A 55,917-nucleotide genomic window follows, 5' to 3' on the forward strand; every position below is an offset into this window, starting at 1 on the left:
CGGCAAAACTCAAACCCGGAGTCTCGCTCACGCTGGATAAAAGTTGGGGGCAACGTCACTGGCTCTTGGCGATACGAACGGGAATGGCGGCTCATCGGCACCCGCGGCTTACAAGACTCACCTCTCGAACTTGAAGAAGTCGTCTTTGGGATCAGATGTGGCTCTGCCCTGAAATATACAATATTCAAAGCACTCGAGGACCGGCGCCGACCTATCAAGTTTTATGAAATTCAGGAGCAGCGCGGTGACTTCACGCTTCGCAAATGCGAGATCGACTTTGGAGAGTCTCGCGCATACTTTCCTCTCCGCGCACGCGACTACATCGACGCTTTTACCCCTATTATCGAAGCCTTGCCCCCTATCGACATCGCGAAACTGCCACTGCAGAACTCATGATAATATCATGCCAAATAAAACGCACAGTTAAACCGAGAGGCGCAGAAATCATCGCTCCCTTAACTCCAAGGTTCGCCGACAAGGCAAGACCCTTACCCGGAATGCCCCCATAGGCAGACGCCGATCTGGCCTAGGACTTCGTGTTCTCAGCCCGTGTCCGAACACGGACGCACAGATCGCCTTCTATCATCATTTTATATGAAACATGATGAAGAGGTAAGAACATGACTGATAGCCCCACCGCCCGCCTGATCGCCGAAGCCATTAACACCAGCGGCAAGACGGAGATGCAGATCGCCAATGAAATCGGCTTTGAACGCTCCAGCACGGTCTCCATGCTGAAGACCGGGCTGATACGTATACCGATAGAGCGGATCCCAGCCTTTTCCAGGGCCACCGGGATCGACCCGGTGATGCTGACGCACGTGGCAATGAACGAGTATATGCCCGAGACTTGGAACTCGATCTCAACACGCGCCGAGCCAGTTCCCGAGGCGCAGATCAACATCCGCGGGCCGCAGCCCGTCGTCGACAGGTTCAAACGTGTGTGTCAGGCTGAACGGCGGATCTATCTGGATATGCTCGAACGTATGATCGAGGTCTGGGAAGCGCGCTTTGATCGTCTCATTGATGAGCTTCGAGAGTAAGATCGACACCAAGAAACGCTAGACGCTCTGAGAAATGTCTCTCAGGGCGTTATATAGCACCACTGAGAGCTATCTCTGCTTCCTGACTAGCATTGCCTGGGTTTTTCAGATTCGCCTCTCCAGGCGGCTATTTTTGCAAAAAAGGTCGCAAATAGAAACTCTGCGGTGCCATGATGGTGCGACCACTTTGTTGACTAGGTATCGCCCAAGAACGACGGCGACCCCGAGCGAGGCAGCTTTAGTGCTCTTTGCTTCCTGCAAACCAGCCGATCAATGGCCTCAGATCAAAGACGCGGCCACCGGCCTTTGCCCGCTCATTAGGCGTGGTGACGCAAAAAAAGCAGCAAGGCCACTGGCATGCCTGCCGCTGCATATACAAGACGCCAGCAGCGCCCTAGCGTTCGCTTCAGAATGAATATCTGGGAGTAAATACAATGAGACATGCCGCACTGCTCGGGGGCGCGATTGTCGTGGGATGCGCCTGTAGCGCGATGGCGCAAGACAATGGCCTCTGGGGCGCCTACGACGATATCTTCAAGGGGGCAAAGTACGTTGACCTCACCCATGTCATCACCCCCGAGATCCCGGTCTGGCCCGGCTTTGGCGACTCGACGTTCTTTCCCGCCGAGGCAGGCGCAGATCTGGGCGACTATGCGGCAAAGGGCGACATCTACACCTATGAAGACCACGGCTTTGTCGCGACCTCATATCTGCTCAAGACCGACCAGCTTGGCACCCAGCTTGATCCACCCGCCCACTGGGCGGCTGAATACCCGACCATCGATGAGCTACCCCCCACATACACCCTGCGCCCTCTGGTCGTGATCCCGATGCAGGACAAGGTAGCCGAGGACTTTGGCTATGCCCTCCAGGTGTCAGACATCGAGGCATTTGAAGCAGAGCACGGCACGATCCCTGCAGGCTCTGTCGTCTTTGTGCGTTCGGACTGGTCGAAGGGCTGGCCGGATAAAGAGTTCGCCGCGCGCACGCCCTTCCCCGGTGTCGGCCTGGACGCGCTGAAGTTTCTGCACGAACAGCGTCACATTCTGTTTCATGGGCATGAGCCACTGGATACGGACGCCACCCCGACGCTGGAAGGCGAATACTGGCTGATGCACAACGGCTATGCACAGGCCGAGGGTGTTGCGAACCTTGATCAGGTCCCGCCAACGGGATGCTTGGTCTCGATTGGCTATCCCAAGTTCAAAGGTGGAGTCGGGGGCTATGCCCGCTATGTCGCGATTTGCCCCGCCGACTGGCCGCATGGGGTCGCGATATCAGATGCAGATGCACCGCTGCCCAAGTCGGACAAGCCGCTGCACTGGGACGCCGCGGCAGGCATGCGCGTGCGCTGACAGCCTGACCGGGGCGGCACGGCCGAGGCTTACCTTGGTGGTGTCGCCTGAAAGGCCAATAGCGCAACCACAGGCGTCGGGACCCAGACATCAGAGCCTCTTTTCGAAGTACCACAATCCCGACGCCCACAAAGCATCCGATGGTCACAGACCAGCTTTAACCTGTTTAAACATTTAGTTTCGATTATAAGTCACGCTCGACCGACAAGACGAGCACCCGACCATGACACTCATTTCCGTGCCCATCACGACCACCGAGTTTCATGACTCCGACGTACTGCCGTCACATCTCAGATCTCTCGAATAGGCTCTGAAAGACACCAACGCCAAGCAGACAAGCCTGAAGAACCGGATCGTCGGGATGCCTGACGTGAATCTTCATCACTACAGGTGCCGGGCTGTCTTCGACTGGATGGAAGTCGCGATAGATCTGCCAAAGAAAATGCTGACCCTCAATGTTGGCCGGGCGCTGAAGACCGCGCTATCAGATCCGGGCCTGGGCGGTGTGATGGTCACAGACCGCGCCCGCAAGACGGGCGAGCACACAGATCAGATGCTCATCCGCCTTCAGGATCCGAGCCTCCAGAGGTTCAAGAAACTGTTTGAGGTCATCGAACGCCGTTACCATGTGCCGAGCGCCGGACCCACGATGCAACACAGGGTTGTAGGCCTTGAGCTGTCGGTGGACTTTTACCCCAGGCCATCGAAGATCAAAGACGAAGATGACCGCATACTCCGGCGCATCCAGATGTCGGAGCTGCTGCGCAAACACTTCGCGCCGGATGAACTCTTCATCAGCGGTGACTTTTCACACACCCGCGACTGGCTGCGCTATTCAGACGGGATGACATACAGGCAGATCAGCGCTGTCCCCGGTCCCGCAGCGAAGGCATTGCGAGAGGTCCCGAAACTCTTACTTGCAAGCTCTGATCCGAAGGGACACGCCCCGGCGCCGATTAACGCCACGGTTTACGTTGGAGAGAAAGAGCGCGAGCTGCATTACAGGCTGCAAGACAAGACCGGGAACATGCGCCAAAAGAGTGAGTTCCGCGCCCTGCCCCCGCAAGAGCGCAGATCCCGGATCGAGTACACCTTGTTCAATAAAGGCTGGAAGGGTGAGACACTTGCAGAACAACTCGGCATATACACAGTCAGCGACATCTCCGGGTTTCAATTCCAGAACAACAGAACGTCATTGCTGACGTTCGAGCTGCCTGTCTTCAGTGTGGACAAGACAGGCGCCCCGGCCCTTGAAGAAATTGAGATCTTCAAGAAGACGGGCTGCGTCGGCCTCAAGCTCTTTCACATAGGACGACAAGAGATTGAGCGCGCTAAGGACATTCGGGATGAGATGGGGCGCCTCCCAAACCCGACGTGCTGGCGGTGCCCGAAGCCCCCAATGTGACCTGATCCATGGACTTCATGGCCGACCGGCTGGGTGACGGTCGCCAGTTTCGACTGCTGAACGTGCTGGATGACTTCAACCGAGAAGGATTGGGCATCGAGGTCGATTTTTCCTTGCCCGCTGAGCGCGTGATCCGGAGCCTTGATCGCATCATAGAATGGCGCGGCAAGCCGGGCACGATCAGGGTCGACAACGGCCCGGAATACATCAGTGGCAAGCTGCTGATATGGGACGAGAAACAGGGGATTACCATCCAGCACATCAAGCTAGGTCAACCTCAGCAGAACGCCTATATCGAACGCGACAACCGCACCGTCAGGCACGAATGGTTGGACCAGTACATCATCGAAACCACCGAGGAGGCTCAGGATTTCGCCACACTATGGCTCTGAACTTACAACAACGACCGCCCGAACATTGGCATCGGCGGTATCACACCCGCCCAGAATCTGAAAATGGCCGTGTAAGTTCTACGACTGCACCCTGTTAGAATTGGGGGCATTACCGTTGGAAAAACCGCTGCAGGCGGCGGTAGGTTGACTCAACCTTAACATGAGCCGGTCGCTCTGCAGCACTATGGGTCAGGTTGACGGTGCGGGCGCTGATCATCCCAATCACACGCAGGCAGAGCGTCTCCACGCGTGACTTGCCCAGATGAACATGTGGGGTTAACACCTTGCTGTAGATCGGCGAGAGCAAAACTGGTCATGGACGAACTCCTCGCAGGGAAACAGTCCGTGTTCAGAATCCATCTCGCCGGTCGGCACCAGCCTCAAAATCCGCAACATGCGCCCAGTGTCGTGTAGTCTGGGCCCGCCCATCATGTGAAGATCAGATCGTTGTGCCTTCAGGGTCGAGGGTGATTGACCAAAGTTCTGTATTGGCGCGATCCATCAGGCGTACTTTCATCTGCTGGGTCGCACCATCCACATCAACAAGACCAAAGAACTGCAGACCGGCCGACGGCGGCAGATTCACCTGACCTTCTTCGGGGGCCTTTACGAAGCGCAGCTCAGGACCAAAGGTCTGGTCCAGTGCGTTGGGGCCGAAGGTACCCGCGTGCAGCGGACCGGATACGAATTCCCAGAACGGATTGAAGTCCTGAAACTTCGCCTTGTTCGGGTTGTAGTAATGCGCAGCCGTGTAATGCACATCCGCCGTGAACCAGACAACATTCTTGATGTTGGCGGATTTGATAAAGCGCAGCAGGTCCGCAATTTCCAGCTCGCGCCCCTTGGCGGCGCCGTCATCACCGTTTGCCACGGCCTCGAACAGGGTGTCGCCGTCGCGGACAACCAGACCCAGCGGCATGTCGGATGCGATTACCTTCCAGGTGGCCCTCGAATTGGCCAGCTCGCGCTGTAGCCAGGCGACCTGATCGGTGCCGAGGAACCGCGTGACATCCGATTTGTCGGCCTGCATGTTGTCGGTATTGGGGCCGCGATAGCTGCGCATGTCGAGGAAGAAGATATCGACCATCGGGCCATATGCCATCTTGCGATAGACGCGGCCCGGTTCAGCCGGTGTATAGCTGATCGGTGTCATCTCGTGGAAAGCTTGCGCGGCACGCGAGGCGAGAACATGGACCGACTTTTCGCTGTAACGGTCGTCGGCGCTCAGATCCTTGCTGTCGGACCAGTTGTTGATGACTTCGTGGTCGTCCCATTGATAGAAGGTCGGCACCATGGCGTTCATCGCGCGTACATGTTCGTCGAGCATGTTGTATTTCCACTGACCGCGATATTCGTCCAGCGTTTCCGCAACCTTGCGTTTTTCGTCGGTCATCACGATGTTTTTCCATGTGGAGCCATCGGCCAGATCGACTTCGTCCTGCATGGCCCCATCGGCATAGATCGTATCGCCGGAATGTAAGAAAAAATCCGGCTCGTGCTGGGTCATGGTGGCGTAGGTTGCCATGCCCTGCTCGTCGATGCCCCAGCCCTGACCGGCAGTGTCACCTGACCAAGCAAAGCGGATCGACCGGCGCCCGGCGGGCGCTGTGCGGAAGCGGCCGACGACCGGTTCAGATGTGATATTGAGATCGCTTAGATCGGCCGCAGTGAAACGGTAAAAGATGTCCTGATCTGCAGGCAAGCCTTCGACGAGCCGCTTTATGGCGTAGTCGGTGCTGGGCAGCGCATCGAGCGTGGTCAGACGGCGGGCATTGGCAAAGCTCTCGCTGGTGGAGACGTCCATCATCACACGTGCGGGGCGGTCCGTGCGTGTCCAGATCATGCCAGAGGATGAGGCGACATCCCCCGATTGCACGCCATGAGTGAAAACGGGCCGTTGCGCCGCTTTGCTCAGGCTGGGCATGCCGAGCGTTGCTGCAAAAGCGGTGCCGCCGACCAGAACGGCGCGGCGAGTGGGTCTGATGAGCTTGGTCATGATTTCGTCCCTTGCATGTCGTGATGGCTCGCTCGGCCATCTGCCGCGATATGTCGGGCGGATACGTGACCCCTGAGCGACGACTGCATGAAATTTGAAAAACAGTTGCGTCACGAATCTCGATTGAACAGGCGCCAGACGACATCGGTGCGCCGAAAATCCGAGATCGTCAGTGAGGTTCTCTTTCCATATGCGGAAAGGGACCTCATTTCAGTTGACTATTTTTGTCGGGTAAGTATGAATCGTCTTGTCGAACGCGACATATGATCCTAGCCACCTGATCTTTGGGAAGCCCGGAACCAACAACCCTGCCGGAGGTGCCAAATGGACAAGTCCACTCACTGCGACACTGCCACCCAAGACAGACAAGAACCTGTCTTGTGCTGGCGCGAAATTCTGCAAACGGCGTTTGGCGGTGTTTTCCCATCTGATCATCAACTGGATTCCCTCATGGATCATTACGAGAGCCTGTCATGAACGCGATGACCCATCTGAAACCGTCCGCCACAAGCCCTGCCCCGTCCGAGGCAATACCAACCTATGACGCCCGCGCCTTGGTGGCTGACGGCGTTCAGGCGCGTATTGTTCTGGACGGGCAGCCCTACGTCCTGCGGATCACACGCGCAGACAAGCTGATCCTGACAAAATGAGGGCCGACCATCATAAACGCGGCGGCGCGCCTATCGGCACGCTGACCGGGATGGATCCATGGCAGGCAGAACTGATTCTGAACCTGCGTCTTTGGTGCGAAGGCCCCAACGGTCAGACGCAAGTTTGGGACAGCTTTACCACTGCTCTGCCTGATGACGCGGCGCAAAAGGAATTCCACGCTTTCGCACAGTTGATTCAGCTGATTGGATCACGCTGCCGCCGCCCATTGATACGGCACGATCTGAACTGTGACTGCGTCGGGTCAGACGAGGGTATTTTTGCCCATTTCGTCGCAACAGCGAGCGAGGGGCACTTGGCAGATGCAGCGCTTATGGCGACCCTGCTCATGTCCGCTGCCGAAGCGGAAAGCGCCGCAATCCTTGCAGCGCGGGTCGGCACAACAGCGCGAAAGATGTCCGGTAACACCGCCGTAGCGCCCCAGGCCAGCCTTCCGAAAAACGTTGTTCGTCTGCATTGATCTTCGGTGTCAAGGTTCAGCCCGAAACGTGGTACTAAAGGTTTCGGGCCAAGCGTCTTGGCAAAGCAGTTTTGACATGGGCCTAAAAACCAGAATCAGTTTCTGACGGCAGAATCAGCCAAGCCTTGTGCAATTAGGTGCGAGCGGCACAGCGCCGTACCAGAGAGACCTTTTTGGGAGGTCCTTAATACCCTGCATCACTGGATCCATATCAGTTGGACCCGCCGCCATAAGGCAGGGGTCCGTGATCTGGAATTATTTGGCACTGCCACAGTGGCGTCTGTCGCGTTCTAGCGGGTCAGATTCGGAACCGGCGGACACCGATTTTGCCATCTCTGACCAGCATCGAAGGGTCAAGCTATTCTGGCGAGCAATAAAAAATTTGCACGCCTTCCGGATATTGATCTTTGCAGGAAAGCGTCACGCGGTCGAGCGTTCCTACCGCTTCATGTTCTGATGCTCATCTTCCACCAGACCGATCTTCCAGTAGCCAGAAATATAGGTGTCGTCCCGGGGCAGGCCGCGCTCAACCTGCAGGTACTGGCGCAAGCCATTGATCACGCTACTCTCTCCAGCGATGCAAGTCTGCACACGCCCATCTGGCCAGTCAATTTCGCGGATCAGCCTTTCTTGAAGGGGAGACGGTTGTCCGGTTTCAGGTGTTACGATCCAGTGCTGCCTGACGCCTGTAGGGGCGACAATGGTCTGGCGGTCAGCCGCGGTCGGGATCTCAAAGATGGCGACGCCCCGCGCGTCCTGTGGCATCGCCTCAAGCGTCGCGGCGACAACCGGAATGGCAGACATGTCGGCAGCCAGCAGGTACCAGTCAGCGTAAAAGGATGGCACCTTGACCCGACCTGGGCCCGCAAAGCCGCAAAAGTCCCCCGGACGCGCACGTGCGGCCCAGGCAGATGCCGGGCCATAGTCGCCATGTGCCACGAAATCTATATCCATCTCGCACGCCTCCTTGCGGAAATGGCGCACGGTGTAGGTGCGTGTCGTGGGGCGTGGACCGTCGGTAAGCTGGCGGGAAAAATCCTCAAGCGGCTGATCCTGTTCTGGCAGCATCAGTTTGCAATTTGCCCCCTCGCATCCTTCGACAATGTCACCCAGATCCGCGCTGTGCAGCGTCACCCGGATCATGTTGGGTGTGATACGTCCCGCAGACTTTACCAGCAGCAGCCGGGGCGCGGGTCTGGCCGGTTTACGGCTTTCATTCAGGATATTCATGTCAATTCGCTCCTCGCCTTAACAGCCTGTGTTGGTGCGGACGGCGCTAAAGGGTGCCAGCGGCCCTATGTCATGTGTCAACTGCGCGGTATGTGGCAGCACGAAAGTGGATGTCATCGGCGGCGCCACGCTGACGCGCAGACCGCAACCATAGGCATGTGACAGCGTGTCATCGGTCATGACCTGCGCCATCGGCCCTTGGGCCACCATTTGCCCTGCCGCCATCACTGCGACGGTATCGGCAAACATCGCCGTCAGATTGAGGTCATGCATCACCGCAACCACGCCGCCACCGACCTTGGCAAAGTCGCGCGCGATGCCCATGACCAGCAGCTGATGCGCGATATCAAGACTGGCGACCGGTTCATCCAGTAAAAGCCAACGCGCCGCGCCCTGCCACACCGGATGCCAGACCTGTGCCAGAACGCGCGCGAGTTGCACGCGCTGCTGTTCACCCCCGGACAGCTCCTGATAAAGGCGGTCCGCATATCCGCTCAGCCCAACCCGCGCGAGTGCCGCAGAGGGCACAGTGGCATCGCCCCCGGATGTACCGCCGAACAGGCCCATGCGCACCACTTCGATGACTGTAAAGGGAAAGGCCAGCGCAGCGGCCTGTGGCAGAACTGCGCGGCGCGCGGCCAGTTCCCACCCCTTCATCCCCGCAATGTCGTGACTGTCTAGGCTGACAGTGCCGTTGTGCTCCACCTCTCCGGTCAAAGCGCGCAGCAGGGTTGTCTTGCCCGACCCGTTCGGCCCGACAATGGCCGTAATCTGCCCGGGCTGCGCGGTGAAGTCGACACCGCGCAGGGCCTTCTTGCCCCCGAAACTGACCGTTATGTTCTTTGCCTGAAGCATTACAAATCCACCAAGCCGCGCCGCCGCAAAAGGATCCACAGGAAGACGGGCGCGCCCAACACAGCTGTAACGATCCCGATCGGCAATTCCGCCGGGGCGATCACCACACGGGCAATCACATCTGCACCGATCAGCAGGCTGGCGCCCAGAAGCGCTGCGTTGGGCAGCAGCATCCGGTGATCCGGGCCGGTCGCAAGGCGCAGCAGATGTGGCACGACGATGCCGACAAAGCCGATCCCACCCGCAACCGCAACCGCCGCACCGGTCGAGGCTGCAACGGTCATCACCGCAACGTTCTTGAGCCGCTGCACCGGGATGCCGATGTGATGCGCTGTCGCTTCGCCCAGCGCCATCGCGTTCAAACCACGCCCCAGAAAGCCTGCGGCAGCAATGGAAGCGAGGATGAGTGGCCCTGCGACAAAAAGCTTGGGCCAAGTTGCCCCGGCGAGTGATCCCAGCCCCCAGAAGGTCAGATCGCGCAGCTGCGTATCATCAGCCATATAGACAAGGATTCCTGAAACGGCCCCGGCCAGCGCACCCAGCGCGATTCCCGCCAGCAGCATCGTCGCAACCGAGGTCCGCCCCGATCGTGTGGCCACACGATACAACAGCAGGGTCGACGCCCAGCCGCCAAAGAATGCCGCCGCTGAGACCAGCCAGTTGCCAAACAGATCGATGAAGGCAACTGGCAGCCATGCTGCAAGCACAATGGCCGATATCGCGCCCAGGCCGGCCCCGGCCCCGACCCCGACAAGGCCCGGATCGGCCAGAGGATTGCGAAACAGCCCCTGCATGACCGCACCGGCCACAGCAAGTGAGGCACCGACGCTGGCCCCCATCAGGGTGCGCGGTGCGCGGATGTCCCACAGAACGACGCGTTCCATATCCGAAAGCACCTGCCCGGTTGCCAGCTTGCTGAGCGCACCCCAAAGTGAAGTACCCGCCGCACCATAAGCCAGACTGAAAAGGCAGCTGATCACCAGCAGCGCCAGAAGCCAGAGATGGGCGCGGCGCGCGGTGACCTCACGGCCGCCCTTTGGGGTGTCAAGCAACGCGTCAGTTATAGCCGCCATGCCCTAGCCCCCGTACAAAGCCGAGGAAAGCTCGTCCACCGCATCCGCCGTACGCGGGCCGAACCCCAACAGATATAGCCCGTCCATCCGCACCACGGCGCCCGTTTTGCCCGCCGGTGTGAGCGACACCGCAGGCATCGCCACAAGCTCTGCCGCTGCGGCCCCATGATCACCGCCCCGGTCCATCATTAGAATCACATCGGGGGCAGCGGCGATCACCGCCTCATCGGTCAGCGGCTTGTAGCCATCAAAGGCAGTCACGGCGTTGTCGCCCCCGGCAAGCGCGATGATCCCTGCCGCCGCGGTGCCCATGCCGGAAGCAAGAATGCGATCATTCTGCGTTGACAGTATAAACAGCACCCGCTTGCGCTGATCCGCACCACGTGCCGCTGCACGGGCCTGAGCCGCCTGCAGGCGGTCATCGATATCGCGGGCAAGGGCCTGCGCCTTGGCCAGTTCACCGATAGCCTCCCCGACGGCCGTGATCTTGGCAACGACGCCCGCGCGATCATATGCATCAGGGATCACGAAATACGGCAGGTTTGCGTTCTTCAGCACGTTGATGGTTTCGGGCGGTCCCGCGCCTTCTTCGGCGAGGATCAGGCCGGGCGACACCGATAAAACCCCTTCGGGCGACAGAGCACGGACATAACCGACATCGGGCAGGTCCTCCACCTCGGGTGGAAAGCTTGAGGTGGTATCGCGCGCCACCACCCGGTCACCGGCCCCAAGGGCAAAGATAATCTCGGTCACCGACCCACCAAGGCTGGCGATCCTATCGGGCTCGTCCGCCTCTGCACCCGCGGTTCCCACTGCGAGGGTTGGTGCCATGGCGGCGAGGGCAAGCAACAGCGATCTGCGCCCTAACACAATCGACCCTCGGGTCATGCCGATGCCTCTTCTGACAGGCCCTCAAGCTTTGCCACAAGCGCGCCCCACGCCGCACGGCAATCGCGCCCTTCCTTGCCCACACCAAAGACCTGCAGGATCAGCATGCCCTCCTTGTCGAAGGCCTCGACCGACACGGCCGGGCCGCGCTGCGTGGGTTTTTCCACCGCCCAGACTTCGGCAATCTGATCGGCGCGGAGATGCAGGTTGAACCCCGGATCCATGACGTTCTGCCACGGGCCCATGGGGGTCAATGTGTGCACAGGTCCGCTGTGAATCTGGATGCAGCCGCGGTTGCCGACAAAGACCATGACCTCAAGCCCGAGGTCGCGGACCTGCTCAAGCATGGTGTTCACCGCCTCTGTGGCAAGCGCGCGCACAAACGGCGCCCCGACGCTACGGTAGGCGCCCAGCCGGTTCATCCGCAGCTTGGAAGTCAGGCGCATGAACTGATGCGTGTCGGTCATGCGTTGCCATTCCGTGCGCAGGATGTCGAGCTTTTCGGGGTTGCCTTTGGCCGCTTCGACCGGCTGGCGCGGTTCGGTGACGCAGATCGGCGCCTGATCTTCGTGCCGCAACCTGATGCGGGCCGCCTCAAAGGCCGCCACGTCGGAGCCATCGCGTAGAAAGATCTTGTGCACTGCATCGCCAGCGGCATCAAACACCTGAAGACTGCGCTGCACGCCGCGTTCGGTTTCCTTTTCCACCGCAAAGGCATGGCGCCAGTGGGACGGAAACAGCCGCATATCGATATCCTCGGTCAGCACCATCGCCGCGTGTTCGCCCGAGTGGTAGTTTTCATAGACGCCCACCTTTTCGATCACGCAGCTGTCATTGCGTGTCAGCGCCATGACCGGCCCAAGGGTCTGCGCGGCCTGCATGAGGCCATCTGGATGGGGGTTCAGACGCGTGACGCCGGTTCCGCAACGGGCGGCGATCAGATCAGCCTCACTGATACCAAGAGTATCGGCGATGTCGCGCGCGCGCAGTTTCGGGGCGTCATCTTCGTGCTGACGGATTTCGGAAGGGGAAAGGGCCAAGTGCCACCTCATATTTCTCTGGTTGGGAAAGGGGTGGCTTATCGGCGCAAGACCCGACTGGCTGCCAGCCCGGTCAAGGGCCGCATTTATAGTTGACAGTTTTAGTGCGATTTATTATCGACCTCAAGCGGCAAATCAGCATCAGGCTGAAAGTCGTGACGCCACGCCAGCCACTCGCAAGCATCCGGGCAGATAGCCAATCTAGGGGACTTGATATGAGTGGAAGACATCTGCGGGCTGCGCTGTTGGGAACAAGTGCATTGCTGCTGGCGCTTCAGGCTGGTGCCGCAACAGCACAGGCAACCGATGGCGCGTTTCTGGGCACAGTGACTTTAGGGGAAAGCAAGCGTGAGGTTCAGACCGACACCGCCACCCCCGTGACCGTAGTCGATGAAGACGAGATCACCGACCGTCAGGCAGGCACGATTGCAGAGCTGATCGATTCAGTGCCCGGGGTTTCGCTGGTCAACGGATCGACTCCGCAGGGGTCGGGCATCAACATCCGTGGCTATGGTGCCAACGGGACCTTCGGCACCGATCAGAAAGTCGCCGTGCAGATCGACGGCGCATCGGTCGGTGCAGAAGAACTGTACCGCATCGGCACGCAACTTTTCACCGACCCCTTCCTTTACAAACAGGTAGAAGTGATCCGGGGCACCGTGGGCAGTTTCGAATATGGCTCTGGCATCATCGGCGGCGTGGTCCTGCTCGAAACCAAGGATGCCTCTGATTTCACCAAGGGCGAGCTTGGTCTTGCCGGCAGCCAAACTCTATCGTTTGACAGCAATGGCGACGGGCTGACCAGTTCTACAAATCTGGCATGGCAACCGGCCAAAAATGTCGAATTCCTTGCCAACTATACCAAACGGCAGCAGGACCTGCAGGATGACGGCAACGGCGACTTGATCGGATCCAGTGAGTTTTCTCTGCCGTCTTACATGCTGAAGGGCAAATACACCTTTGGTGCGGCCGAGGCGCAATACCTCAGCTTCAGCTATTCCGACACCTCTACCAGCGAAAATGACGTCCCCTATGACACCTTCGCGACGACAACTGATTCTTTTGGCAATGTGGATCGCGATGTTCAAGAAAGCACCGCGGTCCTGACCTATGGCTGGAACCCGGCCGACAATGACCTGATCAATCTGACCGTCGCGCTGTCCTATGCGGATCAGCAGATTGACCAAAGTTATGTACCCGGCAGCTCTCAGCTTGAGGGTACGCCACAGTTCGCGAGTGTCGCCGGTCTGGCGAATGCCGATCACCGCTATCAGACGACGAAGCTTTCCTTCAAGAACACCAGCCTGTTCAACACAGGCGGCATTGATCACGAACTGCGAACCGGTCTTGAGCTGATCCGAAAGGAGCGCGAGGATGCGTCTTCCGCGCCCGGCGGCACAGACAAGCGTGTGGCCCTGTTTGCCGTGGACGATATGCGCATCGGCGATGCCTGGACGGTGACCCCGGCCCTGCGCTACGAATACTCCAAACTGGAAAGTGCGAACCCCGCTAATGGCGGGCCGTATGACGATAACGTAGTCATGGGTGGGCTTTCCGTGCGCTATGCCTTCGGTAACGGGTTGGCCCTATTCGGCAGCGCGGCGAAAACCCAGAACCTGCCGATTCTAGACGACCTCACCAGTTCTGTCCTTATTCAGCAGGCGGAAACGGCGCGTACTTACGAACTGGGTGCATCCTATGACGGGCGCGACCTTTTTGCCTCGGGCGACCGCTTTGCGATCAAAGGGAACATCTACTCTACCCGGCTCACTGACATCACTTCCTATACATCAGCATCCGGACCAACTGGCACCTATCCTGACAGCATCGATACCCGCGGGATAGAGATCGAGGCGTCGTATGCAATGGAATCGGGTTTCTATATCGACATGAACGCCAACATCGTCGATGGCCATGAAAGCCGCAATGGCACCGACACCGACTGGCGCAACACACCGGCAGATACGGCGCGTCTGACAATGGGCAAGACCTTTGGCGAAGAGCTGGACATGAGCTGGGAGCTGGTCGCCCAAAAGGACGGGGATAACGAGACCTATGACAGCCGCGGATTCGGGGTGCACAACCTGCGTGCCACCTACAAGCCGCAGAACGGTGTGCTGGAAGGGTCCGAAATCCGCCTGAGCGTCGAGAATGCCTTTGACCGCGACTATCAACCGGCGCTGTCCACCCGCCCGGCACCGGGACGCAACATCAAACTGTCGCTCGCCCGGATGTTCTGATCATGTGTTTTCTGCAAACCCGCGCAGCCCTGATCCTGGCCGCGCCCCTGCCCGCCCTTGCCGACGGAGAAGCCCCCGTCGGCAAGGGGATCAGGCCTGAGCTGAATAGGACGGAAACCTGCCACGGTACATGTCGGATGAGTTTTCTTGCCCAGAACCTCTATGAGCTGCCCATCACGGGTGTGGTTTATGAAACCGCGCGGTTCACGCAGGCAGGTACGCTGGACCGGCTGACGCGGTTCGATTTCGGCGCTCTGCCTCCGGGGCGGCCAAGGGTCCGTCAGTTCGACCTTCAGGATACTGAGTGCGACCCCTCTGGGCAAATTCTGATCAACGGCGCAAGCAACTGTACCGTCAACAGCCAGCCTGACACGGACTGCGACACCTGTCTGACGCTGCTCAGCCGAACCAGAACGGAGCTTTTGGCATGAACCATATGGAGATTTTCCTTGGTCCGATCCAGAAGATCCTTGAGATGGGCGGGGCGGTGGTTGGCCTATTGATCCTCGTGTCAGTCGTCACGCTGGCCACGGTCCTGTTCAAGATCTGGCAATTCCGTGCTGCCGGTGTCGGACGGCACAAGGCCGTGAAAGAGGCCATTGCCCAATGGGACAGTAGCTGCACGCCTGCAGCTCTGCGCGCGTTGCGCAGCAGCCCCAGCCACTTGGCGCCGGTGATCTTCATGGCGATGGAGCAATCTGCCCCTGCCGAGCGTCTTCAGGCAGAGGCCGAGACCAGCTTTGCCCGCCTGGAACGCGGCTTTCGGTTACTGGACAGCGTTGCACAGCTTGCGCCGCTTCTGGGCCTGTTCGGCACGGTTTTGGGCATGATCGAGGCGTTCCAGTCCCTGCAACAGGCCGGATCCTCGGTCGATCCATCGCTTCTGGCCGGAGGGATCTGGGTTGCGCTGCTGACCACGGCGGTTGGCCTGGTCGTGGCCATGCCGACCTCTGTGGTGCTCAGCTGGCTGGAATCGCGGATCGACGCCGACCGTGTTCTGGCCGAACGCGCCTTTGCCACGGTGCTTGCGCCATTGGGTACGACCGACACCCCCCGGTCCCCTTGGCAAGCGCTGGGTCCAGCGTAAGATTCCTAGCCCCTCGCGACCTGCGGACGTCATCGCAAAAGCCATCCACTGTATTCACAGAAAAGGTTTTTTATGTTCCCTTCCCGTGCCGCTGTTCTGGCCATGTCGGCCACTGTCGCCTCGGTCGTGCTGCATCTGGGCGGGCTGGCCTATCTGTTCGGCGGCGAATCCGCCCAGACAGCTGGCGGCGCCGAAGTCAGCGTCGCACGGTTGGGCAACAGTTTTCAGGATCTTGTGGTCGGCACGATGACCGCCACGGCGACCGAGGCCGCGCCCCTTCAGCACATCACGGCGGAAACGGCTACCCAGTCGGAAACGCCGCCTGAGCCGTCTGTTCAGCAACATGTACCAGAGGCGGCCAAGCAGGTCAGTGCAGATCCTTCACAGCCAGGCACCACGCCTGCGACAAATCCGGTGACGCAGGCTGCCGAAATGCCTGCTCCAGAGGTTTCGCCGCAGCCTGCGCCCGAAAGCACTGTGTCGCCTGCGGCCACAGCCGAAACAATCACCGCAATGGCAGAAACTTATGATGCGCCGCGCAGCTCGCTGCGCCCCGCCCCGCGTCCCGAACAGATCACGGTGGCCACGCCCCCCAAACCGACCATGTCAAAAAAACCCGAAAAAAAGGCCGCACAGCCAAAGGGCAACGCAGATCGGGCTGCAGTTGCCGGGTCATCCGGCGGCACAGATCAGGCCCCCGCGGCAACCGCCGCCCCGCGCAAGGCGGCGGCATCCACTGCGGGCAATGCCGCGGCGTCCAATTATCCCGGTCAGGTTCTGCGCAGGATCGAACAGGTCCGCCAAGACCGCAACCCGCGCAGTGGCGAAGCAATGGTGGCCTTTTCGATCACCTCTGGCGGCGGGCTCGGCGCGGTTTCCATCGCGCAAAGTTCCGGATCGGACAAGCTGGACCGCGCGGCCCTAGGTGTATTGCAGCGCGCCGCGCCGTTTCCGCCACCCCCGGCGGGGGCACAAAGCCGGTTCACCGTGCGTGTCCGGCTGAAGTAGCGGGTCGCACCGACTGTTACACGACAGAACAGAATGACGTTGCAAGTCGCGTACCCCTGCCCTCAAGTCTATGCTGCGGCTTCGATACCGTCGACGACCATGATCGGAAAGCCTCTGGAGCAGGTCTCGAACCGCGCCTCGACCCCGTAAAGCCGACGCAACAGGGCACTATCCAAGATGGACTGCGTCCTGCCGACAGCCTCAAGCGTCCCGTTTCTGAGCGCCAGCGCCGTTTCGCAATAACGCAGAACTTGGTTTAGGTCGTGCAGAGCCAACAGAACCACAGCGCCGCTTGACCGGGCATATTCTTGCAACAGTTCCAGAACCTCGAACTGGCGGTAAAGATCCAGCGCGGAGGTGGGTTCATCCATCAGCACAATCCTTGGCCGACAGACCAGCGTTTGTGCAATGGACACCAGTTGGCGCTGCCCGCCGGACAGTTCTCCAAGTTGGCGAAAGGCCAGGTCTTCGATTTTCAGTGCCCTGAGGATACCATCGACAGCGGCAAGTTCACTTCGCTCAAGCCGCCAGCTGTGGCTGTCCTGTTTGAGGGCAAGAACAATCGCCTCGTAAACGGTCAGTGCGGCAGAAGTGCTGGTGTCCTGCGGCATGTAACGCAGCTCCGCACGCTGTGCACCGCTCAGCCGCACGGTCCCTGCCCCGGAAATCTGCCCGGCGATTCGCCTGAACAGTGTAGATTTCCCGGCAGCATTTGCCCCGATCAGAGCCGTCAGGCATCCGCCTTCCAGTTCGGGCGTTGTCACATCCGAAAAGATCGTCTTGCGGCCATAGCGGGCCCCAAGACCGTCAAGCTTCAGGCTTACCATTTGCGTCTCCCGTTGGTGAAGATCAGCGCTGCGAAGAACGGCACACCGACCAGCGCGGTGATCACCCCAATGGGCAGCACAGCCCCCGGCAGCAGCACCTTGGACAGCACGGATGTGGCTGACAGGATCAGCGCACCCGCAAGGATCGACCCGGGCAGGAAGAAACGCTGGTCTTCGCCCAAAAGCAGACGCGCGACATGTGGTCCAACGATACCTATGAAGCCAATGGTGCCGACAAAAGACACCGGCACGGCGGCCAGCAGGCTGACCAGCAGCAGTGCCTCAAGCCGCAGACGGCGTACCGGTACCCCCATGGCAGCCGCCCGCGTCTCGCCCAGACGGATCGCGGTCAGTGCCCAAGCACGTCGCGCGAACAGCGGGGTGCAGACTAAGAGGATGCCGCCAGTGACCGCGACCTTGCCCCAGGTCGCCTTGGTCAGGCTACCCATGGTCCAGAATACAACCGCAGCAAGTGCCTGTTCAGAGGCAAAATATTGCAAGAGTGCCAGTGCGGCGTTGAAGGTAAAGACAAGTGCGATACCCAGAAGGATGATCGTCTCGACCGTGACACCGCGCATCGAGGACAGGCCGTAGATCAGCAGCGACGCCGCCATCGCCATGGCAAAGGCATTGACCGGCACCATGATCCCGACAGCGCCCGGAATGATCGCCACGCCCAGCACCATCGCCAGCGCCGCGCCAAAGCTGGCCGCCGCCGACAGGCCCAGGGTGAAAGGACTGGCGAGCGGGTTCGCCAAGATGGTCTGCATCTGCGCCCCAGCCAGAGAGAGACACCCGCCCACGGTAACCGCCATAAGTGCCATCGGCATGCGAATATCCCAGACAACCACACGCATCTGGAGATCCGCTGCACCGGGAAACAGGATGGTGCGGAAGACGTCGCCAAGGCCATACCGCGCCGGGCCGAGAGAGATATCAACGCCGACACTCAACACAAGAAGTGCGCCCAGCAGACCAAGCAGCAGAACACGCTTTAGAACGAAGCGCGTATAAAGCTGAGCAGTCGCTGGCTCGGCAAGATGGGCCGGATCGCTGGCAATACTCATTGAAAAATCCTCTTCCTCTGCGCCACAGCAGCCCGTGGGGGCTGCTGCAGAAGGTGACATTACTTGACCGAGACGAAGTAGCCCGGCTTGTACGCGACCGGCAGGAAGCGTTCATGCAGCTCGGCAAAGGTCGCGTTGGGGTCTAGATCCTTGAAGAGGTCGGGGTGGAACCACTTGGCCAGCTGCTGCACGGCAACAAACTGGTAGGGGCTGTTGTAGAACTGGTGCCAGATCGCATGAACCTCGCCTGTTTGCGTAGCCTTGCTTCCGGTAAAGGCGGGGCGCTCCATCAGATGCGCAAGCTTTTTGCGCGCCACGTCCAGATCCGCACCAGCGCCAACACCTACCCAGTCACCACCTGGCACGTACATTTCCCAGTTTGCGCCGGTCACCACGACCTGATCCGGGTCCGAAGCGACGATCTGTTCAGGGTTCACGGTGCCGAACGTGCCGGGGATGAAATCGCTCGCAAGGTTATTGCCACCGGCAAGTTCCACCATTTTCCCAAAATTCTCGTCGCCAAAGGACATGCAGCAATCTTCGCTGTAGCCACCGGCGCGCTCCATGAACACAAGCGGACGTTCCAGATCCGGATGCGAGTCGATGACATCCGTCACGCGCGCCATCTGTTCACGGTAGAATGTGTTGAACTCTGCCGCGCGCTCGGACTTGCCGAACAACTCGCCGATGATCTCCATCGATGCCGCGGTGTTTTCCATCGGGCGCTCGCGGAAATCGACATAGACCAGCGGAATGCCCACAGCGTTTAGCTTTTCGATGTAACCAGCTTCCTCGTTGGCGGCCTTCGCTTCGAGGTTCATGATGATCACGTCAGGCGACAGCGACACCGCCTGTTCGATGTCAAAGGTGCCGTCCTTCATGCCGCCAAAGGTCGGAATTTCGTCGATCTGCGGATAGATCTCCTTGTAGGCGTTATACCCGTCCAGATCCGCTTTCATGAAATCATCGCGCCATCCGACCACGCGACCAAAGGGATCTTCGGTATCGAGCACCGCCGCGAAAAAGATCTGGCGCCCTTCGCCAAGAATGACGCGCTGGACAGGAGTTTCCACCTCGACCTTGCGTCCGGTGATGTCAGTAATGGTCGTGGTGTCGGCCTGAACTGTCGTTGCCAAAGCGATAAGCCCGGCTGCCAGTGCGGCGAACGAAAGATGATGGAGTCGCATGGAAACCCTTTCAGGATGGTTTCCCACCCGAGTATTTTGCCCGACAATTACAGTCAACTATATTGTTGACTTGTTTGGTCGGGAAAAATTGCGTATCGGCGGGCCAGCGCCTGAAGAGACGACGGATAGAGCTATGAAACCGAGCAGCCACATTGGAACCAACCGCGACCTCAGGGATGACATCCGGGACTACTGGTCCGATCGCGCCCCGCGTTTCGACCTCGATCCAGGCCACAAGATCGCAGAAGGCGCCGAACGCCGTGCCTGGCGCGCGCTGTTCACGCGGCATCTTGGCCCTGCGGAGGGCCGAAAACTTCTGGATCTTGCCTCTGGCACCGGAGAGATTGCGCTGCTGGCCCGCGAGCTGGGGTTCGGGGTCACTGGCCTTGACTGGTCCGAAGCAATGCTGGCCCTCGCGCGTGAAAAAAGCGCCGCCTCTGGCGACCGTCTGACATTCCTGCAAGCGGATGCAGAGCGCACGATGGAGCCCGACGACAGCTATGACGTGATCACAACGCGTCACCTTGTCTGGACGCTGGTCGATCCCAGTGCTGCGTTTCGTGAATGGCACCGTGTCCTGCGGCCCAACGGCACCCTGTTGCTGGTTGACGGCGACTTCGTGAACCGTTCACCTGTGCAAAAATTCCTCTCGCGTCTGCTGCGCGTCGGCACCAATACCGCCTCAGGCCAGGATGCAAAGCGGCACAGGTCGATCCTGTCGCGGGTGCATTTCTCGAACGGCGCACGAGCGGAGCAGGTTGCTGATCTGCTGCAAAAGGCTGGGTTCGTGGATATTCGCATCGACAGCGCTTTGGGTGATATCCACCGCGCACAGCGCCGCACACTTGGCTGGCGAAAGGCATTCCTGCGGATCTGCGATCATCGATATGCCATCCGTGCAACAAAACCCCCAGACGCAGAAGGCTGCCCGTTGTCCTAGGTTAAACTCGAATCGTTTTAAAGCGTCCCGCCTTAAACTTGGATTGCTTGTTCGCTGCCTGTCGGCTGTGCCTCCAACGCGAAAAGGGTTGTGTGTGTTTCATGTGAAAGGCGAGACGCTATAACACATAAAAATATGGACAAATTGGTGCGGGCGGTGGGACTCGAACCCACACGGGGCCAGGCCCCAACAGATTTTAAGTCTGGTATGTCTACCATTCCATCACGCCCGCATCTGCCACATGTTCCGCGACACCTGCGCCGTGCCATCCTGCGATGGGCAGTGCGCGTCAGAAATTAGCGACATCTTGATCTGTAGAAAACTGTGTCGATGGGCACAAGGGTTTCGCAAGCCTCCAATGACTGTTTACGATCGCCAACTTGACCGCTGCTCAGTTCACATCGCAAAGACCGATCTCTTTGACTGCCTGCATCGCCACATAGGTCGAGGTCGAGGCGATATATGGCAGGGTCGAGATCCTGTCGGCCAGCACCTGCCGATAGGCGCGCATATCTGTGGTGCGCACCTTGAGAAGATAGTCGAAATTCCCGGCGATCAGATGCGCCTGTTCGACCTCGGGAATCCGGGCCACACCTGCATTGAAGGCGGCCAGCGCCTCTTCCCGTGTATCGGTCAGGCGCACTTCGACAAAGGCAACGTGATCGAGCCCGAGCCGGATCGGATCCAGAATCGCCCGGTAGCCACGGATTGCGCCAAGTTCTTCGAGCCTGCGCAGGCGCGCTTGAGTGGGCGATTTCGACAGACCGATGCGGCGCGCCAATTCGGTGATCGACACGCGGCCATCCTCGGCCAGCGTGGTCAGGATGGCCCGGTCGAACCGGTCAAGATCCAGAATGTCGCTTTGCATCGCGAACCCCTTGCGAAAGAGCCGATCCGGGCAGCCGCATCGCACGCGGCGGGCGGAGCGGCTGACAGATCAGCCCTGTCATAGCGCATCCGCCATGCGGACACCATGCCCGCACGCGCCAAGTGGCAGCCATCGCGCAGGTTCAAAGGTCTGTACCAAGGGGAACAGCGCGCGGCTTAGGCGCGACAGGATACTGTTGCTGACGCCTCGCCTTGACGCCCGGGTGATTTGAGCCAAAAGTCGCGTACATGTTCCCCATCCGCGATCACAACCCCTCGGGTACGACGCCCTATGTCACTTATCTGCTGATCGCGGTTAATGTGCTGATCTTCGTTGGCAATTATCACCTGTTCAGCAATGATCGCGCCCTTTACGCGTTTTATTTCGACTGGGCGCTGATCCCGGCCAAGATCAGCGCGGGCGGTGGCACCACCGGACTGGTTACATCGCTGTTCCTGCATGGCGGCATCCTGCATCTGGCGGGCAACATGCTGTTCCTCTACGTCTTTGGTGACAACATCGAGGATGAGATGGGGCATGTCGGCTTTGCCGTATTCTACCTTGCCTGCGGGATTGGCGCGGGGCTGGTGCAGTATCTTGCGGCCCCGCTGTCACAGGTGCCCACGGTGGGTGCTTCGGGCGCCATTGCCGGGGTGATGGGCGGCTATCTTCTGATGTTTCCCAGGGCCCGGGTCGATATCCTGATCATACTGATCGTTTTCTTCAAGATCCTGCCGATTTCGGCCTGGATCATGCTGGCCTTGTGGTTCGTCTTTCAGGTCTTCGGCGGCTTTGGGTCCACGGGCGACGAGGGTGGCGTGGCCTATTGGGCACATGTGGGCGGCTTCGTGATCGGTGCGGGCCTGACCCTCCCGGTCTGGCTGCGCCGTGGCGGTCCGGCCTACTGGAACCGCACCCAGGGCCAGCCCCCGCACCCGAAGGCGAAGTATGACTTCAGCCCGTCCAGAATCCCGAACGTGAGGCGAAAGAAATGAGCGAAACTGTGAAAGTCACTTGTCATTGCGGCGCGGTTGAACTGCGCGTGACCCTGCCTGACGACCTGACCACCGCGCGGCGCTGCGATTGTTCCTTTTGCCGCCGGCGCGGTGCGCCCGCGGTTACCGCCCCGATGGGCGGGATCGAGATCGTGAAAGGAAAGGAAAACCTGACCCAGTACCAATGGGGCACGATGACCGCGCAGCATTATTTCTGCTCGGTCTGCGGGATCTACACCCATCACCGGCGCCGGTCGAACCCGAACGAATTCGGCGTCAACATGGGCGCGATCGAGGGTGTGAACCCGCGCGAGCACGATCCGATCAAATGGAATGACGGGGTGAACCACCCCTCTGACCGCTAAAGCATTTCGGGAAATACTCGATACGCTTATTCGCAGGCTTTCACCTACGGCTCAAACGCAAAAAAGGGGTGACCGGTGTCTCAGCTTTTTTGCCGAAACGCTGTAGGGAGGTTTCGCAGCAAAACCATCCCAGCCAGCCGTCTTTGCGGATGGCTGGGATGTGCTTCAGTCCTGACGGATGATCCGCGCAAGGTTGTCAAACACATGGCTGTTGGCGCAAAGAAGAGATCCAGAGTCCAGCGGATCCTGCCCTTCGCGCACGCCTTGCATCAGCGCGCCGGCCTCTTGCACGATCAGCGACCCGGCGGCAGCCTCCCAGAGCTTCAGCTCGCGTTCCCAGTAGCCGTCGTAGCGGCCTGCAGCCACATAGGCCAGATCCAGCGCCACCGCGCCCCAGCTGCGCACACCGGCGCATTCCGGCATCAGCCGGGCCAGATCCTTGAGCGTTGCGGGCAGCGTCTTGCGCGCACCATGCGGCACGCCGGTGGCAAACAGGGCCTCGCTCATACGATTGCGGCCAGAGACTCGCAGGCGTTGGGAATCGTTCAGCCAGGCGCCAGAGCCCTTTTCTGCATAGAACATTTCGTCTTTGGCAGGGTCAAACACCACACCCGAGACGATCTGGCCCTTGTGTTCCAGCGCAATCGAGATGGCCCAATGCGGGTGGCCGTGCAGAAAGTTGGTGGTCCCGTCCAGCGGATCGACGATCCAGCGGCGGGTGGGATCCTGACCTTCGATTTCGGCCGATTCCGCGCCGAGCCAGCCATAGGTCGGGCGTGCGCCCGTCAGCTCGTCATGCAGGATCTTTTCCGAGGCAAGATCCGCCTTCGTCACAAAATCCCCTGCGCCCCTCATCGAGACCTGAAGGTTCTCGACCTCGCGGAAATCCTTGACCAGTGAGCGGCCTGCCTTGCGGGCGGCCTTGATCATGATGTTGAGATTTGCGCTGCCCTGCATAGCCGTGGCTCCAATCCGTGGTAAGGCCGCGCGTATACGCGGCCTTACCGGGCTTGCCAAGGGCTGACGGGGGTTGTGGGGGTGTTCGGCGGCAGCTGCCGTGCGAAACCCGCAGAATCCCTGCCAGAATAGCCGGTTTGGCACAAAAACCGCGGTATGGAATGCGTATGGCAGACGTATAGAAACCGTATGGCGGCCATACGCGCACACGAAAACGCCCGCCCCCTTTCGGGGACGGGCGCGCGGCTTTCTGACAGGGAGGGATCAGAAGCGGTAGTTGACCGAAACGTTTGCAGTGGTTGCATCGGTTTCGAAGCTGTTGTCGAAATCGTCGAACTTGTTGTACAGAACTTCGCCGCCCAGCGAGACGCTGCGGGTCAGCATACGCTCGACGCCCAGACCGGCGTAGTAGCCGTTGGAATCGCCAACGCTGCTGTCATCGGTGAACGCCTTGGCGTAACCAGCTGCGAAGTACGGCAGGGTTTTGCCCAGGTCGTAACCGATACGGCCACCGGCGCGCAGGATACCGTCGACATTTGCATCGCCGAGGTCAACGTCGGTTGCATCATACTGCATGCCGAGACCCAGGACGTAGCTGCCCATGTCGAAGTCGTAGCCGCCTTTGAGGCCGTATGTGCCGGCATCATCGTCGTCATCGGGGTTTTCGCTGTCGAACGCGCCGTAGCCCGCTTGTGCACCCAGCGAGAAACCGGTCCAGTCAGCGGACGCCATCATCGGTGCTGCGACGGGTGCGGGCGCCATCGGCGCGGGCTCGACAGTTGCGGGAACCAGGCTGCCAGCGAAGGCGGGAAGGGTCATTGCGCCAACGAGGGCGGTGGAGAGTACGAGAGTGCGTTTCATGATGCTCTGTCCTTAATTTAGTAGCTCCCGGCGTATCGTCGCCGGTGACAGGGGGTAAATGCACACTATTCGATCACAGTTCCAGTCGCAGAGGTTCACAGAATCGTGGCTGCATTTCAGCCACTTACGGCAACTTTCTAAGATTTGGCATGGAACCAGCGGAGACTGGCCGAAATGGCGGCCTTTGGGGTGTGAAAACTGTCACATTCGGCTGTTAGCGCTCACGCAGCGGCGGCATCCGGCCTATGAACCTCAATTTTTTGTTAACAGGGAACCCGCAGAATCAGGCGCCAGCCCGCCGATCCCTGCCTTTCGGGAGGTGGCTTTGGCCTGTTCTTCCCCCTCCCCCGGCGAGTCGGGGGTGGGAAACTGCGGATGTGAGGGGCGAATCTTGCGCGCGGGCCGTCGGGAGGGGCGTGCCGGGTGGGGGTTTTAGGTGGTGGTCTGGCGGTGGCTGCGGATCACAGGTGTGGTGTCTGAACACTACTGCCGGGGAATGCACATGTTTTGGCGCGTATAGGGTGCCACTGGGTCGTGATTTTTGATTGAGTTACGTCGTGGAGAGATTTACCCCGCCGTTGTGGCCGGTTTGTGTAGCGTGTGGGTTATCTTCGAATTGACGGCGTGAAACTCGCCTTATGGGTTGGCAAGGATCGCTATACCTCAGTTAAATCCTCACCAAGATCAACTGCGTCACGCAAAGAAGCCCAATCTTCTTTAGATAGTCTGTCGGAAAACGCCAGATCAACATTGTGCCGTATTTTTAGGTATTGAACTAATATATCCGACACATCTTTTGCTATGACCAAGCCTGAATATGCTGAGTCAATGTGATGCTTCTGAAGATCAATCAATTCGTGATGTTTTGGCAAATCAACACTCCCAAAACCAGAAAATTTACCTTCAGCATATCCTAAATCACCTTGGCTTCTCACTTCGATAAGGAAATCCGACACCTTTTCTTCGTATTCCCGCTGTGACCAAAGAAAGTTCCCGATAATACTGTCCAAAACATTCAGTAAATTAAAGAGTTTTCTATCCGACAGCGCCAGCGAGAGCGTTATTTCTTCTGGAGAAAACCGCTGTGGAAGGTCATTTATCTTCAGCGGCTTCATCAATGGCTGTAGATCTCCTAATACAATGTTGTCGAAAGGATCGTTCGATTCTAGGTGCTCACGAACTTGAGCAAGCGTACTTATAATCCTCACTATTCGGCTGAGCAAAACCTCAATCTTTGCCCTCTCGACAAGGCTCCTTTCTATTTCTTGGCTCTGTTCGTTTTGCCACAACACCAAAAGCTGACCAGCCACACCGATAGTACCGGCTATGATCGCGCCAACTATTGCACCCAAAAACGCTGAATCTTCAAAGGGAATTAATTGGAAATAGCCCAAGCCAAGAAGCAAAAAAAGCGCGCACAGAAACCCTACAAGAACGCCCAATGCAAGCGACCCATTGGAGCGCAGGCCTTTTAGCTTCACCCAATAACCCCCATAAACTCCCGCCATTCGCCCTTGCTCATGCCCGAGGTGTCCTGCGTGACCTCTTCACCCCTCAGCATCCGGCGCACACACTCAAGCGCAGTCGATGACAAGGTCGCGCCGCCCATGCGGTAGTCGGCGAAGGCCTTGTAGGCGAAGGGGACCCAGTCGGCGACGATGTTGCAGATGGCATCGGCGTAAACGCGGATCTCGTACTGGGCATGGGCGTCAGCCCGCAGGCGCAGGAAATGCAGCAGGTTGTGCAGATCCACCTTCCAGTACCACTGGGTGTAGATGTTGGCGGGCAGGTTCATGCGGGCCAGTTCGCGCGCCAGACCCTGCTGGCCCTCGGTCGAGATCATCTCTTCATAGTGGTCATAGGCGCGCATGGCGTCGTCGCGCAGATAGCGCAGCACGCGCTCGGCCTCTTCGCCGCTCAGCGCCTCGCCCCTGCCCTGATTGTTCACCGTGCTCTGGGCGTTCAGGCTGTCGGCGGCGGGAATGTAGAATTCCCGGTCCAGGATCGAATAGCGGGCCGAATATTCGTTGACGTTGGCGGTGCGGTGGCGAATCCACTGGCGCGCGACAAAGACCGGCAGTTTGACGTGCAGCTTGATCTCGCACATCTCGAAGGGGGTCGAGTGCCAGTGGCGCATGAGGTAGCGGATCAGCCCTTCGTCGTTGGAGACGGATTTGGTGCCGCGCCCATAAGACACGCGGGCAGCCTGACAGATGGCATTGTCGTCGCCCATATAGTCGATGACGCGGACAAAGCCGTGATCCAGAACGGGAATGGCGGTGTAGAGGTGCTGTTCGATGCCGGGCGCCGTCGCGCGCAGGGTCGTCTGGGGATCAGAACGCTGCGCGTCGATTTCGGCCTGCTGGTCCGCTGAGAGGGTCGATGAGGGCGACGAAGACGGGAGCATGGCGAATCCTTTTGCACAGATGAGTCGAGGGCGACTATATCTTGGCGAGTCGCTGCAAGAAACCACCAGATGCGGCGGGGTGGTGTGACTTTTGCAGCGGGTTTTCAGCGCTTGGGCGGTTTTGCGCATCACGATTCGCGGAGCGGGGGTGGAATGCTTGTAGAATCGCGTGACTGACGCTTAACCGCAGGCAACTGTGCCTTATCCCTTGAAATGGAACCCAGATATGCTGTTGAAACCCATCGCGCTGAGCCTCAGCCTCCTCCCCCTTGTTGCAACCGCCGCCGTGGCACAGTCCGCCGCCCCCGGATGGTCGACGCAGCTGTCCTTTGGTCTGGGGCGCACGTCCAACATCAACAACGGGTTTGCGACCACGCTGGACGGCTTGCAGGAGCTGCCCTTTGCCTATGAGCTGCAGAGCTCGGACAAATCGCTGTCGGCGTCGATGATCGAACTGGGCCTTGCGACGTCGCGCACGCTGGCAGAAACCGGGTCAGCCCGGACCGATCTGCGCCTGTCGGCCTATCAGCGGCGCGTGACCCTGTCCGAGGATGGCACCCGCGTGAAAGGCAGCGATTTCAACCTGTCCAGCCTGACCGCCGGCATCGGCCAGTCCTGGACGCTTGGCGGCGGGGGTCTGGTTCTGGGCACAGAAGCGGCGCTGGGGCATGTGTTTCTGGGGGGAGATTCGCTTTATTCCAACCTCAATGTCGGCGGGTCGGTGCGCTACAGCTTTACGCCCTACATGACCGCGCAGTTCCGCGCGATGCGCGAGGCGCAGATTGGCTATGACGGGCGCGCCGATGCCCATGCCTGGCGCGGGTCCGCAGGCGTTACGACAGAGCTGGCACAGGGTCAGACGCTGAGCGCGGCCTATAACTATGCCGAGGGCAGTTCGTCGGAGGATTACCTTGATTATGCCGATCACGAGATCGCTGTGAACCTGGGTCTGGCACAGCCGGTGCTGGGTGCGTCGGTCGATTTCGGACTGAGCGCCAGCCGCAAGCATTATGCGCGCAACGAGGTCACCTCGGGCGATCGCGATGATGATACGCTGCAGGGCGACGTGTCGCTGCGGTTCGAGAATGCCAATATTGCCGGTTTTGTGCCCAACGTCACGCTGAGCACGCGCCGGTCGGATTCCAACATCAAGACCTACCGGGCCATAGACTATGGTCTGCAAATGGGTCTATCGTCGCAGTTCTGATCCGGACACGGCCACGTTACGGGGATCGGGCGGCAGCCGCCTGCCTGATCCCTCGACTTTCCGGCCCCGGCGCCTACACTCCGGGGCAACGGAAATAAAAGACAAAGGAGCACGTTCATGCCCATCCGCTATCTTCACACCATGGTCCGCGTCAAAGACCTTGATGCGACTGTCGCATTTTTCAAACTGCTGGGGCTGAAGGAACGCCGCCGCACGGAAAGCGAAGGCGGGCGGTTCACGCTGGTCTTCCTGTGCCCGCCGGATCAGGACGATGGCACCGCCGATGTCGAGCTGACCTATAACTGGGATGGCGACGAGGGTCTGCCGTCGGACAGCCGTCACTTTGGCCACCTCGCCTATACGGTCGAGAATATCTACGACATGTGCCAGACGCTGCAGGACAACGGCGTGACCATCAACCGCCCGCCGCGTGACGGGCACATGGCCTTTGTGCGCTCGCCCGACAATGTGTCGATCGAGCTGCTGCAACAGGGCGATGCGCTGGCCCCTGCGGAACCCTGGGCCAGCATGGCAAACACCGGTCACTGGTAAGGCGCGCGATTGCTGCGCGCTGCCTGCCTTGTGACACTGCTCTGGGCCGGGCCTGCCCTGGCCCAGAGCACCGATGCCTGCCGGTTGGCGCTGGTTCTGGCGCTGGATGTGTCGTCTTCTGTCAGTGAAGAGGAGCATCGGCTGCAGCGGGACGGGCTGGCCGCCGCACTGAGCGATACCGACATTCGCAGCGCGATCCTGCAGGGCACGCCCATGGCATTGTCGATTTACGAATGGAGCGGGCGGCAGAAATCTGTGACCCTGCTGGACTGGACGCTGCTGCGCGGTGAGGCGGAAATCGACCGCGCCATCACAACCCTGCGCCGCGCGCCGCGCAGCGAGTCACACTTTCCCACGGCCATGGGATTTGCGCTTGGCTATGGCGCGACACTGCTGGAGCGCGGGCCAGACTGCACGCGCCGGGTGATCGACGTTTCAGGTGACGGGGTCAGCAACGACGGCTTTGGCCCCGAACTGGCCTATAAACATTTCGATTTTGACGGTGTGACCGTGAACGGTCTTGCCGTGCTGGGCGCCGATCCGCAGGTGCAGGAGTATTTCCGCGACGTGGTGCGCCATGGGCCGGGCGCTTTTGTCGAAATCTCTGACGGGTATGCCGGATACCGGCGCGCCATGACCCGCAAGCTGTTCCGCGAGATCAACGATATGGTCATCGGATCACGTGCGCAGCACCATCCCGAGACACGCGGCTGAGGGCGATTTGCGCAGCCGCGGAACGACGGGATGCCGGCACGCGCTAGCAGGGGGGATAGCCGATCGCGATCAGTTCCAGTCCGGTTACCCTCTTATAGTCCGTTCCCAGATAGCGCCATTTTTTCATATAGATAACGCGCAGTTCCGGCGGATAGAATCCGGCCATCCGTCTGGACCAGTATTCGAATTGTTTGGCTGGCAGGGCGCGCCCGTAATTGCTGGGCCCGTGAAAGCCAAAGATCGTGCGCGGGCTGACACAGACATCTCCCGCCCCCAGAAACATGGTGCAGGAGGACAGGCACTTCCGTCCGCGGATTTCCACGCGACGCCCCTCGCGGCGCAGCTTTTCGACGAGCTCGGCACGTTCGCGCAGCGGGCCGCCGTGATCTGTGGCGACAACAATCACGCTGCCGGTGTTCATCCAGTTTTCGGCGGCGGCAAGAGGTACAGCAAGGACCGTGGTGGCTGCGAACAACAGAAGGCTAAAGGCGATCAGCTGCGAAAGCGTGCGGCACATCATGTCACGGTCCTACATCCGGGATTCAGCTCAAAGGCACAGGTCGGCTAAAAGATCGGTAAATCAGGCGATCAACTAAACTTCAGGAAGAGGACGCAGGCGTGGTGTCGGGGAAACCCCGCTTCGTTTTCGACCGTTACGGCGCCTTGACGCGCCGTCGGATCAGGAGGGTCTGACCGCTCTGCCGCAGCTTGGGACCGGCGCAGAGCGAGGGTTGTAAGCCGCGGCACAGGGGCGCTGCGACGTGCAGCAGTCTGGTGCAGGAGATTGAGCGGGCAATGCAGGCAACAGCAGAAGCTTCCCCGAACCGCCCATTCGGCGAGCGGCGGTGCCTTACCTCTGCAAGTTGACTGACTAATGTATGCAACTTTGTTATATTACTCATCTTGGACGAATGGCCGCCATGCTAAAAACTAACAACGGGAATTTGGCATTTGGAGGCTGGATGACAAGGGAAATTGCTGCCTTCCAAGGGGATTTCGACCGGGTCAGGCCACTCTGTCACGGGCCATGTAGATCAGAAGGATATCACCGTGACAGGCTTTGCCGCATAGGGTGTATTTGGGTTGAACAGGCGCCACGCGCTTGGCAGAGCGGGCGAGGCGGTATTTGCGTCCGGATAGGCTGCTGAAGGCGGTGAAGGCAGCGGGCTCTGACGGCGGCGCGCGCGGTTGAGGGCGGGCCGCAGAAGGGAGTGCATGGGATGAGGACCCGCCGATCACGCTTTTGGGTCTGTCCTGCCCAGTGCAACCGTTGCAGGACAATCCGCGCAACGGGTGCTGATCGCCTGGGGGGGTGTCTTTTCCTGGCAGATAAATCCGGAGCATGCGCGGATCGCGGCAGAGCGCCTGATCCGATGATCAGTAGATGTAGCGGATCTGATCGGTCCAGTAGCGTTCCATCCGGCGCAGGGACTCGGTTATTTCGTCGACACCGGTCGTGCCGAGCACCCCCTTGGCTTCCAACCCCTCCGCATGGCGGGCGAAGAGGTCCGCCACCACATCGCGGATTTCGCGGCCCCGGGCCGTCAGGCGGACACGGACCGAGCGGCGGTCGATTTCACAGCGCTGATGGTGCATGAAGCCCATTTCGACAAGTTTCTTGAGGTTGTAGCTGACATTGCTGCCCTGGTAATAGCCGCGCGACTTGAGTTCGCCGGCCGTCACCTCGTTATCGCCGATGTTGAACAGCAGCAGCGCCTGGACCGCGTTGATTTCAAGCACCCCGACGCGTTCGAATTCATCCTTGATCACGTCCAGTAAAAGACGATGCAACCGTTCCACCAGTGCAAGTGCCTCAAGATAGCTGGCCATGAAGCCGTGGTCGGCGCCTTTGCCCAGTGGGGTATGCATGCTCATTGTCTTGTCCACCTGATCTGTTTGGGCAGACATTTGGCGAAAAATGACAAAAAATCGTAAACATTCCCGTGGATTGCTAAAAAATGAGCTAACCGGTCGCTATGTTGCGGATGTCATCGACCAGCGGTGCAAAGCGATCCGGGGCCGGAATCTGGCCCGTCACCCACTGATACAGATCCTGATCATTTTCCGACAGAAGGGCGTCGTAAATCTGCAATCCTTGCGGATCCATCCCGTTCAGGCGTGCCTCGGCATAGCGGATCAGGATCAGATCCATTTCCTTGATCCCGCGCCGCATAGACCGCATATGCAGGCGTTTGATCGTGGTTTCACGCGGTTCAGGAGTGGTCATAGCGAGTCCTTCAAGGTTTTGCGCAGCGTCTTTTCCAACCGCCCCAGACGGTCGAGCTGTTGCTTCATGTGGGTCTGGATGTCTCGGATGTCCACCAGCATCTGCCTGGCATCCGCCGACATCGGCTCTGCCTCGGGCGAGTCGACGCCGTCACCTTCGCCGGTCAGAAGCCAGACCATGGAGACGTTCAGCATGCCCGCCATCATCGACAGGCGGTTGGCGCGGGGTTCGGCGACGTCATCCTCCCATTGCTGGAGGCTTCTGAGCTTGACCCCGAGCCGTTTGGCCAACTGTTCCTGCGTCATGCCGCTGGTTTCACGCGCTGCCGCCACACGGTCGCCAAAGGTGGCCGCGTCAGGGCCGTACCAGTTGTCGTCGTTCATATCGCTGTCCCTTTCGGCCAAAGCCGCTTGATCGGTGCTTGGTCGCACCCTATGACGAAGCCTGCCCCAATTCAAACCCGGTGACCCAGCCATGACCTTTCTGTCCAAGACCCTTGCCCGTGTAAAACCGTCGCCTACGGTTGCCATAACACAGCTCGCCCGCGAACTGGCCGAAGGCGGCAAGGATGTGATCGGGCTGGCCGCCGGCGAGCCGGATTTCGACACGCCCGAGAATATCAAGGCCGCCGCCGTTGCGGCAATTGCAGCGGGCAAGACAAAATACACCGCCCCCGACGGCATCCCCGAGCTCAAGAAAGCGATCTGCGCCAAGTTCCTGCGCGAAAACGAGCTGAGCTATCAGTCGTCGCAGGTCAGCGTCTCGACCGGTGGCAAGCAGGTGCTCTACAACGCCTTCATGGCGACGCTGAACCCGGGCGACGAGGTGGTGATTCCCGCGCCCTACTGGGTCAGCTATCCGGACATGGTCCTGCTGGGCGGCGGCACGCCGGTGGTGGTCGAAACCTCCATCGACACCGGATTCAAACTCACCCCCGAGGCGCTTGAGGCGGCGATCACCCCGCAGACCAAGTGGTTCCTGTTCAACTCGCCCAGCAACCCCACGGGTGCCGGCTATACCTGGGACGAGCTGAAGGCGCTGACCGATGTGCTGATGCGTCACCCGCATGTCTGGGTGATGTCCGATGACATGTACGAACACCTTGCCTATGACGGCTTCAAATTCTGCAGCCCGGCGCAGGTGGAACCCGGTCTCTATGACCGCACGCTGACCTGCAACGGCGTGTCCAAGGCCTATGCCATGACCGGCTGGCGCATCGGCTATGCCGCCGGGCCAGAGCCGCTGATCGCCGCCATGCGCAAGGTGCAGAGCCAGTCCACCACCAACCCCTGCTCCATCAGCCAGTGGGCGGCGGTCGAGGCGCTGAACGGGCCGCAGGACTTCCTCGCCACCCGGTGCGAAGCATTCCTCGCGCGCCGCGATCTGGTCGTGGCCATGCTGAACGACGCCGCCGGCATCACCTGCCCGGTGCCCGAGGGCGCGTTCTACGTCTATCCATCGATCGCCGGATGTCTGGGCAAGACCAGCGCAGGTGGTGCTCTGATCGACAGCGATCAGGCCTTTGTCACCGCCCTGCTGGAAGAGACCGGCGTTGCCGTCGTGCATGGCGCGGCCTTTGGCCTGTCGCCACATTTCCGCGTCAGCTACGCCACCTCTGAATCCATCCTGACCGAGGCCTGCAGCCGAATCCAGAAATTCTGCGCCGGGCTGAAGTGACAAGACAACGGGGCGTGCCACAGGCGCGCCCCGACGACTTCCACCGACAGACGACGCAGCGCCTGACGTCAGATCAGGGCCTTTCACCACCCCGCCCCGTCTGACATACTGACCCCCAACCAAGATCAAACAAAAGAGCAGCTGCAATGGCCGAAGACCTCCTCTCCGGACAGCCGTCCGACACCTATGATGCCTCCTCGATCCAGGTGCTTGAGGATATGGAACACGTCCGCCTGCGCCCCGGCATGTATATCGGCGGCAAGGACGACCGCGCCCTGCACCACATGGTCGCCGAAATCATCGACAACTCCATGGACGAGGCCGTCGCCGGTCACGCCAGCTGGATCGAGGTCGAACTCCACGCCAACGGCCATGTCACCGTGCGCGACAACGGGCGCGGCATCCCCACCGGCCCGCACCCCAAGGACCCGACCAAATCCGCGGTCGAGATCATCTTTTGCACCCTGAACGCAGGCGGAAAATTCTCGGGCGACAGCTATGAAACCTCGGGCGGTCTGCACGGCGTCGGCTCCTCGGTCGTCAACGCCCTGTCCGATCACCTGCGCGTCGAAGTCGCGCAGAACAAGGAACTCTTTGCCATGGAGTTCTCGCGCGGGGTCCCGCAGGGCAAACTGGCCAAGATCGGCGCCGCCCCCAACCGGCGCGGCACATCGGTCACCTTCCACCCCGATCCCGACATCTTCGGCGCGCTGAAACTCAAGGCCGCGCGCCTGTTCGCGATGGCCCGCTCAAAGGCCTATCTGTTCTCGGGCGTCAAAATCCGCTGGAAATCCGCGATTCCCGATGGCGACACCCCGATGGAGGCGGAATTCCACTTTCCCGGCGGCCTCTCGGACTACCTCAGCGACACCATGGGCGGCGCCACAACCTACGCCGAAAAACCGTTCGCAGGCCGCGTCGAGTTCCGCGAGAAATTCGGCCAGCCGGGCAAGGTCGAATGGGCGATCAACTGGACCCCGTCGCGCGACGGCTTTATCCAGTCCTATTGCAACACCGTCCCCACGCCCGAGGGCGGTACACACGAAACCGGCTTTTGGGCGGCGATCCTAAAGGGCATCCGCGCCTATGGCGAGTTGGTGAACAACCGCAAGGCCAGCAACATCACCCGTGAGGATCTGACCACCGGCGCTGGGGCGCTCGTGTCCTGTTTCATCCGAGAGCCGGAATTTGTGGGGCAAACCAAGGACCGCCTTGCCACCACCGAAGCCGCGCGGATGGTGGAATCCGCCGTGCGTGACCACTTTGACAACTGGCTCGCCGCCGATACCAAATCCGCCGGCGCCATCCTCGATTTCCTTGTGCTGCGCGCCGAAGAGCGGATGAAGCGGCGGCAGGAAAAGGAAACCCAGCGCAAGACGGCGACCAAGAAGCTGCGCCTGCCGGGCAAGCTCACCGACTGCACCGCCAAGAACCGCGCGGGCACCGAACTGTTTATCGTCGAGGGCGATTCGGCCGGCGGCTCGGCCAAGGGCGCGCGGTCGCGGGAAAATCAGGCGCTGCTGCCGCTCAAGGGCAAGATCCTGAACGTGCTTGGCGCCGCCTCGGCCAAAATCGGGACCAATGCCGAAATCTCGGACCTCTGCGAGGCCTTGGGGGTCGGCATGGGCAGCCGTTTTGTGCTGGACGACCTGCGTTATGACAAGATCATCATCATGACCGACGCCGACGTGGACGGCGCACATATCGCAGCGCTGCTGATGACGTTCTTTTACACCCAGATGCGTCCGCTGATCGACAACGGGCACCTCTACCTCGCCTGCCCGCCGCTCTACCGCCTGACGCAGGGACCCAAGCGGATGTACGTGTCGGATGACACGGAAAAGGACATGTGGATGGAAAAGGGTCTGGGCGGCAAGGGCAAGATCGACGTTCAGCGATTCAAGGGTCTGGGCGAGATGGATGCGAAGGACCTGAAAGAAACTACGATGGATCCCAAATCCCGCAAGCTGATCCGGGTGACCATCGACGAAGACGTGGCCGGCGAAACCAGCGATCTGGTCGAACGTCTGATGGGCAAGAAACCCGAACTGCGCTATCAGTATATTCAGGAGAACGCCCGGTTTGTGGAGGAGTTGGATGTTTGAGATTGGAAATCTTGATTTAGCTCAATTGCCAGTCCAATTAGAAAAAGATTTCAACTCAAAAACACACAGCATTGAGATCCATTTTCCTGATGGTCGCTCTATCAATATCACGGATACCAACAAGGGCGCTCAGCTATGCTTTGTATCCAACGGGGTTTTCGATGCATTCGACAACGATGAAAAGCCAGCCGATACCCTGCGCCAAGATTGTTTCCACTGGATGCTTGAAGCATTGATAAGACTTAATAATGGCTTTGCTCCCTACCGATTTCTTGACATGGACGGAAAACCGTGGCGCATGGAAACCTTTGCTTTCAATTGTGCAATAAAGCACACTCGCTTCGTACAGAACAGTGTCGAGGGTAAGGCCGATTTTGGCATCGCCTTGAACAACCAAACATAACGCGACATCTTAAGGATGTGGCTGCCACTTCCAAAGACCCAGCAGTACAGCGCCCGGCTGCGGGTGGGCGCTCCTGAGGTTTAAGGCTGGCACTTTATCTCTCGGTCACCCCGTCCCTGGAAACATACACTAACATCACCAAGGCCCCCGCCATCACGCCAGAGGCACGACGGGGCGAGCTGTGGCATTTCTCATCGAGGGTCATGGACAGCCAGAGAGGCCGCCCCCGTCCCGCAACATGCTGCGATGCCGCGCAAAAATACAGCTTTGGGTGGCGTGATGCCCCTTGTGCAATGTCGCGATCTTCCCCACCTATGATCATGCAGGACGCCACGACGGCTTATCCTAAAACGGCCAGACCCGCGCCGCCTGCTGCCTCACCGCTGACATCGCCCTGACCCGTCAGGTCCCATGCCAACCCTGAGCATCCACCCGATGGGCATAAGCCGTTCGGGAACCCGTGCGAAGGAATGACTCCCATGTCCAAGGAAAAGAACAAAGGCAACAAGGAAACCAAAAAACCGAAGAAGGAAAAGGTAAAAGTGCTCGCCACCGCCAATTCCGGAGCGAAGAGTGCGACCACCATCGCCGGTAAAAAGGTCAACTGAGCCTGTTGCGTGGTGCTGCCGTCTGCAATCGGCGCGAGCGGATGTGCCTAAGGCAGGCGCGGCCCCGGTCCGCCTGATCCATGCGGCCCTTTGATCCGGCGCGCCACACGCTGAGCCTATATGGGAACCCCGCAGACCGCAGAGGCGGCGCGGGGTTCCCTTGTTCCAAACGACACCGCCAGCTTCCCATCGGGGATACACGCCGTGGTGATGCCATGGCTCTTGCCCTGTGTCGGCAGTTACGCTCCTATCTCGGCATGCGCGCTGTCTTGTTTCTGATCCTTGCCCTTGCCGCCTGCGGTCGTCCCCTGACCCCGCTGGAAACGGCTTATGTGCAGGCGCTGCAGGGTGATGAGACCGACACGTCGCGGGTGCGGCTGGTGGACGGTCATCCCGGCGCCGCAATCACCCATCAGCGCCCGGCCCGGCCCCGGCTGACCTGTTCCGAACGCCTCTGGCCCGCACCAGAGGCGGACATGGTGACGGTGCAGCCCGCAGGCATGGCGATCTTCAACCACATCCTGCTGCGCGACGATCTCTATCGCGATGATTTCCTTGGGACCTTACCCGAAGAGATTGATCTGGCGAGCGCGATGCTGTTCGCCCATGAGATGACCCATGTCTGGCAGTGGCAGAACCGCAAGCGCACCGGTTACAGCCCGCTGCGCGCGGCGTCGGAACACAGCCAGTCTGACCCCTATCTGTTTGACGAGGACAGCCCCGCGACCTTCCTAAATCACGGGTATGAGCAGCAGGGCGCGATTGTCGAGGAATACGTCTGCTGCGCCCTGCTGGACCCGGAGGCGCCGCGCACCGAGCGGCTGCATGCGATGATCGCCGAGGCGATGCCGATGTCGCGGCTGGACGAGGTGCTGGAGCATCGCGCCGTGCGCCTGCCTTGGGACGGGGTCGAGGTAACGGGGATCTGCCGCTGAGCGGCCCTCTCAGGCCACCGGTTGCAGGAAGGGAGAGGGGCAGTCGCCGTCCACCGGCCAGCGCGCATAAGCGCCGTCCAACTGCAGGCTGACCCGGACCGCCCCCGGAGCGCTGCGGCGTGCCTGCAGAACCACCTGCTGGCCGTCAAAGTTGCGCAGGCCCAGGATCGCGGGCAGTCCGTCATCTTCGAGCGAATCTCGCAGCAGCGACAGGGCGAGGCTTTGCCCATGCAGCAAGCCATTACGATTCTCGACACCATAAAAGCCGCCCGCGATGCTGCGCCCCAGCACCATATTGGCGGCGAGGCGATCCAGCTGGTACGTCAGGGTGTGACGGTGTGACAGCGTGGCCCCGGTATCATCGCAGGTGGCGGCAAAGAGCGCCTTGAGCAGGGTGACCTGCACGCCGGCCAGCACCGCCTTGCCCACGCCCAGCGCCGGGCAAAGGGCAGCACCGGCCTGATCCAGCCGGGGCAGCATGAGGTTTTCGCGGAAGGCGACCGGGCTCCACCCGTCGACCGCGCCGCCTTTGGCGTCGGGAAGAGCACAAGTGCCGGTGCCCACGACGCGGTTGAGCTGCGTGATCCAGTGCAGCAGCCGCGGCGCAGAGGCCCGGAGCCGGTCGAGCGCCGCCCGTTCCAGCGCGGTTTCGGGTCCGGCGCGCTGATCTTCGCCTGCGGCGATCAGTGTCCAGCGGGCGGCCACCACGCCGGGGCGGGCAAAGCGCCCCCCCCGCGACAGACCGAGGCGGACGCTGTCAGCACTGCGCGCGCCGTTCAGCATCAGCGTCAGCACCCGCTGTGCGCTCCAGACACGGCCGCGCTGAACCGGCAGCGCGCCACTGTCGGCTGGTGCACCCTGGGACAGAAGTTGCAGCGCGGTCGAGAAATAGACCTGACAGGAATGGCGGTTGTGCACCTGAAACGCCAGATCGCGTGGGGTGTGCAGCCGTTGGCGGCTGGGGTCAGGACGATCCGGAAGGGGCAGCTTTGCGCCACAGCACGCCTCGATCCAGCGCAGCCAGTAGGACATCGAATCGTCAGCGCGGGGATCGGCGATGCCCGGCACACAAAGATCACCGCCCGTGGGACCAGCGGCCCGTGGTGGAGCGCTGTGGAAAAAGGCCGAAAGAATGGAGCCGAAAGCGGTCTGCGGCGGGGATTGGGGCCGATCATCCGGCGGCATCGCGGATGGCGCAGGATGATCAGCCTCACCCGGAATGCACAGCGCAAGCAAATCCAGAAGAGAGCTTTCAGCAGACTGGGGGACGTGCTGGCCGGAGGGCCACGGCAGCTGACAAAGCTGGGTCTGCAGATCATGCAGGGTGAAACGGGTGTCCGCATCGATCCTGACATCGCGCTGGGGGTCAAGAAGATCGGCAAAGGGAATGTCGCGCAGGAGTGTCAGCGCATAGATCTGCGCCATCTCGCAGGCCAGCGCATCCGACGTCAGCACCGGGCGGCGGCGGATGACGCGCCCCTGCAGGCGTTTGGGCCGCGCGGAGTCGGGCCCGGACTGGCCACCGCTGACCAGGGTAAACGGCGATGGTCGGATACCAGTGCTGCCAGGCATGACAATTCCCCCTGAAGTGTCGCCGCTTCCTGACTTGAGTGCAGGGCGCACGAAATTTTCAACCTAGAGTAAACGGATCGTGATGCCCCAAACGTAAAATGGGCGACAGTCCGCCGCAGATTTCTGCGAACTCTTTTCGTGAGTTAACCCGGCCGCGTGAAAAAAACGCAAACAGGGCCTGTCCGCTTGGCTTTGAAGAGGGGGCGAGGTCTGTCATTCGCGCTAAGGCAGTAGAAACCTGAGCCCGTCAGGGGACGGTGCGGGCCGACAGTGCCTGCCACAGGGCGGCGCGTCGGAACGGGAAGCGCCCCGGGCCGGGGTGCTGCGGCGGTGAGGGATGCGCTGGGGGCGCGCGCCGCAGTGAGGGGCCAGCCCCTCACGCTCCCCGGGATATTTGGGGGCAGATGAAGGCGGGGAGAGGCCGACGGTTTGGGGAAATTATTCGTCGAGGGAGCCGTGGATGGCAAATTGCAGGATGTCAGCCTCCTGCGCCTCGATCACGCGAAAGCTTTCGTGCACGCCGACATCCGTCAGCTCGCGCGCGACGGTGAGCAGCGTGTTGGCGTTGTGGTCGTCGCAGAGGGCAATCATCTGGTCGATTTCTTCTGTGGCGACGGGGCGGGCGATGTCCAGTGACGGCGCGCCGTAGGTGTCGACAAAATGCTGGGCGAGCGCGGTGATCAGCGTCTCGCGTTCGACCGCTTCCAACTGGGTCACCGCGACAAAGCTGACGCGGCCATAGGTTTCGATCCCGAGCCAGCCGTTGGAAAACGCCTGCCGCGCCTTGCCAAATAGATCACCTTCGCTCCAGTTGGAAAACTCGAATCCGCCCGAGATGCACCATTCGCCGGTGCGCGCCGGGCTGTGAAAGACGCGGGTGTCGCTTTCGTCGAAATGGATCGCGCGGGCGAGTTTCATGTCTCAGGCCTCCAGCAGAGTGGTGAGCGGGATCAGATGCGTGGTGTCCCCGGATTTCAGCAGCATACCAAGGTTTTCATCCACGCCAAGGAAGGTGCCGGTCTGGCCCGACTGGGTGATTGGCTGGCCGATACCGTGCAGCAACCCGGCCCAGTCGCGGTGCAGCGGCGGCATGCCGTCCTCTTCCCAGCGGTGCAGGCCGGTGAGCGTGTGGCGCGCCCAGGATTCCAGCAGGTCCTGAGGCCGCAGATCACCGCAGCCTTCGCTATAAAGCGCGGTTTCATCCGGGGTGTCGCCGGTGTCCTGCGTGGTCGCCTCAAACTGCAGGGTGACGCCCACCACCAGCCAGTCGGGGATCTGATCGGGCTCATGGGTCGAGGCGGCAATGTGCAAGGCCCCGCAGCGCCCGCCGTTGACGCGGATCGCGCCGTTCCAGTCCAGATGCACCGGCACCTCGGGCGGGGCAAGCGCGCCCAGCGCGTTCTGCACCCCGACACCGCAGAGCGGCAGCATCGCGACCGCCTGTGCCAGCGGCACCTCGGGGGCGCAGATCAGGGCCGCACGCAGATCGCCGGACAGATCATAGAGGATCAGACCGGCATCGCAGCCCTGCGCAGCGGTCTGGCGCGCCGCAGCAAAGGGGTCGCGCCCCGCAACATTCAGACCGCTCAGCAGCGGCGGAAATTGCGGGGGGCGCATCATGCGCGGCCCTCTGCGATCAGGCGGCGGGCGAGATCGCGAAAGCTCTGGGCCTGCGCGCTGTCGGGTTTGGACACCACGATGGGCGCGCCGCCGTCCGAGGCAACGCGGATGTCGAGGTGCAGCGGGATTTCGGCCAGCAGCGGCACGCCCATTTTCGCCGCCTCTGCCGCGACACCGCCGTGGCCAAAGATATGTTCCTCGTGCCCGCAGTTCGAACAGATATGCGTGCTCATGTTCTCGATCAGGCCAAAGATTGGCACCTTCATCTGGTTGAACATGTCGATGCCCTTGCGCGCATCCAGCAGGGCCACATCCTGCGGCGTGCTGACCACGATGGCACCGTCCACTTGCGCCTTTTGCGCCAGAGTCATCTGCACATCGCCGGTGCCGGGCGGCAGATCGACCAGCAGCACATCCAGCGCGCCCCATTGCACCTGCATCATCATCTGCTGCAGCGCGCCCATCAGCATCGGACCGCGCCAGACAACCGCCTGACCTTCGTTGGTCATCAGGCCCATGGACATCATCGTCACGCCAAAGTTGCGCATCGGCAGAATCGTTTTGCCATCGGGCGACGCGGGCCGTCCGCTGACGCCCAGCATCCGGGGCTGCGACGGCCCGTAGACATCCGCATCCAGCAGGCCGACGCGGCGACCCTCGGCCGCCAGCGCACAGGCAAGGTTGGCCGAGACGGTGGATTTGCCCACGCCGCCCTTGCCGGAGGCAATCGCGATGATACGGTCCACCCCGGGGATCTTTTCCGGCCCGCCCTGCAGCGGTTTGGGCGCATGGGAATGGCCCGAGCCCTTGAGATCCGGCGGCGGTGCCTTGGCCGAATGGGCGGTCATCACAACCGAGACGTTCTTGGCGCCGTCCAGCGTTTTGACCAGATCTTCGGCCTGTTGGCGCACGGGGGTATAGGCCTGCGCCCTCTCCCCCGGCACCTCAAAGACGAAACGCACGGTGGCGGCTTCGACCGTCAGGGCCTTGACCAGACCGGCGGTGACGATGTCATCGCCTGAAACGGGGTCTTTCACGGATTTCAGCGCGGTCAGAACCGCGTCGCGTGTCAATGTCACTGTGGTCTTATCCCTGGATCTTGCCGGTCACGACATGTTCGAGGTCGAGACCATCAACCGTCAGGACCATCTTGGCCTCGAACGTCTTGCCTTCGGTGTCGGGCATGTTGCGCATGGCCTCTTCGATGGCCTGCTGGCTGGTGACGCCAACCTGTTTGAGAAACTTGCGCATCGACATGTTGAAATCTTCGCTCATCCGATCCCTCCCTTGGGTCCTGTGAAGCAGTGTTGGGTGTAGGCGAGGCCTTCTGGGCTTGCAAGTCACACATTCTGGCGGGAGACCTGACCCATCAGCCTGGCACATCAGCCTGGCCCATCAGCCTGGCATGGTCACGACAATAGCGCCCCGGTCCGTTGCGACCACCGTATGCTCGTACTGCACGACAGGGGCGGCGGGTTCGCTGTAGAGCGTCCAGCCGTCCGTGCCATCGGCAGCCAAGAGCCCGCCTTTGGACAGGAAAGGCTCTACAGTCAGCACAAGCCCCTTGTTGATCCGGCGCTTTTCACTGCGCGTCGGCCAGGTTGGGATTTCCTCTGGATATTCATGCAAGGACCGCCCCACGCCATGGCTCGCCAGGTTGCGGATCAGCGTATAACCGCGATCCGCAGCAAAGCGCCCGATGGCCGTGCCGATCCCTGCCAGAGGCTTTCCAGCACCGACCTGCGCGATCCCGATCTGCATGGCGCGCTTGCCGTCGTGGCAGAGCCTGTCCAGCGAGGGGCGCACAGCCGAGACGCGGAATGTCGCCCCGGTGTCGGCAAAATATCCGTTTTTCGAGGCAGAAACGTCGATATTGACCAGATCCGCCAACGCAATGATGCGATCGCCCGGAATGCCGTGGGCGATTTCCTCGTTCACACTGATGCAGGTTGCCCCCGGAAAATCATAAGCCGATTGCGGGGCTGACACAGCACCGTGCCGTTCGAGCCATTTCCGCCCGATTTCGTCCAGCTCACCCGTCGTCATGCCGGGTTCCATCGCCTTGGCCATGGCGTGCATGGTGTTGGCGACAATCCGGCCGATGTCCCTGAGGCCGTCCAGATCTTCCTGCTGTGTGATCGTCATGCCATGATCCCTTCTCAAGCAGCGGCAAAGCTGAAGGCTTTCTGCAAATATCCGTTCTGTCCCGCCATCTGGCTGGGAATGCGGCCCCTCAGTGATCCCTGCGCTTGGGCGGGCCGTCGGTGCGGTAGTCGTCGCTGGTGCGCACACGGCGCGGGGTGCCCATGGCAAAGGGGTTGTCGTCCGAGTGATACTGCGCCTTGATGCGGCAGGTGTCACACATCTGGATCATGCGGGCGGTCTTTTCATTGGCGAACATCGCGTGTTTGCCGGCCAGCTTTTCCACCACCTTTTCGACCGTGGATTTCACACCGAACAGCGCGCCGCAGTCGATACAGGCAAAGGGGTCTTCTTCGTTCAGGACACGCTGGGACAGGGCGGAATCGCTGAGATCCATCTGGGGGAGCAGTTCGATCGCCTTTTCCGGGCAGATCGTCGCACAGATGCCGCATTGCAGGCAGGCGTCTTCCTGAAACAGCAGTTGCGGCTTGTCCTCATTGTCGCCCAGCGCGCCCGAGGGGCAAAGCGAGACGCAGGAAAGGCAGAGGGTGCAGGCGTCTTTGTTCACCAAAACAGCACCGTAGGGCGCGCCTGCGGGCAGTGGCAGGGTGCCGCCCTGAGGGTTCAGCGCCTTGGCGGCGACGCGAGTGACCTGACGGCGGGTGCCGATGGGCAGGACGGGGGTGACAACGGCCCCTGCCCGCGCGGCGGCGTAAAGATGATCTGACAGGGCGTCGGGGTCACGCATATCGAGCAGCGCAACTGCCTCTCGCCCACTAAGGGCATTGGCGAGCGCGGCTTCGCCCTCTGGCGTGTCACGTTCGGTGCGGGGGGCGAGCAGGATATCGACAGAGGCAAAACCGCAGGACAGGGCGGCCATCATCTCTGCATGGCCAAAACCGGCCAGCGCGTCGATTTCCAGCGGGATCACATCCGCAGGCAGGCCGCGGCCGAAGCGGGCGGAAAGGCGGATCATTTCGGCCCCGTCGGCGTCATGCACCAGCAGGCGCGGATCATGGCCCCCGGCGCGGCGGTAGGTGCCCGACAGCGTGTCGAGACGGCGAAAGACCGAGGACACCGGCGGCGCGTCATAGCTGATCGCACCCGAGGGGCAGATGGCGGAACACGCCCCGCAGCCCGCGCAGATCATCGGATCAATCGCAACATGGTCCCCCGCCGAGGTGATTGCGCCGGTGGGGCAGATGTTGAGGCATTTCGAACAGCCGGTCTGTTCGGCGCGGGAATGGGCGCAAAGCGATTCCTCAAGCCGCACGTAAAGCGGCTTTTCGAAAGTGCCGACCATCTGCGCCGCCTCGGCTGAGGCCTCCGCTACAGCGACGGGCTGGCGCGGATCGGCGCGCAGGTAACCTTCGCGCTTTTGGGGCGCGGGGAAGAGGGGCGTGTTGCCGGTGAGGTCGAGGATGATGTCACATTCGGACAGCGCACCGTCGCGCGGATCGGTGAAAGAAAACGCGCCGCGCCCGCCGGGCAGGAGCTGCTGAAAGGCGTCGATGCGCAGATGGAAGCCGCCCAGCGCGCCTTGGGCCCGCCCCAGATATCCCCGGATCACGTCAAAACGCCGGTCCACGGGCAGATCATCCAAATCCGTCTGCAGCACGGTCACGGCCAGATGATCACAAAGACGTGTGGCGGCAGCAAAGGCGACATCCCCCGCGCCCAGGATCAGGCAGGTGCCTTCGGAGACGATATCAAGCGAGCGCGCGGCAGGCAGGGTCAACGCTGCCTCGGCGGCCAGCGCGGCCATCTTGGGCGCAGGGGTTGTGCCCTTTTCGGACCAGCCGGCGCGGTCGCGCAGATCGACGAAACCGGGCGTCTCCGCCCCCAACTCCTCGGCTAAGGCCTCGAAATATGGGCGTTCCTGCTGACAGGCGACAAGCACATCGCCCGCCATCAGCGCGGCTGCGGCCTGTTCGGACTGATGTTGGCACAGGCCGGTGTAAACCTTTGAACAGCTCAGCCCCGTCGCCTTGCCGATGGTGTCGGCATCGACCGTCTGGCTGCCCAGACAATCACACAGCAGCAGCGTTTTCCCCATGTCTCTCTCCTTTGGCAGGACCGCGCGCCCCTTGCCTGACCCGGTGTCGGGACATGGACAAAGCGCCCCCAGAAACCTATGCTTTCCGAAAATATAGTCCCGCGAATACCGAAGCCCGGGGCCGGGCACAAGCGCCGCCCCCTGCCACGCAAGGGAGAAGCCGTGTACCTTCAGGACCAGAAAAGCATCAGCATGCCGATTGGTGTGGTGATTCAGCGTCGCCCCGGAGTCACCCGATGGGCGAAATGGGTCTGGACGCCGGTCGCCGTTCTGCCCGGCGCGCCAGCGGCCGAATGGAAGACATTGCGCGAGGTTGGTCAAACGGTGGAGTATCACGCCGCGACAGTGCCGCTGACCCTGTATCGCGGTGAGGCCGAGGCCTACAAGGTCGCACTGTCGCAGGCGGAACCGTCGGTTTATGTGATCTTGCGCGCGGCGCCACATGGGGCGACTTGGCCCTATCACGTGCATCTGGTCACCGCCTCGCCGCACGAAGCGCAGCTCTATGCGGAAAGCGGCGATGAGATCGTCGAACGTGTGGTGATGCCCGAGGGGCTGCTGTCCTGGGTCGGCGCCTATACGCAGGCGCATTACATCGAAGAGGCCTTCGTCAAACGCAAGCGGCGCCCGTATAAGGAAGAAGAAAAGGAAGACGGCATCGGCGATGCCCGTATTTCACAGGCAAGCGATGTCTACCGCGCCCCCGGATCCCTGCGCAAGAAAGACGAGATATGAGCCGAGAGACCGAAGGCGGTTCCGCAAACCGCGACACGGAAGGCGGCTTCTGGAGCCGTCGGCGCGCCCGCGTGGCCGAAGAAGAGGCCGCCGAGGTCCGCGCAGGGGAGGTTGCGGCAGAGGAGGCCGAGGCCGCCCGGCTGGCGGCAGAACAGGCCGAGAAGTCGGATGCCGAGATCCTCGCCGACTTCAACCTGCCCGACCCGGACGATCTGATCCCCGGTCAGGATATCGCGGGTTTCATGCACAAGGCGATTCCCGAACATCTGCGGCGGCGTGCCCTGCGGCGGCTGTGGCGGCTGAACCCGGTGCTGGCCGTTCTGGACGGCCTGAACGACTATGACGGCGACTTTAGCAATGCAGCAACCGACGCGCCGGGGGTTAAGACATCCTATCAGGTTGGCAAGGGGTTGCTGCGTCACGTCGAGGCGCTGGCCCGGGCAGAAGCAGATAAAGTTGCGTCTGAAAGCGCGGAAATTCCGGAAGAGGCGGCGCTGAGCGTAGAAAATGCAGTCATGCGGGACATTGCGCAGGAAATTCCCGATGCTGCACCTGCATCTACGACCAAGGTCGTAGTGTTGACGTCGGAAAATGATGAGAAAAGTGAGCCATATGAAGGGGATCCGGTGCCGCAGCGCCGTATGCGATTCACCTTTGAGACGGAGAATAAATGATCAGCCCCGCCGCCGCGACCATAGAAATCACCCCCGAAGATCGGCTGCGCGCCGATCTTTACAATTTTATGGGCGTGCTTCTGGCCGGGCCTGCGGATGCAGGGCTGCTGTCGCAAACTGCGGGCCTGACCGGGGATGAGACGGATCTGGGGCGTGCCATAGCGCGGCTGGCAGATTGCGCGCGCAGTGCCACGCCGAAGGGTGTGACCCGCGAATTCAACGCCCTGTTCATCGGGCTGGGCCGGGGCGAACTGCTGCCCTATGCCAGCTATTACCTGACCGGGTTCCTGAACGAAAAACCGCTGTCGATCCTGCGCAATGATCTGGCGGCACGGCGCATCAGCCGTGCACCAAATGTTTACGAACCCGAGGACAACATCGCCACGATGATGGAAGTGATGGCCGGGCTGATCGTGGGGCGCTTTGGCGCGCCTGCGACGCTGTCGGATCAACGCGTCTTTTTCAACCGGCATGTGGCGCCATGGGCCGGGCATTTCTTTGCCGATCTGGAAAAGGCGAAATCCGCGATGCTGTACAGCGCGGTCGGATCTGTCGGCCGGGCGTTCATGGAGATCGAGCGCGAGTCCTTCCGGCTCGGCTCTGCCTGAGGCGCAAAAATTGGCCGGAGCAATCCGGCAACCTGCGGCGGGCGCACCCCGTCCTGAGACAAAGCGATCCACCCGTGGGTCGTTCAACACCACAGGGAGACAAATCATGTCCAAGAAAGACGAGACGGCGAAAAGCCGGCGCGATTTTCTGAAACTGGCCGGTACGGCGGGTCCGGCGGCGGTTGTGGCCGTGGCTGTCAGCGGCACAGAGGCCGAAGCGGCCCCTGCCCCGGCGGATGGCAAGATGCAGGACACTGCGCACACTCGCGCCTATTTCGACAGCGCCCGGTTCTGAACACACCGGACGCCCAATGATCCATCGCCAGACCGCGGGCACGCCGCTGGCTTACCAAGCCAAACCTGACGGCTGTGTCGGGCAGCAAGGGAGCGTAATATGCTGAGAAAAAAAACAAATGGGGTGGCACGTCGGTCCCAGCGCACCGGCATCCTGTCCGACATTGCCGGATCGTCGGTTGACCGCCGCGCGTTTCTGCGCGGCTCCGGCCTTGCCATCGGGGGCCTTGCCGCCATCGCCGCCACCGCCGGATCGGTGACGCAGGCGACCGCCGAGACCGCCGTGAACGGCGCGATCAAAACCGTCAAGACTGTCTGCACGCACTGTTCCGTCGGCTGTACCGTTATGGCAGAAGTTGAAAACGGCGTCTGGACCGGGCAGGAACCTGGCTGGGACAGCCCCTTCAACCTCGGCGCGCATTGTGCCAAGGGCGCATCGGTGCGCGAGCTGGCCCATGGCGAACGACGCCTGAAATACCCGATGAAGAAAGTCGGCGGCGACTGGGTCAAGATTTCCTGGGATCAGGCAATCAACGAAATCGGCGACAAGATGCTGTCGATCCGCGACGAAAGTGGTCCGGATTCGGTCTACTGGCTTGGCTCTGCCAAGCACAGCAACGAACAGGCCTATCTGTTCCGCAAATTTGCCGCCTACTGGGGCACCAACAACGTCGACCATCAGGCGCGCATCTGCCATTCGACCACCGTTGCGGGTGTTGCGAACACATGGGGCTACGGCGCCATGACGAACAGCTACAACGACATCCACAACTCCAAGGCGATCTTCATCATCGGCGGCAACCCGGCAGAGGCGCATCCCGTGTCGCTGCTGCACCTGCTGAAGGCGAAAGAGCAGAACAACGCGCCGTTGATCGTGTGTGATCCGCGCTTTACCCGCACCGCCGCCCATGCGGATGAATATGTCCGCTTCCGGCCCGGTTCGGACGTGGCGCTGGTCTGGGGCATCCTGTGGCACATTTTCGAGAACGGCTGGGAGGACAAGGAGTTCATCCGCACCCGTGTCTGGGGCATGGATCAGATCCGCGAAGAAGTTGCCAAATGGACCCCCGAAGAGGTCGAGCGCGTCACCGAGGCCCCCGCAGCGCAGCTTGAGCGCGTGGCGCGCACCCTTGTGAACAACCGTCCCGGCACCCTGATCTGGTGCATGGGCGGCACGCAGCACACCAACGGCAACAACAACACCCGCGCCTATTGCATCCTGCAGCTGGCGCTGGGGAACATGGGCACCGCCGGCGGCGGCACCAACATCTTTCGCGGCCATGACAATGTGCAGGGTGCGACCGACCTTGGCGTTCTGGCCGACACCCTGCCGGGTTATTACGGCCTGGCACCGGGAAGCTGGGCCCACTGGGCGCGCGTCTGGGAAGAAGACCTGGACTGGCTCAAGGGTCGTTTTTCCGTCATGCCGGGCGCCGGAGAGGGCGGCAAGGACCGGCTGATGATGGAGGAGACGGGGATTCCCGTGTCCCGCTGGATCGACAGTGTGCTTGAAGACCGCGAAAACATCGACCAGCCGGACAATACCCGGGCGATGGTTCTATGGGGCCATGCGCCCAATTCGCAGACCCGCCTGCCCGAGATGAAGACGGCGATGGAAAAGCTCGACCTGATGGTTGTGGTTGATCCCCACCCCACTGTGTCGGCCATCATGCAGGACCGCACAGATGGGTTGTATCTGCTGCCCGCCACGACGCAGTTCGAAACCTACGGCTCTGTGACGGCATCCAACCGGTCGCTCCAGTGGCGCGAAAAGGTGGTCGAGCCGCTGTTTGAAAGCAAGGTGGACCACGAGATCATCAAGCTGTTCGCGGACAAGTTCGGCTTCACCGACCGCATGTTCAAGAACATCACGATAAATGGCAACGAGCCGCTGATCGAGGACATCACCCGCGAGTTCAACCGCGGCATGTGGACGGTCGGTTATACCGCGCAGTCACCCGAGCGGATGCGCAAGCATATGCAAAACCAGCACACCTTTGACCGCACCACGCTGCGCGCCAATGGTGGCCCGGCCGATGGCGATTTCTACGGCATGCCGTGGCCCTGCTGGGGCACACCCGAGATGAACCATCCCGGGTCGGCCAACCTTTATGATATGTCGCTACCAGTGGCACAGGGTGGCATGGGCTTCCGCGCGCGTTACGGTGTGGAGCGCAATGGCGACAACCTGCTGGCCGAGGGCGTCTATCCTGTCGGATCAGAGATCGAGGACGGCTATCCCGAGTTCAGCATGCAGATGCTGATGGATCTGGGTTGGGACGGTGATCTGACCGCCGAGGAGCGTGCGAGCATCGAAAAGGTCGCAGGGTACACTGCCCCCGAAAACGCGGGCGATGGCACCCAGGAAGTCGGCGAGACATCGCAGACCGGTGAGATGAAGTCGGATTATGCCGGGCAGGTCGGTGGTATCAACTGGAAGACCGATCTTTCGGGCGGCATCCAGCGTGTTGCGATCAAACATGGCTGCGCGCCTTATGGCAATGCCAAAGCCCGCGCCGTGGTCTGGACCTTCCCCGATCCGGTCCCGCTGCACCGCGAGCCGCTTTATTCCAACCGGCGCGATCTGGTGGCAGATTATCCGACCTATGAGGACAAGAAGTTCTGGCGCGTGCCGACCATGTACGCCTCGATCCAGAAGAACGACTTTTCCAAGGACTTCCCGACCATCCTCACCTCTGGCCGTCTGGTCGAATATGAGGGCGGCGGGGACGAGACCCGGTCGAACCCCTGGCTTGCTGAACTGCAGCAGGACATGTTCATCGAGATAAACCCGCGCGACGCCAACAATGCCGGTGTGCGCGACGGGGCCATGGTCTGGGTCTATGGACCTGAGGGCGGCAAGATCAAGGTGATGGCGATGGTCACCGAACGTGTGGGCAGCGGCGTCGCCTTCATGCCCTTCCACTTTGGCGGCTTCTCGCAGGGGGAGGACCTGAGGTCGAAATATCCAGAGGGCGCTGATCCTTACGTGTTGGGGGAATCCACCAACACCGCACAGACCTATGGCTATGACAGCGTGACACAGATGCAGGAGACCAAGGCGACTCTGTGCAGAATCGAAGCAGCATAAGGAAGATTTGAACCATGGCACGAGCTAAATTTCTCTGCGACGCCGAACGCTGCATCGAATGCAACGCCTGCGTCACAGCCTGCAAGAACGAACACGAGGTGCCCTGGGGCATCAACCGCCGCAAGGTGGTCACGATAAATGATGGCTCGCCCGGCGAGCGTTCGATCTCGGTCGCCTGCATGCATTGTTCGGACGCGCCCTGCATGGCCGTCTGCCCGGTGGATTGTTTTTACCAGAATGAGGAAGGCATCGTTCTGCATTCCAAGGATCTGTGCATCGGCTGCGGCTATTGCTTTTACGCCTGCCCGTTCGGCGCGCCGCAATATCCGCAGGCCGGCAACTTTGGTTCGCGCGGCAAGATGGACAAATGCACCTTCTGTTCGGGCGGTCCGGAAGAGGACAACTCCCAAGCCGAATTCCAGAAGTACGGTCGCAACCGGATCGCGGAAGGCAAGCTGCCGATCTGCGCCGAGATGTGTTCGACAAAGGCCCTGCTCGCCGGTGACGGCGATGTCGTGTCATCGATCTACCGCGAACGCGTCGTGGCGCGCGGTTTTGGATCGGGCGCATGGGGCTGGGGCACGGCCTATGACCAAAAGGGCGGCTGAGCCTTTGTGAGATCAGGGCCAGCGCAGCCATGTGCCGCGCTGGCCCTGCTTTTGTTCCGCCAAGCGGACCCTTCCCGATCCCCCGCGTGCCGGGGTGTCTGGAACAGTCCGATGCACGCGCCGGTCATCCTGGCACGTCGATCCAACCGGAGACTCCTGGGAGCCTGCCATGAAAACCCTTTATTCCCTTCTTGTTCTGCTGGCTCTTGGGCTTTCGCCCCTGCCCGCCGCATCACAAGCCGTTGTGCCACCTGCAGACTCTGCCGCGCCCAACCCGGCGCCCAAACTTGAGGACATCCTGCGCCGCCAGCAGGATCTGAAGGTCGATGACAGCCTGCGCGAAAATATGATCGGGGACGCCGCAACTGCTGCGCCCGAAAGAAGCGCGCTTGGCACACGTGGCGGTGCCTCGGACCCGGATCTGTGGCGCGCCCTGCGGTTTGACGAGGCGGATGTGACCACCCAACAGCGCGGCCCCGCAGCAAAGACGCTGATCCAGGACAACGGCATGTGGTGGCTGAACTTCCGCCACGGCCCGCTGATCACCTATGGTGGTTGGCTGTTGCTGGGCACCATAGGTGTGCTCGCACTGTTCTACCTGATCCGGGGACGTGTGCGCATCGAGGGGGAGAAGACAGGTCACAAGATCGAACGGTTCAAATTTATTGAGCGCATGGGTCACTGGCTGCTGTCGGGATCGTTCGTCATCCTTGGCGTGACCGGCCTGCTGACGCTGATGGGGCGCAAATTCCTGATCCCGGCCTTTGGTCATGAGGCGTTTTCCACCGTCGCCATCGGGTCAAAGTGGGTACATGACAACGTGGCCTGGGCCTTTATTCTGGGGCTCGTCATGGTCTTTGTCATGTGGGTCGTTCACAACATTCCCGACCGCACCGATGTGATGTGGATCCTGCGCGGGGGCGGTTTGTTTGGCGGCGGTCATCCGGATGCCAAGAAGTTCAACGCAGGGCAAAAGATCGTCTTCTGGTCGGTGATCCTTCTGGGGACATCGATCTCCGTTTCGGGCATTTCGCTGTTGTTCCCGTTCGAATTGCACCTGTTCGGACCAACATTTGCGCATCTCAACGACTGGGGCGTGCCGCAGATGCTGGGCTTTGGCCCGCTGCCCAGCGACCTCAGCCCGCAGGCCGAGATGCAGTACAGCCAGCTGTGGCATGCAATCGTGGCCTTTGTGCTGATGGTGGTGATCCTGGGCCATATCTATATCGGCACGCTTGGCATGGAGGGCGCATTTGACGCCATGGGCAGCGGCATGGTCGAAGAACAATGGGCCAAGGAACACCACAACCTTTGGGTTGCCGAGGTCAAGGAACGCGAAGCCCGCGCCAAGGGAGCGAGATCATGAAAGCCTTTGTTCTGGGCATCGTCCTGATCGCCGTCATCGCCGTCGGCGCGAATATTGCATTGGAAAATATAGGGTTTTCCCAGGCGAACATCAGCATCAGTTCTGACAAGGTCCGCCTGGGGGATGCCGCGTCAGACCGGGAGTGACGCATCGAGCGCAAAGCCGAGCTTGTCCACAAGCTCCGCGATCTGCGCGTCTTCGATGATGAAAGGCGGGGCGAGCAGGATGTGATCGCCGGTCTTGCCGTCGATTGTGCCGCCCATCGGATAGCAGATGAGACCCGCCTCGAACGCGGCGGCCTTGATATGTGCCGCGAGTTTCAGGGCCGGATCAAACGGGGCCTTGGTTGTGCGATCTGCGACCAGTTCGAGGCCCACAAAAAGGCCCCTTCCCCGGATATCCCCCACATGCGGGTGCTGACCAAAGCGGTCCTGCAGCGCAGCGCTGAGCGCATCCCCTTGTTTTTTCACGTTTTCCAGAAGACCCCGGTCAAGCACGGAGCTGACGACCGCGAGGCCTGCGGCAGCGGCGGTGGGGTGACCCAGATAGGTGTGGCCATGCTGGAAAAACCCGCTGCCCGCGCCGATGGTGTCATAGATTTCCGAGGTGCAGAGCATCGCGCCGATGGGCTGGTAGCCCGCACCCAAGCCTTTGGCAATGCAGAGGATATCCGGCGCGACGCCATCCTGTTCGCAGGCAAACAGCGTGCCGGTGCGCCCCATGCCGCACATCACCTCGTCCAGGATCAGCAAGATGCCGTATTGATCGCAGATTTCGCGGATGCGTTTGAAGTAGCCCGGTGCGGGGGCAAGCGCGCCTGCCGTGGCGCCGACGACGGGTTCGGCCATGAAGGCCATGACGCTTTCGGGACCGACGCGCAGCAGTTCTGCCTCCAGCAGATTGGCGGAGCGCAGGCCATAGTCGGCGTCAGATTCCCCTTCGTTTTGAAGGCGATAGGGGTAGCAGGGGTCGATATGGCTCATGTCCAGAAGGAGCGGGGCGAATTGGGCACGGCGCCATGCGTTGCCGCCTGCGGACAGCGCGCCGATGGTGTTGCCATGATAGCTTTGCTTGCGCGCGATCAGCCGGCCCCGGTTGGGGTCGCCCCGTTCCACGTGGTATTGCCGCGCCAGCTTGATCGCGGCCTCTGCAGCCTCTGATCCGCCTGAGACCAGATAGACCCGGTCGAGCGTGCCGGGAGCGTTGGCGATCAGAAGATCGGCAAGCTTTTCAGCGGGTTGCGAGGTGAAAAACCCGGTGTGGGCATAGGCAAGCTGGTCGAGCTGCGCCTTGATCGCGGTGATCACCGTGGCATCGCCATGACCAAGGCAGGAGACGGCGGCGCCGCCCGAGGCGTCGAGATACTGCTTGCCGGTGGAGTCGATGAGGTAACAGCCCTTGCCGCCGACAGCGGTTGGCGGGGTGGATTTCATCGAACGGGGAAAGATGTGGGACATGGGTCAGATCCGGTGCTGGAAAGCGTGTGGCATATGTATGGAAACCGTATGGCTGGCGTCGGGGGAGTTTGGGCCAATGTTGCCCTGAGCTGCAAGGTCGAACCGGGGGCCGGCCCCCGGACCCCCGGGATATTTTTGGGCAGATGAAGGCGCAAGGCGGCGGAGCCGCTGTGACGTGTTCCGCTCGGGCCCGCAGGACTGGGCGTGGGGCTGGTTCAGGCGGCGCCGGGGAGGTTGACCTGGCGCGCGCCCTCTTCGAACGAGTCGAGTGAGAGCGGCCAGGTGGTGCCGGGCCAGCGGATTTCCATCTGTTTTTTGCGCGGGCGATAGATGGCGGTGTAGAGCGTGCCGAAGCCGTAGCTGAAGGCCGTGGAATAGAGCGGCGGTTTGAGGAAGTTCGAGATGAACTTTTCCTCGGTGTCGCGGTGCAGGCTCATCCGATGCAGCAGGTAACGTTCGCGTTCCACCGTGGCGGTGAAGCGCGCATGGCTGATCCATTCGACGTTTTCCTGATGGTTGGTCGCGACCGCCGCATGGGTGATCAGGGTGGCGCGGTCCGGTGCCATCATGGCGGTGAGGTATTTGCGGTTCCGATCCACCACGGTCACATTATAGCTCATGTGGGTGGGGACGCGGGAGAGGACCTGCCCCGCCTCTTCGGTGGTGGTGCAGGTCTGCAGCACATAGCGCAGGATGAGCGGCACGCCGAAGCCTTCGCCCACCACGCGCCGCCCGCCGAAGGTGAGCGAGATGGCGAGGCCTGCATCGTTCATGCCATCAACCAGCCCCCAGAGACCATCGGAGGTGCCCATGACCTTGCGGCCCATCCAGCCGGTGCGCAGGATCAGCGAATCAAACGCGGCCGGGTTGTAATCATAGTTGCGCACCAGCACCGGCGCCTTGCCGGGCCAGAGCGCCTGTGAGCAGCCCGAAAGATAGGGCGGCGGGCAGTAGAAGGAGAGGAAGCGCGCCGCCTGATCGCCGCCGCCCGCCAGTTCGCAGAGCTGATCATAGAGCGGCAGCATTTCGGGCATGTGCCGTTTCAGCATCCGCTGGCTTTCCCTATAGGAGGCGCGGACCTCGTCGCCTTCCTTGAGCCACCATTTGAGGTAGGCCGGCCAGTATTCTGCGAACAGCCCGGCCCATTTCGGGCCAGGCTGATCTTCGGATATGGCACGCCAGTACATGGTCATGCAGCTGCTTTACATGATCTTGAAGGCGGGGTCGAAATGGGCCGCCGGACCAGCCTCGGCCACAGGAAGCGGACGGCCAGTGACGCAGCTTTTGATACCATGGATCCACTTTTTCGCCCGCTCGTTGAGCATGAAGTTCTTGGTCATCGAGCGGCCCCGGGTCACGAGGATGCCGATATCCGCGCCCTCATAGCGGTAATCGCCCGGGCGGAGGATGCGCAGGAAGAAGGCTTCGTTTTCGCTCTCGACGGCGCGGCGGTGATAGTCGAAGCGGTCATAGACCACACGGCCATCTTCGAGCATGCGGTAGATGCCGGTTTCCGGGGCGCTGGTGCAGATGTCGACGGAATCGTCGGTGTGTTTGATCACCATCTGCGACCATGAATCGATCATGTCCGGGTTGGCCCAGCGGGCGTTCAGCTCGTCCACATCCAGGTTGAATTTCTTTTTCGAGAATTCCAGCAGGTGGAAGAGGAAGAGCGGCGCATCGGCATGGGCAAATGCCGCGTGGTTGGTCATCGACGACGCACCGGTGATGCGGGGGTTGAGTTCACCCAGCCAGAGGTCGCCGGTTTTCTTGTCGATCAGGAAATCGAGTTCGAAATAGCCCCGGTAGCCTTCCTTGCGCAGTTGTTCCCCGAATTTGAAGGTGAGGTCGCGGGCCTGCTGGCGCACCTTGGGCGGAAAGGCGGTCGAGAGGATTTCATTGCCGCACCAGCCGCCGCGATAGGGGGTCAGATCCTTGAAGCCGACAAGTTCGGTCATCAGCGGGCCGACGATGGTGCCTTCTTTGGTGGCGCAGGCCTCGATCGCGGAACCGCGGCAATCGATCCGTTTCATGATCTTGATTTCGCCCTC

57 protein-coding genes, 1 tRNA gene and 1 pseudogene (1 of these 59 only partly in view) are annotated in these 55,917 nt (G+C 61.0%); 30 read left to right on the plus strand and 29 right to left on the minus strand.

The window, feature by feature from the left end; all coding sequences use genetic code 11:
• The 5 genes and pseudogenes from P775_RS28625 to P775_RS22705 all read left to right on the plus strand — a co-directional run.
• Nucleotides 1-396 (plus strand): hypothetical protein (locus tag P775_RS28625; RefSeq protein WP_218967752.1); only part of this gene is annotated, 396 nt, incomplete at its 5' end.
• Nucleotides 397-620: 224 nt separating this feature from the next.
• Nucleotides 621-1,043: a hypothetical protein gene (locus P775_RS22690; RefSeq protein ID WP_099913118.1), complete on the plus strand. Its 423-nt coding sequence runs from the start codon at nucleotides 621-623 to the stop codon at nucleotides 1,041-1,043.
• A gap of 434 nt (nucleotides 1,044-1,477) precedes the next feature.
• Nucleotides 1,478-2,398 (plus strand): cyclase family protein, encoded by a 921-nt coding sequence (locus P775_RS22695; protein ID WP_099913119.1) that lies wholly within the window; start codon nucleotides 1,478-1,480, stop codon nucleotides 2,396-2,398.
• Between the two features lie 361 nt (nucleotides 2,399-2,759).
• On the plus strand, nucleotides 2,760-3,803 hold the full coding sequence (locus P775_RS22700) for a hypothetical protein (RefSeq protein ID WP_099913120.1): 1,044 nt from the start codon (nucleotides 2,760-2,762) through the stop codon (nucleotides 3,801-3,803).
• Nucleotides 3,764-4,270 (plus strand): annotated as a pseudogene (locus tag P775_RS22705) (transposase); the annotation flags it as partial. The gene P775_RS22700 and the pseudogene P775_RS22705, both read left to right, overlap by 40 nt.
• Nucleotides 4,271-4,634: 364 nt before the next feature.
• Here P775_RS22705 and P775_RS22710 read toward each other — a convergent pair.
• A complete protein-coding gene (locus tag P775_RS22710) occupies nucleotides 4,635-6,191 on the minus strand; it encodes an alkaline phosphatase D family protein (protein WP_099913121.1) in 1,557 nt (518 codons plus the stop codon).
• 473 nt (nucleotides 6,192-6,664) lie between these two features.
• Here P775_RS22710 and hemP point away from each other — a divergent pair, with 473 nt between their 5' ends.
• A complete protein-coding gene (gene hemP, locus P775_RS22720; RefSeq protein ID WP_099913123.1) occupies nucleotides 6,665-6,841 on the plus strand; it encodes a hemin uptake protein HemP in 177 nt (58 codons plus the stop codon).
• The gene (locus P775_RS22725) at nucleotides 6,838-7,320 is read left to right on the plus strand and encodes a hypothetical protein (RefSeq protein WP_099913124.1); all 483 of its coding nucleotides are present in this window, start codon (nucleotides 6,838-6,840) and stop codon (nucleotides 7,318-7,320) included. Before hemP ends, P775_RS22725 begins: the two co-directional genes overlap by 4 nt.
• A 438-nt stretch (nucleotides 7,321-7,758) precedes the next feature.
• Here P775_RS22725 and P775_RS22730 read toward each other — a convergent pair whose 3' ends face one another.
• From P775_RS22730 to P775_RS22750, 5 genes are read right to left on the minus strand one after another with little or no spacing between them, the layout of a single operon-like run.
• Nucleotides 7,759-8,550, minus strand: a complete 792-nt coding sequence (locus P775_RS22730) for a siderophore-interacting protein (RefSeq protein WP_099913125.1) — start codon at nucleotides 8,548-8,550, stop codon at nucleotides 7,759-7,761.
• An 18-nt stretch (nucleotides 8,551-8,568) separates the two neighbouring features.
• Nucleotides 8,569-9,405: a heme ABC transporter ATP-binding protein gene (locus tag P775_RS22735; protein WP_099913126.1), complete on the minus strand. Its 837-nt coding sequence runs from the start codon at nucleotides 9,403-9,405 to the stop codon at nucleotides 8,569-8,571.
• Entirely contained in the window at nucleotides 9,405-10,478 is a 1,074-nt protein-coding gene (locus tag P775_RS22740) for a FecCD family ABC transporter permease (RefSeq protein WP_099913127.1), read from the minus strand. Before P775_RS22740 ends, P775_RS22735 begins: the two co-directional genes overlap by 1 nt.
• A gap of 3 nt (nucleotides 10,479-10,481) precedes the next feature.
• Nucleotides 10,482-11,366, minus strand: coding sequence for a heme/hemin ABC transporter substrate-binding protein (locus P775_RS22745; protein WP_099913128.1), 885 nt, complete (start codon nucleotides 11,364-11,366; stop codon nucleotides 10,482-10,484).
• Nucleotides 11,363-12,406 (minus strand): hemin-degrading factor, encoded by a 1,044-nt coding sequence (locus tag P775_RS22750; protein ID WP_245875821.1) that lies wholly within the window; start codon nucleotides 12,404-12,406, stop codon nucleotides 11,363-11,365. The genes P775_RS22745 and P775_RS22750 overlap by 4 nt, the downstream gene beginning before the upstream one ends.
• 215 nt (nucleotides 12,407-12,621) lie before the next feature.
• Between P775_RS22750 and P775_RS22755 the strand changes: the two genes are divergently transcribed.
• From P775_RS22755 to P775_RS22770, 4 genes are all read left to right on the plus strand, one after another.
• Complete coding sequence (locus tag P775_RS22755) at nucleotides 12,622-14,646, plus strand: TonB-dependent receptor domain-containing protein (RefSeq protein ID WP_099913130.1); 2,025 nt, start codon at nucleotides 12,622-12,624, stop codon at nucleotides 14,644-14,646.
• Nucleotides 14,647-14,648: 2 nt separating this feature from the next.
• On the plus strand, nucleotides 14,649-15,077 hold the full coding sequence (locus tag P775_RS22760) for a hypothetical protein (RefSeq protein WP_099913131.1): 429 nt from the start codon (nucleotides 14,649-14,651) through the stop codon (nucleotides 15,075-15,077).
• Complete coding sequence (locus tag P775_RS22765; protein WP_099913132.1) at nucleotides 15,074-15,733, plus strand: MotA/TolQ/ExbB proton channel family protein; 660 nt, start codon at nucleotides 15,074-15,076, stop codon at nucleotides 15,731-15,733. Before P775_RS22760 ends, P775_RS22765 begins: the two co-directional genes overlap by 4 nt.
• A 72-nt stretch (nucleotides 15,734-15,805) precedes the next feature.
• Nucleotides 15,806-16,741, plus strand: coding sequence for an energy transducer TonB family protein (locus P775_RS22770; protein WP_099913133.1), 936 nt, complete (start codon nucleotides 15,806-15,808; stop codon nucleotides 16,739-16,741).
• 68 nt (nucleotides 16,742-16,809) lie between these two features.
• Here P775_RS22770 and P775_RS22775 read toward each other — a convergent pair whose 3' ends face one another.
• From P775_RS22775 to P775_RS22785, 3 genes are read right to left on the minus strand one after another with little or no spacing between them, the layout of a single operon-like run.
• On the minus strand, nucleotides 16,810-17,568 hold the full coding sequence (locus tag P775_RS22775) for an ABC transporter ATP-binding protein (protein ID WP_099913134.1): 759 nt from the start codon (nucleotides 17,566-17,568) through the stop codon (nucleotides 16,810-16,812).
• The gene (locus P775_RS22780) at nucleotides 17,562-18,635 is read right to left on the minus strand and encodes a FecCD family ABC transporter permease (RefSeq protein WP_099913135.1); all 1,074 of its coding nucleotides are present in this window, start codon (nucleotides 18,633-18,635) and stop codon (nucleotides 17,562-17,564) included. The genes P775_RS22775 and P775_RS22780 overlap by 7 nt, the downstream gene beginning before the upstream one ends.
• 59 nt (nucleotides 18,636-18,694) lie before the next feature.
• Nucleotides 18,695-19,822 carry an ABC transporter substrate-binding protein gene (locus P775_RS22785; protein ID WP_099913136.1) on the minus strand — a complete coding sequence of 376 codons (1,128 nt, stop codon included), beginning with the start codon at nucleotides 19,820-19,822 and terminating at the stop codon, nucleotides 18,695-18,697.
• Nucleotides 19,823-19,955: 133 nt separating this feature from the next.
• Between P775_RS22785 and P775_RS22790 the strand changes: the two genes are divergently transcribed.
• Nucleotides 19,956-20,762, plus strand: coding sequence for a class I SAM-dependent methyltransferase (locus P775_RS22790; protein WP_099913137.1), 807 nt, complete (start codon nucleotides 19,956-19,958; stop codon nucleotides 20,760-20,762).
• A gap of 145 nt (nucleotides 20,763-20,907) precedes the next feature.
• On the opposite strand, the gene P775_RS22795 is transcribed toward P775_RS22790, so the two are convergent.
• Nucleotides 20,908-20,994: transfer RNA gene (locus tag P775_RS22795), tRNA-Leu, on the minus strand.
• A gap of 159 nt (nucleotides 20,995-21,153) precedes the next feature.
• Nucleotides 21,154-21,630, minus strand: coding sequence for an Lrp/AsnC family transcriptional regulator (locus P775_RS22800; protein ID WP_099913138.1), 477 nt, complete (start codon nucleotides 21,628-21,630; stop codon nucleotides 21,154-21,156).
• 248 nt (nucleotides 21,631-21,878) lie between these two features.
• Between P775_RS22800 and P775_RS22805 the strand changes: the two genes are divergently transcribed.
• A complete protein-coding gene (locus P775_RS22805) occupies nucleotides 21,879-22,625 on the plus strand; it encodes a rhomboid family intramembrane serine protease (protein WP_099913139.1) in 747 nt (248 codons plus the stop codon).
• A complete protein-coding gene (locus tag P775_RS22810) occupies nucleotides 22,622-22,990 on the plus strand; it encodes a GFA family protein (RefSeq protein WP_099913140.1) in 369 nt (122 codons plus the stop codon). The genes P775_RS22805 and P775_RS22810 overlap by 4 nt, the downstream gene beginning before the upstream one ends.
• Before the next feature lie 165 nt (nucleotides 22,991-23,155).
• On the opposite strand, the gene P775_RS22815 is transcribed toward P775_RS22810, so the two are convergent.
• The 4 genes from P775_RS22815 to thyX all read right to left on the minus strand — a co-directional run bounded on the left by P775_RS22815 (nucleotide 23,156) and on the right by thyX (nucleotide 27,215).
• On the minus strand, nucleotides 23,156-23,947 hold the full coding sequence (locus P775_RS22815; protein WP_099913141.1) for an inositol monophosphatase family protein: 792 nt from the start codon (nucleotides 23,945-23,947) through the stop codon (nucleotides 23,156-23,158).
• A 264-nt stretch (nucleotides 23,948-24,211) separates the two neighbouring features.
• The gene (locus tag P775_RS22820; RefSeq protein ID WP_180287547.1) at nucleotides 24,212-24,808 is read right to left on the minus strand and encodes an outer membrane protein; all 597 of its coding nucleotides are present in this window, start codon (nucleotides 24,806-24,808) and stop codon (nucleotides 24,212-24,214) included.
• Nucleotides 24,809-25,464: 656 nt separating this feature from the next.
• Nucleotides 25,465-26,316, minus strand: coding sequence for a hypothetical protein (locus P775_RS22825; RefSeq protein ID WP_099913142.1), 852 nt, complete (start codon nucleotides 26,314-26,316; stop codon nucleotides 25,465-25,467).
• Nucleotides 26,286-27,215, minus strand: a complete 930-nt coding sequence (gene thyX / locus P775_RS22830) for an FAD-dependent thymidylate synthase (protein ID WP_099913143.1) — start codon at nucleotides 27,213-27,215, stop codon at nucleotides 26,286-26,288. The genes P775_RS22825 and thyX overlap by 31 nt, the downstream gene beginning before the upstream one ends.
• A gap of 226 nt (nucleotides 27,216-27,441) precedes the next feature.
• Here thyX and P775_RS22835 point away from each other — a divergent pair, with 226 nt between their 5' ends.
• The 3 genes from P775_RS22835 to P775_RS22845 all read left to right on the plus strand — a co-directional run bounded on the left by P775_RS22835 (nucleotide 27,442) and on the right by P775_RS22845 (nucleotide 29,688).
• A complete protein-coding gene (locus P775_RS22835) occupies nucleotides 27,442-28,422 on the plus strand; it encodes a surface lipoprotein assembly modifier (protein ID WP_099913144.1) in 981 nt (326 codons plus the stop codon).
• Between the two features lie 117 nt (nucleotides 28,423-28,539).
• Entirely contained in the window at nucleotides 28,540-28,974 is a 435-nt protein-coding gene (locus P775_RS22840; RefSeq protein WP_099913145.1) for a VOC family protein, read from the plus strand.
• A 9-nt stretch (nucleotides 28,975-28,983) separates the two neighbouring features.
• Nucleotides 28,984-29,688 (plus strand): DUF1194 domain-containing protein, encoded by a 705-nt coding sequence (locus tag P775_RS22845; protein ID WP_099913146.1) that lies wholly within the window; start codon nucleotides 28,984-28,986, stop codon nucleotides 29,686-29,688.
• Between the two features lie 43 nt (nucleotides 29,689-29,731).
• On the opposite strand, the gene P775_RS22850 is transcribed toward P775_RS22845, so the two are convergent.
• The 4 genes from P775_RS22850 to P775_RS22865 form a co-directional block, all read right to left on the minus strand.
• Nucleotides 29,732-30,208 carry a hypothetical protein gene (locus P775_RS22850; RefSeq protein WP_099913147.1) on the minus strand — a complete coding sequence of 159 codons (477 nt, stop codon included), beginning with the start codon at nucleotides 30,206-30,208 and terminating at the stop codon, nucleotides 29,732-29,734.
• 857 nt (nucleotides 30,209-31,065) lie between these two features.
• On the minus strand, nucleotides 31,066-31,563 hold the full coding sequence (locus P775_RS22855) for a MarR family winged helix-turn-helix transcriptional regulator (protein WP_099913148.1): 498 nt from the start codon (nucleotides 31,561-31,563) through the stop codon (nucleotides 31,066-31,068).
• Between the two features lie 88 nt (nucleotides 31,564-31,651).
• Nucleotides 31,652-31,915: a succinate dehydrogenase assembly factor 2 gene (locus tag P775_RS22860; RefSeq protein WP_099913149.1), complete on the minus strand. Its 264-nt coding sequence runs from the start codon at nucleotides 31,913-31,915 to the stop codon at nucleotides 31,652-31,654.
• Nucleotides 31,912-32,298, minus strand: coding sequence for a helix-turn-helix domain-containing protein (locus P775_RS22865; protein WP_099913150.1), 387 nt, complete (start codon nucleotides 32,296-32,298; stop codon nucleotides 31,912-31,914). Before P775_RS22865 ends, P775_RS22860 begins: the two co-directional genes overlap by 4 nt.
• Nucleotides 32,299-32,389: 91 nt before the next feature.
• Here P775_RS22865 and P775_RS22870 point away from each other — a divergent pair, with 91 nt between their 5' ends.
• The 5 genes from P775_RS22870 (at nucleotide 32,390) to P775_RS22890 (ending at nucleotide 37,643) form a co-directional block, all read left to right on the plus strand.
• Nucleotides 32,390-33,592: a pyridoxal phosphate-dependent aminotransferase gene (locus P775_RS22870; RefSeq protein WP_099913151.1), complete on the plus strand. Its 1,203-nt coding sequence runs from the start codon at nucleotides 32,390-32,392 to the stop codon at nucleotides 33,590-33,592.
• Nucleotides 33,593-33,738: 146 nt separating this feature from the next.
• The gene (locus tag P775_RS22875) at nucleotides 33,739-35,697 is read left to right on the plus strand and encodes a DNA gyrase/topoisomerase IV subunit B (RefSeq protein WP_099913152.1); all 1,959 of its coding nucleotides are present in this window, start codon (nucleotides 33,739-33,741) and stop codon (nucleotides 35,695-35,697) included.
• Nucleotides 35,690-36,100, plus strand: a complete 411-nt coding sequence (locus P775_RS22880; protein WP_099913153.1) for a hypothetical protein — start codon at nucleotides 35,690-35,692, stop codon at nucleotides 36,098-36,100. Before P775_RS22875 ends, P775_RS22880 begins: the two co-directional genes overlap by 8 nt.
• A gap of 479 nt (nucleotides 36,101-36,579) precedes the next feature.
• Nucleotides 36,580-36,708 (plus strand): hypothetical protein, encoded by a 129-nt coding sequence (locus tag P775_RS29490; protein ID WP_099913154.1) that lies wholly within the window; start codon nucleotides 36,580-36,582, stop codon nucleotides 36,706-36,708.
• A 215-nt stretch (nucleotides 36,709-36,923) separates the two neighbouring features.
• Nucleotides 36,924-37,643: a hypothetical protein gene (locus P775_RS22890; RefSeq protein ID WP_342749686.1), complete on the plus strand. Its 720-nt coding sequence runs from the start codon at nucleotides 36,924-36,926 to the stop codon at nucleotides 37,641-37,643.
• A 9-nt stretch (nucleotides 37,644-37,652) separates the two neighbouring features.
• Here P775_RS22890 and P775_RS22895 read toward each other — a convergent pair whose 3' ends face one another.
• The 7 genes from P775_RS22895 to P775_RS22925 form a co-directional block, all read right to left on the minus strand.
• Nucleotides 37,653-39,215 carry a hypothetical protein gene (locus P775_RS22895; protein ID WP_099913156.1) on the minus strand — a complete coding sequence of 521 codons (1,563 nt, stop codon included), beginning with the start codon at nucleotides 39,213-39,215 and terminating at the stop codon, nucleotides 37,653-37,655.
• 438 nt (nucleotides 39,216-39,653) lie between these two features.
• Nucleotides 39,654-40,133 carry a DUF6505 family protein gene (locus P775_RS22900; protein ID WP_099913157.1) on the minus strand — a complete coding sequence of 160 codons (480 nt, stop codon included), beginning with the start codon at nucleotides 40,131-40,133 and terminating at the stop codon, nucleotides 39,654-39,656.
• Nucleotides 40,134-40,136: 3 nt separating this feature from the next.
• The gene (locus tag P775_RS22905; RefSeq protein WP_099913180.1) at nucleotides 40,137-40,832 is read right to left on the minus strand and encodes a biotin/lipoate--protein ligase family protein; all 696 of its coding nucleotides are present in this window, start codon (nucleotides 40,830-40,832) and stop codon (nucleotides 40,137-40,139) included.
• Nucleotides 40,832-41,914: an Mrp/NBP35 family ATP-binding protein gene (locus P775_RS22910; protein WP_099913158.1), complete on the minus strand. Its 1,083-nt coding sequence runs from the start codon at nucleotides 41,912-41,914 to the stop codon at nucleotides 40,832-40,834. Before P775_RS22910 ends, P775_RS22905 begins: the two co-directional genes overlap by 1 nt.
• A 7-nt stretch (nucleotides 41,915-41,921) precedes the next feature.
• Nucleotides 41,922-42,110 carry a DUF6494 family protein gene (locus tag P775_RS22915; protein WP_099913159.1) on the minus strand — a complete coding sequence of 63 codons (189 nt, stop codon included), beginning with the start codon at nucleotides 42,108-42,110 and terminating at the stop codon, nucleotides 41,922-41,924.
• Nucleotides 42,111-42,230: 120 nt separating this feature from the next.
• Nucleotides 42,231-42,980 (minus strand): type I methionyl aminopeptidase, encoded by a 750-nt coding sequence (map, locus tag P775_RS22920; RefSeq protein WP_099913160.1) that lies wholly within the window; start codon nucleotides 42,978-42,980, stop codon nucleotides 42,231-42,233.
• 88 nt (nucleotides 42,981-43,068) lie between these two features.
• A complete protein-coding gene (locus P775_RS22925; protein WP_099913161.1) occupies nucleotides 43,069-45,033 on the minus strand; it encodes a 4Fe-4S binding protein in 1,965 nt (654 codons plus the stop codon).
• 162 nt (nucleotides 45,034-45,195) lie between these two features.
• Here P775_RS22925 and P775_RS22930 point away from each other — a divergent pair, with 162 nt between their 5' ends.
• The 8 genes from P775_RS22930 (at nucleotide 45,196) to P775_RS28265 (ending at nucleotide 52,555) form a co-directional block, all read left to right on the plus strand.
• Entirely contained in the window at nucleotides 45,196-45,768 is a 573-nt protein-coding gene (locus P775_RS22930) for a DUF3305 domain-containing protein (protein WP_342749687.1), read from the plus strand.
• Complete coding sequence (locus tag P775_RS22935) at nucleotides 45,765-46,442, plus strand: DUF3306 domain-containing protein (RefSeq protein ID WP_099913162.1); 678 nt, start codon at nucleotides 45,765-45,767, stop codon at nucleotides 46,440-46,442. The genes P775_RS22930 and P775_RS22935 overlap by 4 nt, the downstream gene beginning before the upstream one ends.
• The gene (locus P775_RS22940; protein WP_180287548.1) at nucleotides 46,439-47,050 is read left to right on the plus strand and encodes a TorD/DmsD family molecular chaperone; all 612 of its coding nucleotides are present in this window, start codon (nucleotides 46,439-46,441) and stop codon (nucleotides 47,048-47,050) included. Before P775_RS22935 ends, P775_RS22940 begins: the two co-directional genes overlap by 4 nt.
• Before the next feature lie 106 nt (nucleotides 47,051-47,156).
• The gene (locus P775_RS22945) at nucleotides 47,157-47,345 is read left to right on the plus strand and encodes a ubiquinol-cytochrome c reductase iron-sulfur subunit N-terminal domain-containing protein (RefSeq protein ID WP_099913163.1); all 189 of its coding nucleotides are present in this window, start codon (nucleotides 47,157-47,159) and stop codon (nucleotides 47,343-47,345) included.
• 99 nt (nucleotides 47,346-47,444) lie between these two features.
• Entirely contained in the window at nucleotides 47,445-50,435 is a 2,991-nt protein-coding gene (locus tag P775_RS22950) for a formate dehydrogenase subunit alpha (RefSeq protein ID WP_099913164.1), read from the plus strand.
• Nucleotides 50,436-50,449: 14 nt separating this feature from the next.
• Entirely contained in the window at nucleotides 50,450-51,043 is a 594-nt protein-coding gene (gene fdh3B, locus P775_RS22955; protein ID WP_099913165.1) for a formate dehydrogenase FDH3 subunit beta, read from the plus strand.
• 169 nt (nucleotides 51,044-51,212) lie between these two features.
• Complete coding sequence (locus P775_RS22960) at nucleotides 51,213-52,409, plus strand: formate dehydrogenase subunit gamma (protein WP_099913166.1); 1,197 nt, start codon at nucleotides 51,213-51,215, stop codon at nucleotides 52,407-52,409.
• Nucleotides 52,406-52,555 carry a hypothetical protein gene (locus P775_RS28265; RefSeq protein WP_180287549.1) on the plus strand — a complete coding sequence of 50 codons (150 nt, stop codon included), beginning with the start codon at nucleotides 52,406-52,408 and terminating at the stop codon, nucleotides 52,553-52,555. The genes P775_RS22960 and P775_RS28265 overlap by 4 nt, the downstream gene beginning before the upstream one ends.
• Here P775_RS28265 and P775_RS22965 read toward each other — a convergent pair.
• The 3 genes from P775_RS22965 to P775_RS22975 form a co-directional block, all read right to left on the minus strand.
• Nucleotides 52,541-53,866 carry an aspartate aminotransferase family protein gene (locus P775_RS22965; RefSeq protein ID WP_099913167.1) on the minus strand — a complete coding sequence of 442 codons (1,326 nt, stop codon included), beginning with the start codon at nucleotides 53,864-53,866 and terminating at the stop codon, nucleotides 52,541-52,543. The two genes, P775_RS28265 and P775_RS22965, sit on opposite strands and share 15 nt — an antisense overlap.
• A 215-nt stretch (nucleotides 53,867-54,081) precedes the next feature.
• The gene (locus tag P775_RS22970; RefSeq protein WP_099913183.1) at nucleotides 54,082-55,053 is read right to left on the minus strand and encodes a C45 family autoproteolytic acyltransferase/hydrolase; all 972 of its coding nucleotides are present in this window, start codon (nucleotides 55,051-55,053) and stop codon (nucleotides 54,082-54,084) included.
• A 15-nt stretch (nucleotides 55,054-55,068) separates the two neighbouring features.
• Nucleotides 55,069-55,917: the 3' portion of a biotin carboxylase gene (locus P775_RS22975; RefSeq protein WP_099913168.1), read on the minus strand. 615 nt of this gene lie beyond the right edge of the window; 849 of the gene's 1,464 nt are visible here — the last part of the coding sequence; the start codon falls outside the window, past its right edge; its stop codon occupies nucleotides 55,069-55,071.

Origin of the sequence: Puniceibacterium antarcticum, from assembly GCF_002760615.1 — a bacterium.
Classification (GTDB): Bacteria; Pseudomonadota; Alphaproteobacteria; order Rhodobacterales; family Rhodobacteraceae; genus Puniceibacterium; species Puniceibacterium antarcticum.

Coding starts and splice junctions, on each gene's coding strand:
- P775_RS22700 (WP_099913120.1), top strand. CDS start 2,760: ATGCCTGACGTGAATCTTCATCACTACAGGTGCCGGGCTGTCTTCGAC.
- P775_RS22690 (WP_099913118.1), top strand. CDS start 621: ATGACTGATAGCCCCACCGCCCGCCTGATCGCCGAAGCCATTAACACC.
- P775_RS22840 (WP_099913145.1), top strand. CDS start 28,540: ATGCCCATCCGCTATCTTCACACCATGGTCCGCGTCAAAGACCTTGAT.
- P775_RS22835 (WP_099913144.1), top strand. CDS start 27,442: ATGCTGTTGAAACCCATCGCGCTGAGCCTCAGCCTCCTCCCCCTTGTT.
- P775_RS22730 (WP_099913125.1), bottom strand. CDS start 8,550: ATGAATATCCTGAATGAAAGCCGTAAACCGGCCAGACCCGCGCCCCGG.
- P775_RS22935 (WP_099913162.1), top strand. CDS start 45,765: ATGAGCCGAGAGACCGAAGGCGGTTCCGCAAACCGCGACACGGAAGGC.
- P775_RS22785 (WP_099913136.1), bottom strand. CDS start 19,822: ATGCGACTCCATCATCTTTCGTTCGCCGCACTGGCAGCCGGGCTTATC.
- P775_RS22800 (WP_099913138.1), bottom strand. CDS start 21,630: ATGCAAAGCGACATTCTGGATCTTGACCGGTTCGACCGGGCCATCCTG.
- P775_RS22860 (WP_099913149.1), bottom strand. CDS start 31,915: ATGACCACTCCTGAACCGCGTGAAACCACGATCAAACGCCTGCATATG.
- P775_RS22815 (WP_099913141.1), bottom strand. CDS start 23,947: ATGCAGGGCAGCGCAAATCTCAACATCATGATCAAGGCCGCCCGCAAG.
- P775_RS22825 (WP_099913142.1), bottom strand. CDS start 26,316: ATGGCGGGAGTTTATGGGGGTTATTGGGTGAAGCTAAAAGGCCTGCGC.
- P775_RS22900 (WP_099913157.1), bottom strand. CDS start 40,133: ATGAAACTCGCCCGCGCGATCCATTTCGACGAAAGCGACACCCGCGTC.
- P775_RS22735 (WP_099913126.1), bottom strand. CDS start 9,405: ATGCTTCAGGCAAAGAACATAACGGTCAGTTTCGGGGGCAAGAAGGCC.
- P775_RS22880 (WP_099913153.1), top strand. CDS start 35,690: ATGTTTGAGATTGGAAATCTTGATTTAGCTCAATTGCCAGTCCAATTA.
- P775_RS22875 (WP_099913152.1), top strand. CDS start 33,739: ATGGCCGAAGACCTCCTCTCCGGACAGCCGTCCGACACCTATGATGCC.
- P775_RS22765 (WP_099913132.1), top strand. CDS start 15,074: ATGAACCATATGGAGATTTTCCTTGGTCCGATCCAGAAGATCCTTGAG.
- P775_RS22770 (WP_099913133.1), top strand. CDS start 15,806: ATGTTCCCTTCCCGTGCCGCTGTTCTGGCCATGTCGGCCACTGTCGCC.
- P775_RS22950 (WP_099913164.1), top strand. CDS start 47,445: ATGCTGAGAAAAAAAACAAATGGGGTGGCACGTCGGTCCCAGCGCACC.
- P775_RS22780 (WP_099913135.1), bottom strand. CDS start 18,635: ATGAGTATTGCCAGCGATCCGGCCCATCTTGCCGAGCCAGCGACTGCT.
- thyX (WP_099913143.1), bottom strand. CDS start 27,215: ATGCTCCCGTCTTCGTCGCCCTCATCGACCCTCTCAGCGGACCAGCAG.
- P775_RS22755 (WP_099913130.1), top strand. CDS start 12,622: ATGAGTGGAAGACATCTGCGGGCTGCGCTGTTGGGAACAAGTGCATTG.
- P775_RS22850 (WP_099913147.1), bottom strand. CDS start 30,208: ATGATGTGCCGCACGCTTTCGCAGCTGATCGCCTTTAGCCTTCTGTTG.
- hemP (WP_099913123.1), top strand. CDS start 6,665: ATGAACGCGATGACCCATCTGAAACCGTCCGCCACAAGCCCTGCCCCG.
- P775_RS22895 (WP_099913156.1), bottom strand. CDS start 39,215: ATGCCTGGCAGCACTGGTATCCGACCATCGCCGTTTACCCTGGTCAGC.
- P775_RS22940 (WP_180287548.1), top strand. CDS start 46,439: ATGATCAGCCCCGCCGCCGCGACCATAGAAATCACCCCCGAAGATCGG.
- P775_RS22915 (WP_099913159.1), bottom strand. CDS start 42,110: ATGAGCGAAGATTTCAACATGTCGATGCGCAAGTTTCTCAAACAGGTT.
- P775_RS22775 (WP_099913134.1), bottom strand. CDS start 17,568: ATGGTAAGCCTGAAGCTTGACGGTCTTGGGGCCCGCTATGGCCGCAAG.
- P775_RS22790 (WP_099913137.1), top strand. CDS start 19,956: ATGAAACCGAGCAGCCACATTGGAACCAACCGCGACCTCAGGGATGAC.
- fdh3B (WP_099913165.1), top strand. CDS start 50,450: ATGGCACGAGCTAAATTTCTCTGCGACGCCGAACGCTGCATCGAATGC.
- P775_RS22925 (WP_099913161.1), bottom strand. CDS start 45,033: ATGGGGAAAACGCTGCTGCTGTGTGATTGTCTGGGCAGCCAGACGGTC.
- P775_RS22970 (WP_099913183.1), bottom strand. CDS start 55,053: ATGTACTGGCGTGCCATATCCGAAGATCAGCCTGGCCCGAAATGGGCC.
- P775_RS22820 (WP_180287547.1), bottom strand. CDS start 24,808: ATGAAACGCACTCTCGTACTCTCCACCGCCCTCGTTGGCGCAATGACC.
- P775_RS22855 (WP_099913148.1), bottom strand. CDS start 31,563: ATGAGCATGCATACCCCACTGGGCAAAGGCGCCGACCACGGCTTCATG.
- P775_RS22725 (WP_099913124.1), top strand. CDS start 6,838: ATGAGGGCCGACCATCATAAACGCGGCGGCGCGCCTATCGGCACGCTG.
- P775_RS22695 (WP_099913119.1), top strand. CDS start 1,478: ATGAGACATGCCGCACTGCTCGGGGGCGCGATTGTCGTGGGATGCGCC.
- P775_RS22960 (WP_099913166.1), top strand. CDS start 51,213: ATGAAAACCCTTTATTCCCTTCTTGTTCTGCTGGCTCTTGGGCTTTCG.
- P775_RS22865 (WP_099913150.1), bottom strand. CDS start 32,298: ATGAACGACGACAACTGGTACGGCCCTGACGCGGCCACCTTTGGCGAC.
- P775_RS22890 (WP_342749686.1), top strand. CDS start 36,924: ATGGCTCTTGCCCTGTGTCGGCAGTTACGCTCCTATCTCGGCATGCGC.
- P775_RS22905 (WP_099913180.1), bottom strand. CDS start 40,832: ATGCGCCCCCCGCAATTTCCGCCGCTGCTGAGCGGTCTGAATGTTGCG.
- P775_RS29490 (WP_099913154.1), top strand. CDS start 36,580: ATGTCCAAGGAAAAGAACAAAGGCAACAAGGAAACCAAAAAACCGAAG.
- P775_RS22760 (WP_099913131.1), top strand. CDS start 14,649: ATGTGTTTTCTGCAAACCCGCGCAGCCCTGATCCTGGCCGCGCCCCTG.
- P775_RS22810 (WP_099913140.1), top strand. CDS start 22,622: ATGAGCGAAACTGTGAAAGTCACTTGTCATTGCGGCGCGGTTGAACTG.
- P775_RS22870 (WP_099913151.1), top strand. CDS start 32,390: ATGACCTTTCTGTCCAAGACCCTTGCCCGTGTAAAACCGTCGCCTACG.
- P775_RS28265 (WP_180287549.1), top strand. CDS start 52,406: ATGAAAGCCTTTGTTCTGGGCATCGTCCTGATCGCCGTCATCGCCGTC.
- P775_RS22710 (WP_099913121.1), bottom strand. CDS start 6,191: ATGACCAAGCTCATCAGACCCACTCGCCGCGCCGTTCTGGTCGGCGGC.
- map (WP_099913160.1), bottom strand. CDS start 42,980: ATGACGATCACACAGCAGGAAGATCTGGACGGCCTCAGGGACATCGGC.
- P775_RS22965 (WP_099913167.1), bottom strand. CDS start 53,866: ATGTCCCACATCTTTCCCCGTTCGATGAAATCCACCCCGCCAACCGCT.
- P775_RS22740 (WP_099913127.1), bottom strand. CDS start 10,478: ATGGCGGCTATAACTGACGCGTTGCTTGACACCCCAAAGGGCGGCCGT.
- P775_RS22805 (WP_099913139.1), top strand. CDS start 21,879: ATGTTCCCCATCCGCGATCACAACCCCTCGGGTACGACGCCCTATGTC.
- P775_RS22745 (WP_099913128.1), bottom strand. CDS start 11,366: ATGACCCGAGGGTCGATTGTGTTAGGGCGCAGATCGCTGTTGCTTGCC.
- P775_RS22945 (WP_099913163.1), top strand. CDS start 47,157: ATGTCCAAGAAAGACGAGACGGCGAAAAGCCGGCGCGATTTTCTGAAA.